Source organism: Noviherbaspirillum sp. (assembly GCF_035254865.1).
Classification (GTDB): Bacteria; Pseudomonadota; Gammaproteobacteria; order Burkholderiales; family Burkholderiaceae_D; genus Noviherbaspirillum.
In genome coordinates this window covers 1-57,030 of record NZ_DATFAF010000062.1, presented here as the reverse complement: position 1 = coordinate 57,030, position 57,030 = coordinate 1, and the positions used below count along the sequence as shown (strand labels likewise).

57 protein-coding genes (1 of these 57 only partly in view) are annotated in these 57,030 nt (G+C 58.7%); 23 read left to right on the top strand and 34 right to left on the bottom strand.

Features of this window, described 5'->3' with window-relative positions:
* The 3 genes from VJ651_RS15115 to VJ651_RS15105 all read left to right on the top strand — a co-directional run.
* Positions 1-301, top strand: partial view of a xylanase gene (locus VJ651_RS15115; protein WP_324108245.1) — the 3' portion only. 659 nt of this gene lie to the left of the window's left edge; 301 of the gene's 960 nt are visible here — the last part of the coding sequence; the start codon falls outside the window, past its left edge; it ends in the stop codon at positions 299-301.
* Between the two features lie 96 nt (positions 302-397).
* A complete protein-coding gene (locus VJ651_RS15110) occupies positions 398-874 on the top strand; it encodes a peroxiredoxin (RefSeq protein WP_324108244.1) in 477 nt (158 codons plus the stop codon).
* A 203-nt stretch (positions 875-1,077) separates the two neighbouring features.
* Complete coding sequence (locus tag VJ651_RS15105; RefSeq protein ID WP_324108243.1) at positions 1,078-2,733, top strand: PhoH family protein; 1,656 nt, start codon at positions 1,078-1,080, stop codon at positions 2,731-2,733.
* A 72-nt stretch (positions 2,734-2,805) separates the two neighbouring features.
* Here the strand turns inward: VJ651_RS15105 and VJ651_RS15100 are convergent, their stop codons facing one another.
* The 3 genes from VJ651_RS15100 to VJ651_RS15090 form a co-directional block, all read right to left on the bottom strand.
* Positions 2,806-3,813 carry an anion permease gene (locus tag VJ651_RS15100; protein WP_324108242.1) on the bottom strand — a complete coding sequence of 336 codons (1,008 nt, stop codon included), beginning with the start codon at positions 3,811-3,813 and terminating at the stop codon, positions 2,806-2,808.
* A gap of 55 nt (positions 3,814-3,868) precedes the next feature.
* A complete protein-coding gene (locus VJ651_RS15095) occupies positions 3,869-4,495 on the bottom strand; it encodes a DUF47 domain-containing protein (RefSeq protein ID WP_136415436.1) in 627 nt (208 codons plus the stop codon).
* A 70-nt stretch (positions 4,496-4,565) separates the two neighbouring features.
* Entirely contained in the window at positions 4,566-5,951 is a 1,386-nt protein-coding gene (locus VJ651_RS15090; RefSeq protein ID WP_136415434.1) for a replicative DNA helicase, read from the bottom strand.
* A 175-nt stretch (positions 5,952-6,126) separates the two neighbouring features.
* Here VJ651_RS15090 and VJ651_RS15085 point away from each other — a divergent pair, with 175 nt between their 5' ends.
* The 4 genes from VJ651_RS15085 to VJ651_RS15070 are packed head-to-tail and all read left to right on the top strand — an operon-like array spanning position 6,127 to position 10,933.
* Positions 6,127-6,570, top strand: a complete 444-nt coding sequence (locus tag VJ651_RS15085) for a MarR family transcriptional regulator (protein WP_324108241.1) — start codon at positions 6,127-6,129, stop codon at positions 6,568-6,570.
* A 43-nt stretch (positions 6,571-6,613) separates the two neighbouring features.
* Complete coding sequence (locus VJ651_RS15080; RefSeq protein WP_324108240.1) at positions 6,614-8,113, top strand: efflux transporter outer membrane subunit; 1,500 nt, start codon at positions 6,614-6,616, stop codon at positions 8,111-8,113.
* Between the two features lie 27 nt (positions 8,114-8,140).
* Positions 8,141-9,343, top strand: a complete 1,203-nt coding sequence (locus VJ651_RS15075; protein WP_324108239.1) for an HlyD family efflux transporter periplasmic adaptor subunit — start codon at positions 8,141-8,143, stop codon at positions 9,341-9,343.
* A 9-nt stretch (positions 9,344-9,352) separates the two neighbouring features.
* The gene (locus VJ651_RS15070) at positions 9,353-10,933 is read left to right on the top strand and encodes a DHA2 family efflux MFS transporter permease subunit (protein ID WP_324108238.1); all 1,581 of its coding nucleotides are present in this window, start codon (positions 9,353-9,355) and stop codon (positions 10,931-10,933) included.
* An 81-nt stretch (positions 10,934-11,014) separates the two neighbouring features.
* Here VJ651_RS15070 and rplI read toward each other — a convergent pair whose 3' ends face one another.
* From rplI to rpsF, 4 genes are read right to left on the bottom strand one after another with little or no spacing between them, the layout of a single operon-like run.
* Positions 11,015-11,467: a 50S ribosomal protein L9 gene (gene rplI / locus VJ651_RS15065; protein ID WP_136415424.1), complete on the bottom strand. Its 453-nt coding sequence runs from the start codon at positions 11,465-11,467 to the stop codon at positions 11,015-11,017.
* Positions 11,468-11,494: 27 nt separating this feature from the next.
* Entirely contained in the window at positions 11,495-11,779 is a 285-nt protein-coding gene (rpsR, locus tag VJ651_RS15060) for a 30S ribosomal protein S18 (RefSeq protein WP_007882558.1), read from the bottom strand.
* A gap of 15 nt (positions 11,780-11,794) precedes the next feature.
* On the bottom strand, positions 11,795-12,097 hold the full coding sequence (gene priB, locus VJ651_RS15055; RefSeq protein WP_324108237.1) for a primosomal replication protein N: 303 nt from the start codon (positions 12,095-12,097) through the stop codon (positions 11,795-11,797).
* Positions 12,098-12,115: 18 nt separating this feature from the next.
* Positions 12,116-12,484 (bottom strand): 30S ribosomal protein S6, encoded by a 369-nt coding sequence (gene rpsF, locus VJ651_RS15050; protein WP_136415420.1) that lies wholly within the window; start codon positions 12,482-12,484, stop codon positions 12,116-12,118.
* Between the two features lie 235 nt (positions 12,485-12,719).
* On the opposite strand from rpsF, the gene lexA reads away from it, so the two are divergent.
* Positions 12,720-13,382, top strand: a complete 663-nt coding sequence (gene lexA / locus VJ651_RS15045; RefSeq protein WP_324108236.1) for a transcriptional repressor LexA — start codon at positions 12,720-12,722, stop codon at positions 13,380-13,382.
* A 91-nt stretch (positions 13,383-13,473) separates the two neighbouring features.
* Here the strand turns inward: lexA and VJ651_RS15040 are convergent, their stop codons facing one another.
* On the bottom strand, positions 13,474-14,229 hold the full coding sequence (locus VJ651_RS15040) for an RNA methyltransferase (RefSeq protein ID WP_324108235.1): 756 nt from the start codon (positions 14,227-14,229) through the stop codon (positions 13,474-13,476).
* Between the two features lie 152 nt (positions 14,230-14,381).
* On the opposite strand from VJ651_RS15040, the gene VJ651_RS15035 reads away from it, so the two are divergent.
* From VJ651_RS15035 to VJ651_RS15015, 5 genes are all read left to right on the top strand, one after another.
* A complete protein-coding gene (locus tag VJ651_RS15035) occupies positions 14,382-15,176 on the top strand; it encodes an inositol monophosphatase family protein (protein WP_324108234.1) in 795 nt (264 codons plus the stop codon).
* Positions 15,177-15,330: 154 nt separating this feature from the next.
* Complete coding sequence (locus VJ651_RS15030; protein ID WP_324108233.1) at positions 15,331-16,677, top strand: DEAD/DEAH box helicase; 1,347 nt, start codon at positions 15,331-15,333, stop codon at positions 16,675-16,677.
* 369 nt (positions 16,678-17,046) lie between these two features.
* Positions 17,047-18,774: a ClcB-like voltage-gated chloride channel protein gene (locus VJ651_RS15025; protein WP_324108232.1), complete on the top strand. Its 1,728-nt coding sequence runs from the start codon at positions 17,047-17,049 to the stop codon at positions 18,772-18,774.
* 140 nt (positions 18,775-18,914) lie between these two features.
* Positions 18,915-21,563, top strand: a complete 2,649-nt coding sequence (gene mutS, locus VJ651_RS15020; RefSeq protein ID WP_324108231.1) for a DNA mismatch repair protein MutS — start codon at positions 18,915-18,917, stop codon at positions 21,561-21,563.
* 224 nt (positions 21,564-21,787) lie between these two features.
* Positions 21,788-22,489 (top strand): hypothetical protein, encoded by a 702-nt coding sequence (locus VJ651_RS15015; protein WP_324108230.1) that lies wholly within the window; start codon positions 21,788-21,790, stop codon positions 22,487-22,489.
* Between the two features lie 166 nt (positions 22,490-22,655).
* On the opposite strand, the gene VJ651_RS15010 is transcribed toward VJ651_RS15015, so the two are convergent.
* On the bottom strand, positions 22,656-23,204 hold the full coding sequence (locus VJ651_RS15010) for an FKBP-type peptidyl-prolyl cis-trans isomerase (protein ID WP_136415408.1): 549 nt from the start codon (positions 23,202-23,204) through the stop codon (positions 22,656-22,658).
* 94 nt (positions 23,205-23,298) lie between these two features.
* Between VJ651_RS15010 and VJ651_RS15005 the strand changes: the two genes are divergently transcribed.
* Positions 23,299-24,432: a cupin domain-containing protein gene (locus VJ651_RS15005; protein ID WP_324108229.1), complete on the top strand. Its 1,134-nt coding sequence runs from the start codon at positions 23,299-23,301 to the stop codon at positions 24,430-24,432.
* 216 nt (positions 24,433-24,648) lie between these two features.
* Positions 24,649-24,918, top strand: coding sequence for a hypothetical protein (locus VJ651_RS15000; RefSeq protein ID WP_324108228.1), 270 nt, complete (start codon positions 24,649-24,651; stop codon positions 24,916-24,918).
* A gap of 79 nt (positions 24,919-24,997) precedes the next feature.
* On the opposite strand, the gene VJ651_RS14995 is transcribed toward VJ651_RS15000, so the two are convergent.
* From VJ651_RS14995 to VJ651_RS14950, 10 genes are all read right to left on the bottom strand, one after another.
* On the bottom strand, positions 24,998-25,771 hold the full coding sequence (locus VJ651_RS14995; protein ID WP_324108227.1) for an MBL fold metallo-hydrolase: 774 nt from the start codon (positions 25,769-25,771) through the stop codon (positions 24,998-25,000).
* Between the two features lie 10 nt (positions 25,772-25,781).
* The gene (gene bamC / locus VJ651_RS14990) at positions 25,782-26,927 is read right to left on the bottom strand and encodes an outer membrane protein assembly factor BamC (RefSeq protein ID WP_324108226.1); all 1,146 of its coding nucleotides are present in this window, start codon (positions 26,925-26,927) and stop codon (positions 25,782-25,784) included.
* Between the two features lie 52 nt (positions 26,928-26,979).
* A complete protein-coding gene (gene dapA / locus VJ651_RS14985; RefSeq protein WP_324108225.1) occupies positions 26,980-27,858 on the bottom strand; it encodes a 4-hydroxy-tetrahydrodipicolinate synthase in 879 nt (292 codons plus the stop codon).
* A 70-nt stretch (positions 27,859-27,928) separates the two neighbouring features.
* Positions 27,929-28,513 (bottom strand): class I SAM-dependent methyltransferase, encoded by a 585-nt coding sequence (locus VJ651_RS14980; protein ID WP_324108224.1) that lies wholly within the window; start codon positions 28,511-28,513, stop codon positions 27,929-27,931.
* Between the two features lie 19 nt (positions 28,514-28,532).
* The gene (locus VJ651_RS14975; RefSeq protein WP_324108223.1) at positions 28,533-29,735 is read right to left on the bottom strand and encodes a tryptophan--tRNA ligase; all 1,203 of its coding nucleotides are present in this window, start codon (positions 29,733-29,735) and stop codon (positions 28,533-28,535) included.
* A gap of 6 nt (positions 29,736-29,741) precedes the next feature.
* Entirely contained in the window at positions 29,742-30,401 is a 660-nt protein-coding gene (locus VJ651_RS14970) for a site-2 protease family protein (protein ID WP_324108222.1), read from the bottom strand.
* 145 nt (positions 30,402-30,546) lie between these two features.
* Positions 30,547-31,170, bottom strand: a complete 624-nt coding sequence (locus VJ651_RS14965; protein ID WP_324108221.1) for an L-threonylcarbamoyladenylate synthase — start codon at positions 31,168-31,170, stop codon at positions 30,547-30,549.
* A gap of 52 nt (positions 31,171-31,222) precedes the next feature.
* Positions 31,223-32,104, bottom strand: a complete 882-nt coding sequence (gene htpX, locus VJ651_RS14960; protein ID WP_324108220.1) for a protease HtpX — start codon at positions 32,102-32,104, stop codon at positions 31,223-31,225.
* Between the two features lie 107 nt (positions 32,105-32,211).
* A complete protein-coding gene (locus VJ651_RS14955; protein ID WP_324108287.1) occupies positions 32,212-33,048 on the bottom strand; it encodes a 3',5'-nucleoside bisphosphate phosphatase in 837 nt (278 codons plus the stop codon).
* A 103-nt stretch (positions 33,049-33,151) separates the two neighbouring features.
* A complete protein-coding gene (locus tag VJ651_RS14950) occupies positions 33,152-34,027 on the bottom strand; it encodes an alpha/beta hydrolase (protein WP_324108219.1) in 876 nt (291 codons plus the stop codon).
* Positions 34,028-34,135: 108 nt separating this feature from the next.
* Here VJ651_RS14950 and VJ651_RS14945 point away from each other — a divergent pair, with 108 nt between their 5' ends.
* Complete coding sequence (locus VJ651_RS14945; RefSeq protein WP_324108218.1) at positions 34,136-35,818, top strand: acyl-CoA synthetase; 1,683 nt, start codon at positions 34,136-34,138, stop codon at positions 35,816-35,818.
* Positions 35,819-35,824: 6 nt separating this feature from the next.
* Here the strand turns inward: VJ651_RS14945 and VJ651_RS14940 are convergent, their stop codons facing one another.
* From VJ651_RS14940 to VJ651_RS14930, 3 genes are all read right to left on the bottom strand, one after another.
* Positions 35,825-36,850: a patatin-like phospholipase family protein gene (locus VJ651_RS14940; RefSeq protein WP_324108217.1), complete on the bottom strand. Its 1,026-nt coding sequence runs from the start codon at positions 36,848-36,850 to the stop codon at positions 35,825-35,827.
* 163 nt (positions 36,851-37,013) lie between these two features.
* The gene (locus VJ651_RS14935) at positions 37,014-37,400 is read right to left on the bottom strand and encodes a hypothetical protein (protein ID WP_324108216.1); all 387 of its coding nucleotides are present in this window, start codon (positions 37,398-37,400) and stop codon (positions 37,014-37,016) included.
* Positions 37,401-37,505: 105 nt separating this feature from the next.
* A complete protein-coding gene (locus VJ651_RS14930) occupies positions 37,506-38,333 on the bottom strand; it encodes a ferritin-like domain-containing protein (RefSeq protein ID WP_324108215.1) in 828 nt (275 codons plus the stop codon).
* Between the two features lie 56 nt (positions 38,334-38,389).
* Here VJ651_RS14930 and VJ651_RS14925 point away from each other — a divergent pair, with 56 nt between their 5' ends.
* Positions 38,390-38,917: a gamma carbonic anhydrase family protein gene (locus VJ651_RS14925; RefSeq protein ID WP_324108214.1), complete on the top strand. Its 528-nt coding sequence runs from the start codon at positions 38,390-38,392 to the stop codon at positions 38,915-38,917.
* 117 nt (positions 38,918-39,034) lie between these two features.
* Complete coding sequence (gene hslO, locus VJ651_RS14920; protein WP_324108213.1) at positions 39,035-39,961, top strand: Hsp33 family molecular chaperone HslO; 927 nt, start codon at positions 39,035-39,037, stop codon at positions 39,959-39,961.
* Positions 39,962-39,999: 38 nt separating this feature from the next.
* Here the strand turns inward: hslO and ftsB are convergent, their stop codons facing one another.
* From ftsB to pcaQ, 12 genes are all read right to left on the bottom strand, one after another.
* Positions 40,000-40,320: a cell division protein FtsB gene (gene ftsB / locus VJ651_RS14915; RefSeq protein WP_324108212.1), complete on the bottom strand. Its 321-nt coding sequence runs from the start codon at positions 40,318-40,320 to the stop codon at positions 40,000-40,002.
* Positions 40,321-40,373: 53 nt separating this feature from the next.
* Positions 40,374-41,657, bottom strand: coding sequence for a phosphopyruvate hydratase (eno, locus tag VJ651_RS14910; RefSeq protein WP_136415373.1), 1,284 nt, complete (start codon positions 41,655-41,657; stop codon positions 40,374-40,376).
* A gap of 118 nt (positions 41,658-41,775) precedes the next feature.
* Positions 41,776-42,630, bottom strand: a complete 855-nt coding sequence (gene kdsA / locus VJ651_RS14905; protein WP_324108211.1) for a 3-deoxy-8-phosphooctulonate synthase — start codon at positions 42,628-42,630, stop codon at positions 41,776-41,778.
* Positions 42,627-44,285, bottom strand: a complete 1,659-nt coding sequence (locus tag VJ651_RS14900; protein WP_324108210.1) for a CTP synthase — start codon at positions 44,283-44,285, stop codon at positions 42,627-42,629. The genes kdsA and VJ651_RS14900 overlap by 4 nt, the downstream gene beginning before the upstream one ends.
* Before the next feature lie 122 nt (positions 44,286-44,407).
* Positions 44,408-45,349, bottom strand: coding sequence for a lipid A deacylase LpxR family protein (locus VJ651_RS14895; RefSeq protein WP_324108209.1), 942 nt, complete (start codon positions 45,347-45,349; stop codon positions 44,408-44,410).
* Between the two features lie 7 nt (positions 45,350-45,356).
* Positions 45,357-46,154, bottom strand: coding sequence for an alpha/beta hydrolase (locus VJ651_RS14890; RefSeq protein ID WP_324108208.1), 798 nt, complete (start codon positions 46,152-46,154; stop codon positions 45,357-45,359).
* 110 nt (positions 46,155-46,264) lie between these two features.
* Positions 46,265-48,685 carry a DNA internalization-related competence protein ComEC/Rec2 gene (locus tag VJ651_RS14885; protein ID WP_324108207.1) on the bottom strand — a complete coding sequence of 807 codons (2,421 nt, stop codon included), beginning with the start codon at positions 48,683-48,685 and terminating at the stop codon, positions 46,265-46,267.
* Positions 48,686-48,688: 3 nt separating this feature from the next.
* The gene (locus VJ651_RS14880) at positions 48,689-49,486 is read right to left on the bottom strand and encodes a TatD family hydrolase (protein ID WP_324108206.1); all 798 of its coding nucleotides are present in this window, start codon (positions 49,484-49,486) and stop codon (positions 48,689-48,691) included.
* Complete coding sequence (gene lolD, locus VJ651_RS14875; protein WP_324108205.1) at positions 49,476-50,162, bottom strand: lipoprotein-releasing ABC transporter ATP-binding protein LolD; 687 nt, start codon at positions 50,160-50,162, stop codon at positions 49,476-49,478. The genes VJ651_RS14880 and lolD overlap by 11 nt, the downstream gene beginning before the upstream one ends.
* Positions 50,163-50,164: 2 nt before the next feature.
* The gene (locus tag VJ651_RS14870; RefSeq protein ID WP_324108204.1) at positions 50,165-50,773 is read right to left on the bottom strand and encodes a glutathione S-transferase; all 609 of its coding nucleotides are present in this window, start codon (positions 50,771-50,773) and stop codon (positions 50,165-50,167) included.
* Positions 50,774-50,785: 12 nt separating this feature from the next.
* Complete coding sequence (locus VJ651_RS14865; RefSeq protein ID WP_324108203.1) at positions 50,786-52,051, bottom strand: lipoprotein-releasing ABC transporter permease subunit; 1,266 nt, start codon at positions 52,049-52,051, stop codon at positions 50,786-50,788.
* 174 nt (positions 52,052-52,225) lie between these two features.
* Positions 52,226-53,167, bottom strand: coding sequence for a pca operon transcription factor PcaQ (pcaQ, locus tag VJ651_RS14860; protein ID WP_324108286.1), 942 nt, complete (start codon positions 53,165-53,167; stop codon positions 52,226-52,228).
* A gap of 103 nt (positions 53,168-53,270) precedes the next feature.
* Between pcaQ and pcaH the strand changes: the two genes are divergently transcribed.
* The 5 genes from pcaH to VJ651_RS14835 form a co-directional block, all read left to right on the top strand.
* Positions 53,271-54,011 carry a protocatechuate 3,4-dioxygenase subunit beta gene (gene pcaH, locus VJ651_RS14855; RefSeq protein WP_324108202.1) on the top strand — a complete coding sequence of 247 codons (741 nt, stop codon included), beginning with the start codon at positions 53,271-53,273 and terminating at the stop codon, positions 54,009-54,011.
* Positions 54,011-54,640: a protocatechuate 3,4-dioxygenase subunit alpha gene (gene pcaG, locus VJ651_RS14850; RefSeq protein ID WP_324108201.1), complete on the top strand. Its 630-nt coding sequence runs from the start codon at positions 54,011-54,013 to the stop codon at positions 54,638-54,640. Before pcaH ends, pcaG begins: the two co-directional genes overlap by 1 nt.
* Before the next feature lie 50 nt (positions 54,641-54,690).
* The gene (locus VJ651_RS14845; RefSeq protein WP_324108200.1) at positions 54,691-55,287 is read left to right on the top strand and encodes a hemerythrin domain-containing protein; all 597 of its coding nucleotides are present in this window, start codon (positions 54,691-54,693) and stop codon (positions 55,285-55,287) included.
* Between the two features lie 40 nt (positions 55,288-55,327).
* Positions 55,328-56,509: a 4-hydroxybenzoate 3-monooxygenase gene (gene pobA / locus VJ651_RS14840; protein ID WP_324108199.1), complete on the top strand. Its 1,182-nt coding sequence runs from the start codon at positions 55,328-55,330 to the stop codon at positions 56,507-56,509.
* A 200-nt stretch (positions 56,510-56,709) separates the two neighbouring features.
* The coding region (locus tag VJ651_RS14835; RefSeq protein ID WP_324108198.1) for an ABC transporter substrate-binding protein at positions 56,710-57,030 on the top strand (321 nt) is incomplete at its 3' end.

Below are 57,030 nucleotides of genomic sequence, written 5' to 3'. Positions count from 1 at the left end.
GATCAAGGGCCAGGTCGTCGAGGAGTCAAACGCGGCCGCGGCACTTCTCAGCCTTACCGAAGCGCAGCGCGATCACGTGTTCACTTTGCATGCAGAACTTGAAGGACAAAAACTTGCCCCCATCTTTGAGCAATTGCTGACAGGATGGCGAGCCCAGGGCTACGATCTGGTATCGATGGGGGATTATCACCAGAAAGTGAAAACCGCCGCTTTGCCCGTCTATCCCGTCAGTTGGGGAGAGATGCCTGGGCGCTCCGGTGAACTGATCCTGCAGCCGGCGCAAACTTTCCAAATTCAATAAACTTTAGCTAACATTGAGACTGCGGTTGCGATAGCCGGCCGTGCAGCGACCGTTCATCGCCATCCGGCTCAACCAACCCTGGACCAGGAGACCAACGTGGCCGAAAGCCCATCTGCATTGAACTTGATTGTTCCCGAATTTTCCGCGGCGATGACAGGCGACCAGACCTTCAAGCTATCCGATTACAGGGGAAAGACGGTCGTGTTGTATTTCTACCCGAAGGACAACACGCCAGGCTGTACGACGGAGTCCATGCAATTCAGGGACCTGCATCCGGAATTCATCAAGGCCAATACCGAGATTTTCGGCATCAGCCGCGACAGCATTCGCTCGCATGAAGGTTTCAAGTCGAAACTGGAGATGCCATTCGACCTGATTTCCGATCCCGACGAAACACTTTGCAACATGTTTAACGTGATGAAAATGAAATCCATGTACGGCAAGCAAGTGCGTGGCGTTGAACGCAGCACATTTGTGATTGACGGAACCGGGAAATTGGTGAAAGAATGGCGTGGAGTGAAAGTGCCTGGGCACGTTGACGAAGTTCTGGAGTACGTAAAGACCCTCGCATAGAGTTCGCTGAATCCAAAAGCTGAACACATTGAATTTAATAGAATTTTCTTACCGAAAGCCGTTTGCGGAAGAGGTGTCGAACCTCCCCCTCAAACGGCTTTTGTGTTTTCCGATTGCCTTTTCCCCACGTCGTCCAACCCACCTCCTGTTCGTTTGGCCCACTGAGCGTAGTCAATTCAACACATTTTTAGATTGAGGTCCTGATGCCACTGCCCAAATTACCGACCAAACCAGCAACATTGCTCTCCCCGCAAGACTATCCGAAGGCAGAGAAAGGGAAATCGGTAAAACCTGTCATGATGCTGGTTGAATCCGCACCGCATACCACCGAATCCGCACCAGAAGCGCGCGCCAAAACCTCCGAAAAAGCTCCCGCAGCAAAACGCACAGCGAAACCCAAGGCCGTCGAAAGTCTGATCAAGTCAAGCGCCAGCCGCATCGGCGACAGGCTCGGCGTCACCAAGATGTTCGTGCTGGATACCAACGTGCTGATGCACGATCCGACCTCCTTGTTCCGTTTCGAGGAACACGACGTCTACCTGCCGATGATGACGCTGGAGGAACTCGACAACCACAAGAAAGGCATGTCCGAAGTCGCGCGCAACGCACGCCAGGTGTCGCGCTCGCTCGACGCGCTGGTGGCCGGCGTGGAAGAGCATGCGATCGAGGAAGGCATTCCGCTTTCCAAACTGGGCAACAAGGATGCCAAAGGCCGCCTGTTCTTCCAGACCAAACTGCAAAACGTGACCCTGCCTGAAGGCCTCCCCATCGGCAAGGCAGACAACCAGATCCTCGGTGTCGTGCGTGCACTCGAAGCACAGTTTCCGGATCGCCCCATCGTGCTGGTCTCGAAGGACATCAACATGCGCATCAAGGCGCGTGCGATGGGACTTCCTGCGGAAGAGTATTTCAACGACCATGTACTGGAAGACACCGATCTGCTGTATTCCGGCATCATGCAGTTGCCGGACGACTTCTGGCACAAGCACGCCAAGGGCATGGAGTCCTGGCAGGAAAACAAGCACGGTACCGGATATACCTTCTACCGCCTGACCGGTCCTCTTGTGCCATCCTTCCTCGTCAACCAATTCGTGTTCCTGGAACCGAACAATGGCGAAGCCCCGTTTTACGGTCAGGTCAGGCAGATCAACGGCAAGACCGCCGTGCTGCAAACCCTGCGCGACTACACGCATGGCAAGAACAGCGTGTGGGGCATCACCGCGCGCAACCGTGAACAGAATTTCGCGCTCAACCTGCTGATGAATCCGGAGTGCGATTTCGTCACCCTGCTCGGTCAAGCCGGTACCGGCAAAACGCTCCTGGCCCTTGCTGCGGGTCTTGCGCAAGTACTGGAAACCAAGCTCTACAATGAAATCATCGTTACCCGCGTGACGGTTCCGGTCGGTGAAGACATCGGCTTCCTGCCAGGCACCGAGGAAGAGAAGATGTCGCCATGGATGGGGGCATTCGACGACAATCTCGAAGTGCTGAACAAATCCGATTCGGATGCCGGCGAATGGGGACGGGCCGCGACACAGGATCTGATCCGTTCGCGCATCAAGATCAAGTCGCTCAACTTCATGCGCGGCCGCACCTTCGTCAACAAGTTCCTGATCATCGATGAAGCCCAGAACCTGACGCCGAAGCAAGTCAAGACCTTGGTCACGCGCGCCGGTCCCGGTACCAAGATCGTCTGCCTCGGCAACATCGCGCAGATCGATACGCCTTACCTGACTGAAGGTTCAAGCGGATTGACCTATGTGGTGGATCGCTTCAAGGGATGGGCACATAGCGGACATGTCACGCTGGCGCGCGGCGAACGCTCGCGCCTGGCCGATCACGCAAGCGACGTGTTGTAACACTACCCTCGCCTCCAACAAAAAAGCCTGCATGGATACCATGCAGGCTTTTTTGCATTCATGTGTAGCTGATTACAGGACTTGCGTTCCGATCCACCAGGCAATTGCGGCAACGAAGGCCGAAGCCGGGATGGTCAGTATCCATGCCCAGACAATATTGCCAGCAACACCCCAGCGCACCGCCGACATCTTTCGTGATGAGCCGACACCGACGATAGCGCCGGTAATCGTGTGTGTCGTCGAGACTGGAACACCAAGCCACGTCGCCAGAAACAGCGTGATCGCGCCGCCGGTTTCGGCACAGAAGCCGCCGACCGGTTTCAGTTTCGTGATCTTCTGTCCCATGGTCTTGACAATGCGCCAGCCACCGAACAGCGTGCCGAGACCAATCGCGGTATAGCAGCTGATGACGACCCACCAAGGCAAGTGCTCCTTCGCCCCAGGGTAACCGGAGGCGATCAACAGCATCCAGATGATACCCATGGTTTTTTGCGCGTCATTGCCGCCATGGCCAAGGCTGTACATCGATGCCGAAAACAACTGCATGCGCCGAAACCACTTGTCCACGCGTCGCGGTGTCGCACCGACAAAGATCCAGGACACCACCACCATCATGATCGACCCGAAAATGAAGCCTAGCAGCGGGGACAGAACGATGAACGCGATAGTCTTGATCAGGCCGCCGGAAATCAGAGCTCCGGTACCCGACTTCGCAACTGCCGCGCCAACCAGACCTCCGATCAATGCATGGGATGACGAGGATGGAATCCCGTAATACCAGGTCAGCAGGTTCCAGAAGATGGCGCCGACCAGGGCACCGAATACCACGTAATGGTCAACCACGATCGGCTCGATCGTGCCTTTGCCGACCGTGCTCGCCACCTTGAGCTGAAAGAAGAACACGGCGACCACGTTGAACACGGCCGCCATCGCTACCGCGGCCTGCGGCTTGAGCACGCCAGTTGAAACCACTGTCGCGATCGCATTGGCCGCGTCGTGAAAGCCGTTCATGAAGTCGAACAGCAAGGCAAGTCCTATCAACAGGACAAGGACATAGATACTGATCTGGAGGGTGTGCATAGAATTCTTGTTTTATTCGTTTCGGATTGCTGCAGCGACGCCAGTGCCAGCAGCATCAGGCATTTTCGAGGATGATGCCTTCGATGATATTGGCAACATCTTCGCAACGATCCGTCACGGTTTCCAGAATCTCGTAAATTGCCTTCAGCTTGATCAGTGTGCGGACATCCGGCTCATCGCGGAACAACTTGGACATCGCCGCGCGCATCACGTGATCCGCATCCGATTCGAGGCGATCGATTTCCTCGCAGATGGAGAGAATCTGATGCGCGTTGTCCATGCTGTGCAACAGGCCGACTGCCGTCTTCATCTTCTCGGTGCATGCCAGGCACAGCTCCGCCAGACGCTTGGCTTCCGGCGTGATCGCCTTGATGTCGTACAGGGAAATTGTTTGCCCACCGTCTTCCAGCAGATCAAGGATATCGTCCATGCTGGTAATCAGCTTGTGGATATCGTCACGGTCGAGCGGCGTGATGAATGTCTTGTGCAGCAATTCCAGCGTCGCGTGAGTCACCTTGTCAGCGAGCTTTTCGACCGTTTCGATAGCATGCACGCGATGTTCCAGGTCATCGAAATTGGTCATCAAGGCGACCATTTCCTTGGCGCCTTTCACGCAGAAATCGGCATGCTGATTGAAAAGATCAAAAAATTTTCCCTCGGTGGGCATCAGTCGTCCAAACATAATTGCTCTCTCTTAAGGTTAAAGCATTCAATCGTTCCGATTTTCATCGGCGGGCGGCAGCATACCGCGCTTACTCGTTATCGAAAATCGCGTTTCCACCGGTGTAATTGTCGAACTTCGTGTACTCGCCGAGGAACGTCAGGCGTACGGTGCCGATCGGGCCGTTACGCTGTTTACCGATAATGATTTCCGCCGTGCCTTTGTCCGGCGAATCCGGGTTGTACACCTGGTCGCGGTAAATGAACAGGATCACGTCGGCGTCCTGCTCGATGGCACCGGATTCGCGCAGATCGGACATCACCGGGCGCTTGTTTGGACGCTGCTCCAGTGAACGGTTCAACTGAGATAATGCGATTACCGGGCAATTCAGTTCTTTCGCCAGGCCTTTCAGGCTTCGCGAGATTTCGGAAATTTCGGTCGCTCGGTTTTCTCCCGATCCATTGCCGGACATGAGCTGCAAATAGTCGATGATGATCAGGCCAAGACGGCCGCATTGGCGCGACAGCCGCCGTGCGCGCGCACGCAACTCGATCGGACTCAGCGCCGGCGTCTCGTCGATATAGAGCTGTGCCTCGTTCATTTTCTGGATTGCATGCGTGAGGCGCGGCCAGTCTTCGTCATTCAGCTTGCCGACGCGCAGCCGGCTCTGATCAAGACGGCCTACCGAACCCAGCATACGCATCGCGAGCTGGGTGCCGCCCATTTCCATCGAGAAAACGGCAACAGGCAAGCCGCTGTCGATGGCGACGTTTTCACCGATATTCAGGGAAAACGCTGTCTTGCCCATGGACGGTCGCCCGGCAACGATGATGAGGTCGCCCGGCTGCAGACCGGAGGTCATGCGGTCCAGGTCGAGGAAGCCGGTCGGCACGCCGGTAATGTCGTTCTGATTGTCGCGGTTGTAGAGCTCGTCGATACGTTCGACGACTTGCGTCAGCAAAGGCTGGATTGCCAGCCAGCCTTGGGCGCCGCGCGCGCCCTCTTCCGCAATCGCAAAGATCTTCGATTCTGCCTCATCCAGCAACTGCTTGACTTCCTTGCCTTGCGGATTGAGTGCCTGGGTCGAGATTTCATCCGACACCGTGATCAATTTGCGCAGCACGCCACGATCACGAACGATCTCGGCATAGCGGCGAATATTTGCCGCCGACGGCGTGTTCTGCGCCAGTGCGTTCAAATAAGCCAGACCGCCGACTTCTTCCGCCTTGGCGCTGGTGCTCAACGACTCATACACAGTGATGACGTCGGCAGGACGGGTAGCGTTAATCAGCTTGACGATGTGCTGAAAAATAACGCGATGGTCATAGCGATAAAAATCGTCTTCACTGACGAAGTCCGCAATGCGGTCCCAAGCGGAATTATCCAGCAGCAGACCACCCAATACGGACTGCTCTGCTTCAATGGAATGGGGTGGAACGCGAAGGGAATCCAGTTGAGGATCGGAGCGGGTATTCATGGCGCGCATTATACCTGCTCACCTTACGCTGCAGCACAGCACACCCGGGAATATTCGGTATTGCCCTGAAACAAACTATTTTCATATTTCCAATTAGCTGACATGGCACTATCTGCCTTGACATTGACTGCCTAGGCAGTTATATTTCGCCATCCTGTCTCATTGGTTTTTCCTCATGTCTCACCCATACACCCTGAAGAATTTCACGCCGAGTGAAAGCATCGGTTACCTGCTCAAGCGGGCCGGCAGCCAGTTAAGCCTGACAGTGGATCGTGCTCTCGCGGAGTTCGACATGACACACGCCCAGCTCAGCATTTTCCTGAGACTGGCCCACGGCTTGTCCAATACCGCCGCCGATCTGGCGCGTGAGTTGATGACCGACACCGGCGCGATGACGCGCATGCTGGATCGGCTGGAAGAAAAAGGATTCGTGCGACGGACACGCAGCAGCGAAGATCGCCGCGTGATTGAAGTTGCGTTGACCGTGAAGGGCGTGCAGCTCGCGGACCAGATGACGCAGGTGGTTGTCGATGCGATGAATCACCATTTGCGCGGCTTCTCCGCGGCGGAAATCGCCCAGTTCAAGGATTTCCTGCGCCGAATGGTGGCCAATTCCTGAGCAAGCTTGAACCACTGCATCACCAAATCAAAGAAGAAGACAAATGACCAGATTTCTCCGTGAGCTTCGTCCGAACATCGTACGCCGACATACCCGGCTCAGCATCCTTGCTGCAATCTCGCTGTTGACAGCGTGTGCCGGATTCCAGCCAGTGGCGCCGCAAGTCAAGCCACTCGACCGCCTTGCATTGGGCGACCGGGCAACCGTTGCGCAAAGCGTCGACGCCTGGCCGCAGGACGACTGGTGGACTGCCTTTGCCGATGTGCAGCTGAATCGATTGATGCAGCACGCACTGGACAGCAGTCCGACGCTCGCCGTGGCACAGGCGCGTATCGCACGTGCGCAGGCCACTGCCAACCTCGCCCGGTCCAGCGGCGCACCGCAACTCAACGCTGGCGTCGACCTCGGCTACGGCCGCCAATCCGAGAACTACCTGATCCCGCGCCCGCCGCTTGGCAAAGGCGGAGAGTACATCAGCCAGGGACAGGCATCCTTGAACTTCGGCTACGATCTCGACCTGTGGGGCAAGAACGACGCATTGATCCGCTCGGCGCAAGCACAACTCAAGTCGGCCAATTTCGACCGTGATGCGGCGCGCCTTGCGCTGACAAGTTCCGTTGCACGCGCCTACGCGCAACTGGCGGCACAATACGAACTGCAGGATATCCTGCTCGCGACGCAGGAACAGCGTCGCGCAATCCACAGGCTGGTCAACCAGCGCGTTGCGAACGGCCTCGACACGCAGGTCGAAGTCAAACAGGCAGAAACCAACGAAGCCGCTTTGCGCATCGAGCTTGAGCAGCTTGCCACGTCGATCAAGGTCACCCGGCTGCAAATTGTCGCGCTGGCCGGTGACATGCCCGCCGCGGCAGATGCCATCAAGCGCCCGACGTTGAAAGCGGGACCAGTCACGGTTCCCGCCACCCTGCCGCTCGATTTGCTCGGGCGTCGTCCTGAACTCGCTGCGCAAAGAGCGCACATCATCGCAGCGGTCGGCGAAGCGGAAGCGGCGAAGGCGCAGTTCTACCCCAACGTCAATCTCAATGCACTGATCGGTTTTCAATCCATAGGACTCGGCGAGCTTCTGACGAGCGGCAGCCTGATCAACAGTGTCGGCCCGGCCATCCGCTTGCCGATTTTCGACGGCGGACGCCTGCGTGCGAACTATGCGGCAAAGGCGAGCGAAATCGATGCTGCTGTTGCGCAGTACAACCAGTCGGTAATCACCGCAGCCCAGGATGTCGCGGAACACTTGACACGTGTGGCGGATTTGAGCCGCGAGGAAGCGGCGGCGCAGGACGCCTTGGCAGCCGCCGAAGAGGCGCATCGCCTGGCCATGCTGAGATACAAAGGCGGCTTGTCTCCCTATCTGACCGTGCTGACGGTGGAAACCCAATTGCTGACCCAACGCCGGGCGATCGCCAACATTCGTGCACGACGCGACGACCTGCAGATCGGCCTGATCCGTGCACTGGGCGGCGGTTTTTCCGACGATGCGCATGCGCCGCAGCTATCGAGTGCGCAGCAGTCGCAAAAGCAATAACAACGAGATACGAAATCAGGAGAAATCATGAGCGCAGTACCCAATTCATCAAGCAACGCCCAAGCTTCCCCGCCAACCTCGCCCACCCAGCCCTCGGGCTCGCCGAAGCGCAAGAGAATTCTTCTTACAATCGCCGCCGTCTTCGCCATTGCGGCGATCGCGTACGGCAGCTACTGGACGCTGGTTTCGCGCTATTACGAGGACACCGATAACGCTTACGTGCAGGGCAATGTCGTACAAGTCACTCCGCAAATCGCCGGCACCGTCACCAAGATCCATGCTGACGACACCAATATCGTCAAGGCCGGGCAGCCCCTCATCAGCCTCGACACTGCGGATGCGGACGTCGCACTGGCCCAGGCCGAAGCGCAGCTCGCGCAGACGGTGCGTGAGGTGCGTACCTTGTTTGCGGCACAGGCACAATCGAAGGCCAATCTGTTGGTGCGCGAAGCGGAGCTGGCAAGAGCCAAAGACGATCTCAACCGCCGCAAGGCACTGGCTGGCTCGGGAGCCGTCTCGGGAGAAGAGATCCGCCACGCCGAAAGCGCAGTCAATGCCGCTCAGGCGGCGCTTGATGCCGCCAAGGAGCAGCTCGCCTCGGGCCGCGCACTGACGGAGGGAACCAGTGTTGCCAGTCATCCGAACGTGCAACGCGCCGCCGCGCGCGTGCATGAGGCCATGCTGGCACAGTCGCGCTCCACACTGTACGCACCCGTCTCGGGCGAGATTGCCAAGCGCAGCGTGCAAGTTGGTCAGCGTATCACGCCCGGCGCGCCATTGATGGCAATCGTGCCGCTCGACCGGCTCTGGGTCGACGCCAATTTCAAGGAATCGCAACTGCGCGAGATGCACGTCGGCCAACCGGTGACGCTGACATCTGACCTGTATGGCAGCAAGGTCAAATATGACGGCAAGCTCGTTGGCCTCGCCGCCGGTACCGGCTCCGCCTTCGCCTTGCTGCCGGCGCAGAATGCAACCGGCAACTGGATCAAGGTGGTGCAGCGCGTTCCGGTACGCATTTCGATTGATCCAAAGCAGTTGGCTGAACATCCGTTGCGTATCGGACTTTCCATGCGTGCCGAGGTCGATTTGCACGATCAGCAAGGAGCGCCAGTCGGCAGCGCTACGGGGACGGCAAATGCGATGACCGCTTATGTCGCCGCCGCAGATGCGGTCGAAGCCAAGGCGAAAGCGCGCATCGACACGATCGTCGCCGCCAATCTGAAATAAGGAACGTGGATGTCGTCGCCAACAAACTCCGGTCATTCCCCGGGCGGGCCGCCAGCGCCGCCTCCAGCAATCGCGCCGCTGACAGGTCCTGCGCTCGCGCTACTGACCATTGCGGCGGCGCTGTCCACCTTCATGGAGATTCTTGACATTACGATTGCCAATGTCTCGATTCCAACCATCGCCGGCGCGCTCGGCGTGGCACCCAGCCAGGGCACATGGATCATCAGTTCCTATTCGGTTGCCGCCGCCATCGCCGTGCCGCTGACCGGCTGGCTCGCCAGGCGCATTGGTGAAGTGAAGCTGTTCTCCATATCGGTGCTGGCATTTACGCTGATGTCGGCATTGGCGGCATTTTCGGTCAACCTGCAGATGCTGGTGATATTCCGCCTGCTGCAAGGCCTGGTGTCCGGTCCGATGGTGCCCTTGTCGCAAACGCTATTGGTCCGGAACTTCCCGCCTGAAAAACGGGGCGCGGCGATGGGCCTTTGGGCAATGACGATCATTCTGGCCCCGATTGCCGGTCCTCTTTTGGGTGGTTATATCAGCGACAATTTTCATTGGTCGTGGATCTTCCTTATCAACATCCCGATCGGACTGTTTGGCGGCATCACGATATGGACGCTGATGCGCAAGCGCGAATCGCCCATCGTCAAAGTGCCGCTCGATACTGTCGGATTGCTGCTGCTGGTGGTCGGCGTCGGCAGCCTGCAGCTGATGCTGGAAATCGGGAAAGACTATGACTGGTTTGCATCGTCGTTCATCACGTCGCTTGGCTTGATCGCGGTTGTGGCTCTCACGTTTTTCATTGCCTGGGCGCTGACTGCCGAGCACCCCATCGTCGAACTGCAACTGTTCGGCGACAAGAACTTCCGCTACGGTGTGATCCTGCTGTCCGTCGGCTTCATGACTTACTTCGGCTCCGTCGTGATCTTTCCCCTCTGGCTGCAAATGGTGATGGGATACACGTCCGCACAGGCCGGGCTGGCGATGGCCCCCATCGGCATTTTCATGCTGATCCTTTCTCCCATCATCGCCCGCAACATTGCACGGCTCAACTTGCGCGCGCTTGCAACGTTCGCCTTTACCGTGATGGGCGCGGTGTCGCTCTGGAATACGCAGATGTCGCTCGATGTCGGCTTCTGGGACATCGTCAATCCGCGTTTGGTGCAGGGGATCGGCATGTCGTGCTTCTTCCTGCCGGTACAGGCGCTGATGCTGTCCAATATCACGCCGGATCATATGGCTGGCGCAACCGGCCTGTCGAACTTTCTGCGCACGCTTGGAGCGGCAATGGGAACCGCGATCAGCGTGACCATGTGGGAACATCTCTCCATCGATCACCACGCTCGCCTGGTCGAGAACGTCTCGCGTTATTCCTCCGCCAGCTCGGAGTACCTCGGCACCTTGCGCGCCGGCGGTTTGTCCACAGATCAGGCGTATGCGGTTGTCGAGCGCATGATCAATGCGCAGAGTTACATGCTCGCGACCAATGAGTTCTTCCTGTATAGCGCGGTCGCGTTTTTCCTGCTGACCGGACTGGTATGGCTTACCAGACCGAAGAAGAATGTGGTTGCAAGCCTTGGGCACTAAGACGGCACCAAGACACCATTGGCGAGCCCAATAAAAAAGCCGGGAATGCATCCCGGCTTTTTTATGCTTGAACTGCAGCTCTTAAGCTTGCTCGCCCAGAACGGAAACGGTGATTTCCACGACAACGTCCGTATGCAACGCAACGGAAATGGGATGATCGCCAACCGTCTTCAGCGGGCCTTGGGGCATGCGGATCTGCGCCTTCTCAACCGGGAAGCCTTGCTTGGACACGGCTTCAGCGATATCGGCATTGGTCACGGAACCAAACAGACGGCCGTCAACGCCAGCCTTCTGTGCGATCTGAACGGTCATGCCGTTCAGCTTCTCGCCTTGAGCTTGCGCAGCCGCCAGCTTTTCGCCTGCTGCCTTTTCCAGTTCGGCGCGCTTTGCTTCGAATTCGGCAACCGCATTGGCGGTAGCACGGCGTGCCTTGCGTTGTGGGATCAGGAAGTTACGTGCATAACCGTCCTTGACTTTCACGACTTCCCCGAGGTTGCCCAGGTTAACGACTTTTTCCAACAGAATGACTTGCATGTTTTTCTCCTATTCTTCAGTCGTCAATCAGGCGTTGTGCAGATCGGTGTACGGCAGCAACGCGAGGTAACGTGCGCGCTTGATCGCTGTGTCGACCTGACGCTGATAGTGTGCCTTGGTGCCGGTCAGACGTGCCGGCATGATCTTGCCGTTTTCCTGAACGAAGTCCTTCAGCGTGTCGACGTCCTTGTAATCCACTTGCTCAACGCCGGCGGCCGTGAAGCGGCAGAATTTCTTGCGCTTGAACAGCGGGTTTTGCTGCTGGCGCTTTTGCTTGAGTTTGCTTTTGTCAAATTTTTTACCGAATGCCATGTTTGGCTCCTGTATCTAGTGATCTGGTGTAGTTGCCTCGAAATCCGTAACGTGGAACACGAGGCTTTTGCTATTGCGGTTCTTGCGTGCCAGGAATCCGGTGAACCGAAAGACTGCTCCCAGCTCTGCCTGGTTGAATCTTCCTGAAATTTCGCCTGCAGCGATGGCGGTAATTTCAAACTCAACCTGGCGCGGGACACCTGCTTCAATTTGCTCCGAACCGTGCGCCAGTCTGGCGGACACAATCGGAATGCCTGCCGGGGTATAACGCATGACGTCGCGCTCGGCAATGCTGGCTACTAACTGAAGCTGGTTCACACTCCTCGACGACTGCAATTACGCAGCAGATGCCTCTGCGCGCTGGCTCTTGGCAGCATCTTCCTTCTGCACTGCCTTCATCATCGGCGACGGCGCGGTCTCGGCCTTCTTCATCTTGACGGTGAGGTGGCGCAGGACGGCATCATTGAATTTGAAGCCGGTTTCGAGTTCAGCCAGGGTTTCGTTGTCGCACTCGATGTTGATGCAGACATAGTGCGCTTTCGCCAGCTTCTGGATCATGTAAGCCATTTGACGGCGGCCCCAGTCTTCGACACGGTGAACCTTGCCGTTGCGGGCGGTAACGATGCCCTTGTAGCGCTCGATCATTGCGGGCACTTGCTCGCTCTGATCCGGATGCACGATAAATACGATTTCATAATGACGCATGTAATCTCCTTGTGGTCGATAGTTACGCCCACCCCGGCGTCAAGACGAGTGTGGGAAGAGGAAAGCCCGAAATGATAACCCGAATGCAAAAAAAATTCAATGCATTCAAGCTCTTAAGTCTCATCCCGGGTCTTTTTGCGAATTTATGCACCAATTGCGCTTGCATTTCAATAAGGACTGTATAAAAATACAGGCTGTCTTTATGCACAGCGCTCACAGACGCCCGCGACCTGCCATGATCAAATTGACTGCACGCCAGGAACAGATCCTGAACCTGATCAGGGAAGCCATTGAAAATACTGGTTTCCCCCCCACTCGTGCCGAGATCGCCGCAGAGCTCGGATTTCGTTCCGCCAATGCTGCGGAAGAACACTTGCAGGCACTGGCACGCAAGGGAGCAATTGAAATATCGCCAGGCACCTCACGCGGCATCAGGTTGCGCGAAGCGGTTGCGAATGCTGGATTGGGAAAGTCAGGATCCCGACAGATGGCACTCCCCCATCCGTCATTGATGCAGCTAAGCCTGCCTTTGGTCGGTCGCGTCGCGGCCGGCTCACCTATCCTCGCCCAGGAGCATATCGAAGCAACCTACAGCGTCGATCCATCTCTGTTTTTGGCCAAACCGGATTACCTGCTGAAGGTACGCGGCCTCTCCATGCGCGATGTCGGCATTCTCGACGGCGATCTGCTTGCAGTGAAAAAGTCAGACAGCGCAAAGAACGGACAGATCGTCGTCGCCCGGCTGGGTGATGACGTGACCGTCAAGCGCTACAAGAAGTCCGGGTCGGTCATTGAACTCCTGCCTGAAAATCCGGACTTTGAGCCAATTCGGGTCGATTCGACACAAGATTTTGCCCTGGAGGGGCTCGCAGTGGGGTTATTGCGGGCTTGGGGCTGATTGCCAGCCAGCCGTGCTGCCGTAAGGTACTGCCGCTATCAGACGCTAGCCAGTTTACGGCAACTGCAAAACGCTTTTCGCCGGCAGCTTGTCATTTCAGCTTTTTCATAATCTGCCGCGCGATCCCGCGCAAGATATTGACCTCCTCGGTTTCCAGTTGCGTTCTGGAAAACAAGCGTTTGAGGCGCGGCATCAGCTTTTTCGGATTGGCCGGATCGAGAAAATCGATCGCCGCCAATGCCTCTTCCAGGTGTGCGTACATGCCATCGATTTGCACAAGACTGGCCGATTCGCCCTGAAATCCAATTGGAGTTGCAGGAATGACATCGCCCGTGCTCGCAAGGCGCGCCTCATAGGCCAGCAGCTGCACGGCCTGCGCCAGATTCAATGACGAATAATCCGGGTTCGCGGGTATATTAATCAGGACGCTGCACTGTTCGATGATGTCATTAGGCAAACCATAACGCTCACTGCCAAACACCAGCGCTGCGTTCAACCCCTCGCTTGCAACCAGTTGGGCGGCCAGGCTGCGTGGCGTGATTACCGGCGGAGAGTATTCCCTCAGGCGGGCGCTCAAGGCCGCGGCGAAGTTGCATCCAGCCAGCGCTTCGTCGATCGAACCGACGATTTTTGCCGCAACCAGGACATCCTGCGCGCCGCTCGCGAAGGCGATGGCCTCCTCATGCACAAGCGCATCCGGAAAGCGGGGATTGACCAGCACAAGTTGTGAAAATCCCATCGTCTTCATGGCACGCGCCACGGCGCCGATATTGCCAGGATGGCTCGTATCAACCAGTACGAAACGCAGGCGTTTGAAAAGAGAAGTACTGATTTGAGGCTGGTTCATTTAAAATAGCGGCATTGCGCGGTAAACGTTTGTTCAGGATTGTTCGGAATTGCTCCGGATTCTCAGCCGGGTTGCCGCATCGCTCATTAATCTTATTCAATGCGGTTCCGAACGCGGTATGCGACGGTACCGCAATTTTAACGGAACCTCCTATGCATCCCATGCTGAACACGGCGGTCAAGGCTGCGCGCCGCGCCGCTTCGATCATCAACCGCGCTTCCTTTGACATCGACCGCGTCAAAGTCACCCAAAAGAGCCACAACGATTTCGTCACCGAAGTCGATCAGGCGGCTGAGCAGGCCATCATCGAAGTCCTGAAAACCGCTTATCCCGATCATGCGATCCTGGCGGAGGAATCCGGAGCCTCTTCCAACCTGCACGACGAAAACGATAACGTCTGGATCATTGATCCAATCGACGGCACCACCAATTTCATTCACGGCTTTCCCCAGTACTGCGTATCGATCGCGCTGCAGCAGCGCGGCCAGATCACCCAGGCTGTCGTGTATGATCCGACTCGCAACGACCTGTTTACTGCGACCAAGGGCGCCGGCGCCTATCTGAATGAAAAGCGTATCCGAGTCAGTCGCCGCGACAAGATAGCCGATGCGCTGATCGGCACCGGATTTCCGTTCCGCGGCACCGAGGGTCTGGACGAATACATGAAGATGTTCAAGATCATGACAGAAAGATGTGCCGGCCTGCGCCGCCCGGGCGCTGCGGCTCTGGATCTTGCCTATGTCGCTGCCGGCCGTCTCGACGGCTTTTTTGAGAAAGGCTTGCAAACCTGGGATATGGCCGCAGGTTCACTGCTGATTACCGAATCCGGTGGCATTGTCGGCAATTTCTCGGGTGAATCCGACTACCTGTACAAGGGGAACGTCATCGCAGGTACGCCGAAAATCTTCGCACAAATGGTCAACCTGCTATCGCCGTTTTCAAAATAATTCCATCTGATTGATGTTACCGAGGCGGGCCTCGCAATGATGCGGCCCGCACGGTGGTGAGACTAGTCCTCCATCCTTCCAGATCTTCCGCCCTCCCATTTGCCCGCGACTGGCGCCCTCAAACGCGGCAGGCAGATACTTTCATAAAGTTGTCATGTCATTTACTGAACTCGGCTTGTCCGATGAAATTCTCCGCGCCGTTACCGAACAAGGTTACAGCACTCCTACCCCGATTCAATCTCAGGCGATTCCCGCCGTGCTGCGCGGGGGCGATCTGCTGGCCGGCGCACAGACCGGGACCGGAAAGACCGCTGGCTTCACACTGCCTATCCTGCAACGTCTCGCCAGTAACAAACGCCACACCGGCAACGGCCGCAAGCCGATCCGAGCGTTGATCCTGACTCCGACACGCGAGCTTGCTGCGCAGGTCGAGGAAAGCGTTCGCGTCTACGGAAAATACCTGAAGCTGAGCTCAACCGTCATCTTTGGCGGAGTGGGCATTCATCCGCAGATCAAGCTGCTGAGCCAGGGAGTCGACATCCTGGTGGCGACTCCGGGCCGATTGCTGGACCACATGCAGCAAGGCACCGTAGACCTTACGCATATCGAGATACTAGTCCTCGACGAAGCCGATCGCATGCTGGATATGGGATTCATCCGCGACATTCGCCGCGTGCTTGCAGCCCTTCCGCCGCAGAGGCAAAACCTGCTGTTCTCCGCCACCTTCTCCGACGAGATCAAGGCGCTTGCCGACGGGCTGCTGAATGCGCCGGCCATGATTGAAGTCGCACGCCGCAATTCAACCGTCGAGGTCATTGCACAGAAAGTGCATCCCGTTGACCGCAATCGCAAGCACCCGCTGCTTAGCCATCTGATCAAAGCCCATCAGTGGTCGCAAGTGCTGGTATTTACCCGCACCAAGCATGGCGCGAACAAGCTGGTGGAACAACTGGGCAAGGACGGAATTACCGCGCTCGCAATCCACGGCAACAAGAGCCAGACGGCGAGAACCCGCGCGCTGGCGGAATTCAAGAATGGAAGCCTGCAAGTGCTCGTTGCGACGGATATCGCGGCGCGCGGCATCGATATCGACCAATTGCCTCACGTCGTGAACTATGACCTGCCCAACGTCCCGGAAGACTATGTCCACCGGATCGGCCGCACCGGCCGCGCGGGTGCGGCGGGCGAAGCAGTATCGCTGGTCTGCGTCGATGAACACGATATGCTGAAGGGCATAGAAAAGCTCATCAAGCGCAGCATTCCGCAAGAGGTGATCACCGGCTTCGAACCCGACCCCAACGCACGCCCGCAGCCGATTCAGCTGCGCAGCGGAAATACCGGTGGCCGCACTCAATCCAAACAGAGCAAGCCTGCCAATGGCAATGCACGGCCGGCATCCTCGCCAAAGAGCGGAGCACCGCAGAAACCCGCAAGTAAACCGCGTTCCGGCGTACCCTCGGGACGGCAGCGCTTCAGCGGTCGCGGCAAGGAACTCACCTGATCGCATCGGATCGACCGGTCCAGGCCGGTCGATCCGCCCGCATGCTTTAATCCAATCGTCATTCGACCGGCGTCAACTGTCCGGACATGTCCTTTACCTATCTGACAAGCCCGTCTATCGGGCAGGCGTACGCCCCGACGCCCGGCATTGCCCTCCCGGTTTCTGAACAACCCCACGTGTGATATAACATGTCGGCGCAAGCGCCAATTTGGCAAGCCGTCACTCATCGCTCGTTAATTTGACGCAGTTTTTTTTACGCGACCATTCGCGGACTAGTCATCAATCTCGTCTAGCCTGACCGAAACGCTTTTGGACAAATGCCGTGTGATGAGAGGCAGTAATGCGCTCCTCACCGAAGATACTGCGATCGTGTTAGCCCTTCTTCTAAAAATAAAGCTCCGCCTTCAACGCCTGTTCGATGCCTCGGAAGCGCCGTCGATGCTGCCTTGGGCGGCGGCTGTCGGCTTCGTCGGCGCACTGGCGACGATCGTCTTTCGTGACGCCTTGCGCGGGCTCCAATGGCTGTTTCTCGGACGAAGCGGCTCATTCGTCGAAATCGCGGAATCCATGCCCTGGCAGGCGCGCATCGTGCTGCCAATGCTGGGCGGTCTCGTTGCCGGCGGCTTCCTCGTGCTGGCGAAACGACGCAAATCCGACGGCGGGTCGGACTACATGGAATCGATCGCTCTGGGTGAAGGGCATGTGTCGTTTTCGCAGACCATCCTGCGCAGTCTGTCATCCCTTTGCACCATTGCCTCCGGCGGCTCGATCGGGCGCGAAGGTTCGATGGTGCAGCTTGCCGCTCTGAGTGCTTCGCTGGTCGGCCGCGTCACCCATCTTGATCCTTCACGATTGCGCTTGCTGGTCGCCTGCGGGGCCGCTGCCGGTATTACGGCGGCCTACAACGCGCCAATTGCCAGCGCCTTTTTCATTACTGAAATCGTGTTAGGCGTCATCGCCATGGACAGCCTCGGGCCGGTGATGGTCGCGTCGGTCGTCGCCAACATCACCATGCGACGCTTTCCAGGCTATCAGCCGACCTACGAGATGCCGGTTTTTCCGCCCATCGCGAACATGGAAGTGATCCTGTTCGTCGGCCTCGGTCTTCTGGCCGGCTTCTTCGCGCCGCAATTTCTGCGCCTGCTCGATCTCATCAAGCGCACGTTTCAAAAAACGAAGCTGCCACTCCCGCTCCGGCTTGGCATCGGCGGACTGATCGTCGGCATTCTTTCTGTCTGGGTGCCCCAGGTGTGGGGCAACGGCTACAGCGTCGTGAACTCCTTGTTGCATGAACCCTGGGCTTGGCAAGCTGTGTTGCTGGTGCTGGTTTTCAAGGTCATTGCCACCGCGGCAACTGTCGGTTCGGGAGCGGTTGGCGGCATTTTCACACCGACCCTGTTCGTCGGTGCCGCATTCGGATTCCTGTTCGGTCAGGGCATGCATGAATTGTGGCCGCACGCCGTCTCCGCCCCGTTCACCTATGCGATGGTCGGCATGGGAGCCTTTCTCGCCGCGGCAACCAGCGCGCCACTGATGGCGATTCTCATGATTTTCGAGATGACCTTGAGCTACCAGGTCATGCTCCCGCTCATGCTGTCCTGCGTGGTCTCGTATTTCATTGCGCGCAGCATGGAAGGCACCAGCATGTACGAAATCACGACCAAGCGCGAGAAAGCCGAGAAAGCACGACTGCGCCTGCGCGAGACGCGAATGCTGGATTTCATCAAGCCGGCTGAAACCGTGCTGCCGCTTGACGCACCGCTCCACGAGCTGACCCGCCTGTTTCTTCAATACCCGGTGAAATACATTTATATCGTCGATGCATCGAATCGCTATCAAGGCGTGGTCGCCCTTCAGGATCTGGCGCCGGTATTGCCCGATGCCGCCGCAGCGAGTTCACGACAAGCGCAGGATTTTCTGCGCCGCGATTTCCTGGCAGTCATCACGCCCGACATGTCCTTGAGCGACGCTTTGCAGCGATTTCTGACACACCAGGGCGAACGCCTGCCGGTGGTGCAAGACCTGAACGATCCCGTGCTGCTTGGCGTCGTCTTCAAGACAAGCTTGCTCGACACGTATTTCCGCTTGAACAGGTGAACGCGTCGGCCGAATCCCGCGCTAGCGGACCTCGCCGCAGAGTAAAATGGCTGGTTTTATTGCTCGCAGGCCACGCCGAACTTCGGCCCGCATCGAAACAATAGTGTTCTAACCATTGAGCAGATTCAGCATTGCGTTTCATGAACGACCTGGAAAAACACACACCCATGATGCAGCAGTATCTGCGCATCAAAGCCGATCATCCGGACACACTCGTGTTTTACCGGATGGGCGATTTCTACGAGCTGTTTTTCGATGACGCCGAAAGGGCCGCGCGCATGCTGGGGATTACCCTGACCCAGCGCGGCGCCTCCAACGGATCGCCGATCAAGATGGCCGGCGTACCCTTCCACTCGGTCGAACAATACCTGGCGAAACTGATCAAGCTTGGCGAATCGGTCGCAATCTGCGAACAAATCGGCGATCCTGCTACCAGCAAGGGACCGGTAGAAAGAAAGGTTGTGCGCGTTGTCACGCCCGGCACTCTGACCGATTCCGATCTGCTTCCCGAAAAATCGGACCGGCCACTGCTGGCGCTATGCACCGTGACGCAACGCAAGACCGTGACAGCAGGATTGGCATGGCTGTCCATGGCCAGTGGCGCGCTGCGAATGATGGAATTTTCCGGTGATGCAAAATCCTTCGAGGTTCGCCTGCGACAGGAACTGGAGCGCGTCGCGCCGGCGGAGATCCTGCTGGCCGACGAGATCGGACTCATCACAATGCAGGGCATCGCGGGCAAATTCACTTCCGTACCCTCCTGGCATTTCGACTCGACCTCGGGCAAAAAGGCCTTGCTGGAACAGCTTGCCGTGGCAACGCTTTCGGGATTCGGCGCGGACGGCTTGACTGCCGCCGTCGGCGCGGCGGGCGCACTGCTCCGGTACGCACAGTCCACCCAGGGCAAGGGTCTGCAGCATGTGCGGACGCTGACGGTCGAATCGGAAAACGAATTCATCGGCCTGGACGCCCCGACGCGCCGCAACCTCGAACTCACCGAGACGATACGCGGGCAGGATGGTTCCGCAGCCTCCCCGACGCTGTTCTCTCAGCTTGATCACTGCCGGACCGCGATGGGTTCGCGCCTGTTGCGTCATTGGTTGCACCACGCCAGACGTGATCAGACAATCGCCAAGTCGCGCCATGCAGCACTCAATGCATTGATGCGCGCCGACGCATCGTCGGGTCTGTCAGCTACCTTGGCGGCTGTTCCCGACATTGAACGGATCACCACACGCATCGCGCTGCTCTCCGCGCGCCCGCGCGACCTGGCTGGCTTGCGCAGCGGATTGCAGCAATTGCCGTCGCTGCGTGCGTATGTTGCCATGTGCAACAAGGACGCGGATGCGCCCTTGCTGAGATCGATTCAGGATGCGCTGGCGACACCGTCGGAATGCCTAGACCTGATCGAACGCGGCATCTCCCTGGAGCCGGCGGCGATGGTGCGGGATGGTGGCGTCATTGCACGCGGATTCGACGCTGAACTTGACGAACTGCGCGCACTCTCGGAAAACGCCGGCCAGTTCCTCGTCGACCTCGAAACGCGCGAGCGGGCACGCACCGGCATCTCCAACCTGCGGGTGGAATTCAACAAGGTGCATGGTTTCTATATCGAAGTCACGCACGGGCAGACGGACAAGGTCCCGGACGATTACCGCCGCCGGCAAACCCTGAAGAATGCCGAACGCTATATCACGCCCGAGCTGAAGGCTTTCGAAGACAAGGCTTTGTCGGCGCAGGAGCGCGCACTGGCGCGCGAAAAATACCTTTACGAAAAACTGCTGAATGACCTTGCGCCGCATATCGGTACCTTGCAAGGCATCGCACACGCATTGGCAGAGCTGGATACGCTGGTAGCACTTGCCGATCATGCGATGCGTAACAACTGGTGCGCACCGCAGCTTGTCAACGAACCGACCATTCAGATCGAACAGGGTCGCCATCCTGTCGTGGAAAACCAGATTGAACGCTTCATCGCCAACGATTGCGAATTGCACAGCGAGCGCAAGCTTCTCCTGATTACCGGCCCGAACATGGGCGGCAAATCGACCTACATGCGTCAGGTGGCGCTGATTACGCTGCTCGCCTATGTCGGCAGTTTTGTTCCGGCCAGCCGCGCAACAATTGGACCGATCGATCGCATCTTCACCCGCATCGGCGCGGCCGATGACCTGGCCGGCGGCCGTTCGACCTTCATGGTGGAGATGACCGAGTCGGCAGCGATTCTGAATGGCGCCACGGAGCACTCGCTCGTGCTGATGGACGAAGTGGGCCGCGGCACGTCGACCTTTGACGGATTGGCATTGGCCTGGGCGATCGCGCGGCATTTGCTCGAAACGACACGCAGCTTCACGCTGTTCGCGACGCATTACTTCGAGCTCACTCAGCTGCCCGAAACCCATGCTGCGGCCGCGAATGTTCACCTTTCCGCCGTTGAGCACAAGGACAGCATCGTTTTCCTGCACGCAGTCCAGCCAGGCCCCGCCTCACAGAGTTACGGCCTGCAGGTCGCTCAGCTGGCAGGCGTGCCGCAGCCGGTCATCAGGGCAGCGCGCAAACATCTGGCCGCGCTGGAAGCCCACTCGGTGCAGGCAACGCCTCAATTCGACTTGTTTGCGAACAGCATTGCGGAAATCCAAGAGTCACCCGATATACCAGAACCGGAGAACTCGATCGAGGTCACAGCAGTGATGGAAGTGCTGGCCGAAACCGATCCGGACGCGCTTTCTCCGCGTGAAGCGCTGGATGTGCTGTATCGGTTGAAGAATCTGGCTGCCAAACAACAATGAGAAGAATCGTGCTGCAGTCCGTGTTGGTATGCGCCGCCTTGGCGCAGGCTTGCGCATTCGCCGCCGATCCGGAGGAATTCAGTTTCGCGGTAATTTCACATCCGCACAAACCATCCTCGGATGACGCCGCATTGCGCAATGCGATTGAATCAACCGACGCCGAAAACCTCGCCTTTGTCGTTGCCAATGGCATCAAGGCAGTCGATGAGGCGTGCACCGACACAGTGTACGGTCAGAAAAAATCCCTTTTGCAAACGGCAAAAAACGGGTTGATCGTATCACTCGCCGCAAGCGATTGGGCCGAGTGCAAAAATGAAAACGGCAGATCGGTGGCGAACGGGAAATTGAATCGCCTGCGCGATTTGTTCTTCAGCGACGAGTTCTCGTTAGGCGAAAGCCGGATTCCGGTCATTCGCCAATCGACAACCGCCAAGTTTCGCAACTTCCCGGAAAATGCGCGCTGGGAAATCGGCGGCATCATGTTTGCCACCCTTAACTTGCCTGCCAACAACAACCACTTTGTCTTCGATGCAGGGCGTAATGGCGAATTCGAAGATCGGCTGGTGGCCAATCGCGACTGGCTGCAACGCATCTTCATGCATGCCGCACGCGACGAGCTCAATGGAATCGTACTGTTCTGCGATGGCAACCTGCTCGCCAAACCGGGCGTGTCGGGGCGCAAGCGTGACGGATTTGCAGAGATGAGGCGCCAGATCGGCAGCCTCGCGGCGCAGTTTACGGGGAAAGTCCTTGTCATTCACGGCGCACCTGCTGCCCCCACCTCTTCGAGGCGCATCAACTGGCAAGGCAAGCTCGGCGAACTGGCGGTCGGGCCGGGCTGGGTCAAACTCTCCGTCAACCAATCCGCCCCTACATTGTTCTCTGTGGCCGTCGAGCCCGCACAGGCAAGGAACAATCATCACTGAGACCGGCGAAAAGACTATGTACCGCAGCCTAGAAGCGACGAATGATGGCGGGACAAGGCGCCCGACATCCGGCGCCTGCCGCAGCCGAAACCCCTAACGTCTGCATGTAGTATTCACTCAGGCTTTGTAATACCTGCACTACGCGCAAGACGAGAGGTCTTCGTTCTTATTGCAGCGGATAACTGCGGAACTGATCGCCCTCATCGCCTTCGTCATCCTCAACGTCGCCGTGGTGATGACCGTGTTCGCCGTGCACATGCTGATGTGCGATTTCCTCGTCGGAAGCCGTGCGCACCTCTGCGACATTCAGGGTAAAGCGCAGCGCCATGCCGGCCAGAGGGTGATTTCCATCCAGGACAACCTTGTCGTCCGCGATATCCGTCACCGTGAAAATAAGCGGCTCGTCGCCATCCTCTCCGCCATCCGGCGTGCCCTCGAACTGCATACCGACTTCAATCGGCTCCGGCAGTCGATTGCGCGGCTCGATCTTGATCAGGCTCGGGTCGTATTCACCGAACGCATCATCAGGTTCGACCTGGATGGTGGTTTCATAACCGGCATCCTTCCCTTCCAGAGCCTCTTCGATCTTCGGCAGGGTATTCTCGTAACCACCGTGCAGATAGACCATCGGCTCTCTGCTTTCCTCAATCAGATTGCCCTGCGCATCCGACAATTTGTAGTGCACTGTCACTACCGTATTCTTGGCAATCTTCATGGCCAAACCTTTCAAAAAGATGTTCACGCGATTATACCCGGCAGCACAAGCCCTTGGCTTCTCAGCAATAGGCATGCCTATATAATCCGGATCTATGAAAAACACCTCGCTTCTCGGCGGCCTCTCGCCGCAACAGTTCCTGCGCGACTACTGGCACAAGAAACCTCTGTTGATTCGCCAGGCTTTCCCCGGCTTCAAACCGATCATGACGCGGGAGGAACTCTGTGAACTCGCCGCACAGGACGATGTGGAGTCGCGCCTGATTTCCCACTTCGACGCACACTGGGAAATGCACAAGGGGCCGTTCGACAGGATTCCTTCGTTCAGGAAAAAATCCTGGACTCTGCTGGTTCAAGGGGTCAATTTGCATCACGACGCGGCAGATGCACTCATGCAGCAATTCCGTTTCATTCCGGATGCGCGGCTCGATGACCTGATGATCAGCTACGCCACCGATACTGGCGGCGTGGGTCCGCATTTCGACTCCTATGATGTGTTCCTGTTGCAGGCACATGGGCAACGACGCTGGTGCATCGGCGCGCAAAAGGATCTGTCTCTTGTGGAAGGTATGCCGCTGAAAATCCTGAAGAATTTTCAGGCCGAGCAGGAGTTCGTGCTGGAACCGGGCGACATGCTTTATTTGCCGCCCCACTATGCGCATGACGGGATTGCCGTCGGCGAATGCATGACCTATTCGGTCGGCTTTCGTGCCCCCGCTTATCAAGAGCTTGGCGAGGCCTTCCTGCAATTCATGGCCGATTCGATTGAACTGCCCGGCCGCTACGCCGACCCCGATTTGGCACCAAGCAAACACCCTGCGGAAATCAGCAGCGCCATGCTGCACCATGTCACAGATGAAATCGCCAAGATCCGTTTCCACGAAAGCGACATCGCCATCTTTCTCGGAGAGTATCTGTCGGAACCGAAACCAAATGTCTTTTTCGAGCCGCCGGCGCGGCCCCTCTCCTTGCACCGCTTCGCACAAGCCGCTTCCAAGCGAGGCGTTTTCCTGTCCCGAAAGACAAGAATGTTGTATCGAGGCAAGTACGTATTTATCAACGGGGAATCATTCACCGTTCGTCGTGAAGACAAGATAGCGCTCGCATCTCTCGCGAACGCGCGCAAGCTCAGCAATACCGAAGTGGCCGCCGTGTCGCAAGACGTGCGGGAGGCCCTTCACACCTGGTACGAGGACGGATGGATCGAGCTCGGACAAAATAATAATTAAACATGTTGCCCGCTTACAAAGCGCTTACTAAAAAGAAAAAGCGATATGTCTTGTTGTAAAAAAACCCGTTATAATTGTGAGTTAGGAAGTTTTCAATGTGTGGCGATGCAGCATTTAATGCGTAAAGCCTGCGAAAACCCCTATAGAGCGATAATTACCGGTAATTATTCATCGCATGATTTGATTTTTGATAATAATCTTTGAAGGAAATAATCCATGAAAAAGACTCTGCTGATCGCTTCCCTGTTGGCTGTTGCTCTGGCTGCTTGCGGTAAAAAAGAAGAAGCTGCTGCTCCGGCACCGGCTCCTGCTGCTGAAGCTCCTGCTGCTCCGGCTGCTGCTGCTCCGGCCGCTTCCGCTGAAGCCGCTCCGGCTGCTGCTGCCCCGGCTGCTTCCGCTGACGCTGCTGCTCCGGCTGCTGCTGCTCCGGCTGCTTCCGCTGAAGCCGCTCCGGCTGCTGCTGCCAGCGCATCTGCTTCCAAGTAATCTTCGATTGCTTGTACAAAAGCCGACCCTCGGGTCGGCTTTTTTTCGTTTCGACGGGCCGGTCGGCGAGCGAAAGCGATCACATATTTAAATCGATCCAATCAAATCCCTCTTCCTGACAAGCGATCCTTACTTGCGCTGCATCGACTACGCTGCATAAGGCCGCGCGCGCCAGCTCCGGTGTATTGTTTTGCTGACTTAAATGGGCGCCGACAACCGTCTTCAAGCGGGTTCTGTCGATGGCAGCAAGAATTTCAGCGCTGGTATCGTTCGACAAATGCCCGAACGCACCGCCGATTCGCTGCCTGAGCGATGGCGGATAAGCCGAATTCGCCAGCATCTGGCGATCATGATTACATTCCAGCATCAGAGCATCACATTTGCCGAGCGCGTCGACCAGATGCGGCGTGGACTGCCCGGCATCAGTCAACACACCGAGCTTGTAACGGCCGTCGCCGGCAACATACTGTATTGGTTCCCGTGCATCATGCGGAACAGTGTAGGGGATCAGCTCAAGGTCGCCGATGGACAAGCGCTCGCTGTCGCGGCAAAAATGCAGGTCAACGCCCTCACACGCCCTTTGCACCGCCTGAAAGGTGCCGAAGCTGAGCCACACGGGCAATCGGTGGCGACGAGCGAATTTGAATACGCCGCCGACATGATCCTGGTGTTCATGCGTGACGACAATACCGGCGAGATCGGCCGGCAGCATATCCAACTTCTGCAAACGGCGCTCGGTTTCCTTGATGGCAAACCCGCAATCCAGCATGACTGTCGTGCGGGTTAGGCCCGATGTGGCGGAAATCAGCAGCGCATTTCCCTCGCTGCCGCTTCCTAGACTTGCAAATTTCAATCGTCTTCAGTTATTTGAGTTGCTCGTTCAGCAAAGAGAGAATCTTGTCAGCGGTTTGCGACGTATCTTCACGGCCTTCGCTATCGAGGACAGCGACCTGGCTGACCGCGCCTGTTCCCTTGACCGAAACACGATAGCGCAGAGCGGACTTCGCCTTGTCGTCGCTACCGAATGTGAACAGTCGCGAGAAGAATCCCTTTTCGGATGCCTTCGCCTTGTCTTTCTCAGGGTCGACATAGCGCACGTAGTAGACGCCCTGGGCGCGGTCACGGTCTTCCACCGTGAATCCGACGCGGTCCAGTGCCAGGCCGACTCGGCGCCATGCGCGGTCGAAGCCTTCATCCACTTCAACGTATTCGCCCTTGCTGCCCTTGACCAGCTTGGCGCGCAGCGGTTGTACACCGGCATTGACGACAGTTTCCTTGGCCCTCACGCTTTCCACGCCGAGGCGCGCCATCAGCTTCGACAGGAATTCAGCTTCAAGTTCCGGGTCGGAAGGACGCGGCGTCCACATGGTGCTGTCTTTTTGCTGACCGACCAGGACTTCCTGCATGCCGCGGTGGCTGATATAAATTTCGGTTCCGCCGTTGGCCGTGCGTTCAAGCCGCGTACGGAACTTGTCACGCTCGCCGGTCGAGTACATCGAGTCGAGCGCCTTGCCCAGCGCGTTACGAATGAAGTCTTGCGGAATCTTGGCGCGATTCTCGGCCCAGTCGGTTTCCATGACGCCGGTCTGCGGCGATTCCATGGTCAGGAGGAAACCGGAATCCTGCCAGAAATCCTTGATCTGCGGCCACAGCACTTCAGGACTCTGCTTGACCACGAGCCAACGCTGATTGCCGGCGCGCTCGATGTGCACGTCGGCGTTCGCGTTGGGAGCAACGACCGCGGTCGAAGTCGGCTTGACGCCTTGCTGCAGGTTGTAGCCGGACGCGGTCGCAGTGCCCCGGACTTCCGGAATCGCATAACGGTTCTCGCGCTGCAACTGGGTCAAATCGGGAGGCACTTCCAGGGAAGGCGCTTTCCCTGCACTCTTGTAATCCACGCGATCCGGTTCCAGCACCGAGTCTATCGAGCCGCAGCCGGCGAGACCGGCCAGCGCCAGTGCATAAATAAGTCCACGTTGAGCCAAGTGTGCGTTCTTGCGAATAGTCATGTCGATGCTGAATGAGATGGGTTCTGTTTATCTACCGGACCAGGAGCGGCGCTTATTGTAATACACCGGACTCGCGCAACGCGGCGCGTACGGTCTCGTGGAGATCCGTACCGAGCGACACCAGCGGCAATCGAATCCCCGACGGGATCAGACCCATTTCGGCCATGGCCCACTTCACGGGCACCGGATTCGGTTCGACGAAGAGCTTGTTATGCAAAGGCAGCAGTTTGTTGTTGATGGCAACCGCTTCGGCGACCTTGCCGCTCATTGCGGCGACACACAGTGCATGCATGCCGCGCGGCGCAACATTGGCGGTCACGGAGATGTTCCCCTTTGCGCCACAGAACATCAGTGCCATCGCGGTCGGATCGTCGCCCGAGAAAACCGAGAAGGATTTCGGCGCGAGGCGGATCAGATCGCTGCCGCGCGCGATGTTGCCGGTTGCGTCCTTGACGCCAATGATGCCACGCACCTGCGCCAGTCGCAGGATGGTTTCGTTCGACATGTCGGCGACAGTGCGGCCGGGGACATTGTAAAGAATCGCCGGCAGATCGACTGATTCAGCGATCTTCTTGAAGTGCTGATACATGCCTTCCTGCGTCGGGCGATTGTAGTAAGGCACGACCAGGAGCGAGGCATCAGCGCCGACGTTCTTCGCATACTGCGTAAGTTCGATCGCTTCCGTGGTCGAATTCCCGCCGGTGCCGGCAATGATGGGAATGCGCTTCGCGGTATGCTCGACGGCGACCTTGATCAACTCGCAGTGCTCTTCCACGGAGACCGTAGGCGACTCACCGGTCGTTCCGACGATGACGATGCCGTCGGTGCCTTCGGCGATGTGCCAGTCGATCAGTTTGCGCAAACCAGGCAAGTCGAGACTGCCGTCTGCGTGCATGGGGGTGACGATTGCGACAATGCTGCCCTGAATCATGATGTTATTCGGTAAAGGGTAAAACGATGATTGTAGCGGATAGCCTGCTCCCGTGGGGCAATCATGCCTTTCAATTCAGGCGCAAACGCTCCGAGGCGACGGCCGATTCCGCCCGTATGGCGCATATCCGCTGAACCATCGCCGGCCTCGGATTTTCGAGGTAACCGTCTTCAAAGGCCAGGACGCGCAAGGCGCAGCGCTGCTCCGCAGCGACAAACTCGAGCAGTTCTCCCTGCTGTAACAGGAACATGGAATTGGAAGGCTTGCCAAAATGCTCATTCCCTTGCGCGAAGGTTTCGTAGATGAGCATTCCACCCGGCGCCAGACTGCGGAAAATATGCGGAAAGAGCGGGCGGTGGAGGTAGTTGGTGACTACAATGCCGGCGAAACGCTCCTCGGCGAACGGCCACGCAAAACCCGCGTCTTCAAGGTCGAGCTGCTGTGTCGTAATGTGCGGCCCTGCGGCGTGCTTGAGAGCGACGGGATCCCGATCAATCGCCAGCACCGCATGCCCCAAGCCAGCCAGCAGGCGCGCATGCCGCCCGCCCCCGCATGCCAGATCGAGCACCTCGCCCTCCGGGATCAGCGGCGCAAAGCGCATCACCCAGGCCGAAGGCTGATCCGGCGAGGCGTGCGGCGGCGATGTTTTTTGCAATTGGCGCCCGCTTCCGAAATTAGCTGTAGTTGAGGCCCATCGCCTCGCGCACGTCGCGCATGGTTTCCTGCGCCAGCTTGCGCGCCTTGTCGCAGCCATCGGCGACGATGGCGCGCACCAGAGACGGATCGTCGAGGTACTTCTGCGCACGCTCGCGCATGGGTTCCTGTTCCTTGAGGATTGCATCGACCACAGGCTGCTTGCATTCGAGGCAACCGATGCCGGCCGATTTGCAGCCCTTCACGACCCAGTCTTTCGTCTCGTCGTCGGAGTAGACCTGATGCAACTGCCAGACCGGGCACTTTTCCGGATCGCCCGGATCGGTGCGACGTACGCGTGCGGGATCAGTGGGCATGGTGCGGATTTTCTTGGTGACCGATTCCTTGTCTTCGCGCAGCGTGATGGCATTGCCATAGCTCTTCGACATTTTCTGGCCATCCAGGCCGGGCAGACGCGATGCTTCCGTCAGACGCGCCTGCGGTTCGACCAGGATCAGCTTGCGACTGCCTTCCAGGTAGCCGAACAGGCGCTCGCGATCGATCATCGACAGGTTCTGCGCTTCGTCGAGCATGGCCTTGGCTTGCGCCAGGGCGTCCGCGTTACCCTGCTGCTGGAACTCGGTGCGCAACTCCGTATAAATGCGTGCGCGCTTGCTGCCGAGCTTCTTGACTGCTTCCTGCGCCTTTTCCTCGAAGCCCTTTTCCTTGCCGTACAGGTGATTAAAGCGGCGTGCCAGTTCGCGCATCATTTCGATGTGCGGGATCTGGTCCTCGCCGACGGGAACCAGACTCGCGCGATAAATCAGCACGTCAGCCGCCTGCAGCAGCGGATAGCCGAGAAAGCCGTAGGTGGCGAGATCGCGGTCGGCGAGTTTCTCCTGCTGGTCCTTGTAGGTCGGCACGCGTTCCAGCCAGCCGAGCGGCGTTGCCATCGACAGCAGCAGATGCAGTTCCGCATGTTCCGGCACGCGCGACTGGATGAACAGCGTTGCCTGCGCCGGGTCGATGCCGGCGGCGAGCCAGTCGACCACCATGTCCCACACACTCGTTTCGATAATGCTGGGGTCGTCGTAATGTGTGGTTAACGCGTGCCAGTCGGCGACAAAGAACAGGCAAGGCAATTCGGATTGCATCTTGATCCAGTTCTTGAGGGCGCCGTGATAATGGCCAAGGTGCATTGCACCAGTCGGACGCATGCCGGAAACAACACGATCGGGATACATAGAGGTTCAGCTCAGAAAAATGGTCAGTGGGGAAAGAATCAGTTTTAGCGCTGCGTGGGCAATGGTCATGACGGGCACCATCCAGAAATACAACACCTTCAGCATGACCAGTGCCATCACGATGAAAAAACCGTAGGGCTCGATCTGCGCGAATTTATACGCATAGCGATGCGGCAATATGCTGGTCAGCACGCGACCGCCGTCAAGTGGTGGGATCGGGAACAGGTTAAATGCCAGCATGACCAGATTGCTCAACACGCCCGCCTGGGCCATGCGGCTGAAGAACTCCTCTTCGACACCGGTGACGGCAAGAACGATCGCAAATATCATCCATATCAAGGCCATGACAAAATTGGATGCGGGTCCTGCCAGCGCGACCCACGCCATATCGCGCTTGGGCTTGCGCAAGTTGCCGTAATCGATAGGAACCGGTTTGGCATAGCCGAACAGAAAGGCTCCGGAGGTGGCGACATACAACAAGATCGGAATGACAATCGTGCCGAAGGGGTCAATATGCTTGAGCGGATTCAGGCTCATGCGCCCCTGCAGGTAGGCGGTCGAGTCGCCGAAATAGCGTGCCGCGTAGGCATGAGCAGCTTCGTGCAGCGTAATCGCAAAGAGCACTGGCAGTGCGTACACTGCTATCGTTTGAATTAGGTCATCCATGGGGTGAGATTCTAACAGAGGGCCACCACGGCCAATGATGCGATCGGGAAAAGCCTGAAGTGTGCTTGTTTTGCGATGGCGAACAGGCCGGTCCGGGCCAGTCGGTCCGCCTACTCAAAGCATCAGGGGCGACCGGCAAGGAAAACTACAGCCCGAATGGAGCTGGATCGCCGCTTCCTTGCCGCAGCAGGACCGGCTCGTCCGCCGTAAGATCGATCACGGTGGTGGGCACCAGACTGCAGGCGCCACCATCGATCACCAGCTCAACCTGGCGCGCAAGTTGATCACGCACTTCCTCGGGGTCGGTCAGAGGCTCGTTTTCGCCCGGCAGGATCAGCGTCGTACCCAGTAGCGGCTGGCCGAGATCTTCCAGCAAGGCCTGGACAATCTGATTCTCCGGAACCCGCAGGCCGATGGTCTTGCGTGACGGATGGCTCAGGCGGCGCGGCACCTCCTTGGTGGCCTCCAGGATGAACGTGTAGGGGCCGGGAGTCGCCGTCTTGAGCAGGCGGTATTGGCGGTTATCGACGCGCGCGTACTGCGCAATCTCGCTCAGGTCGCGGCACAACAGCGTCAGGTGATGCTTGTCGTCGATGCCGCGGATACGCCGGATACGTTCGACCGCGGACTTGTCGTCCAGGTGGCAAACAAGGGCATAGCAGGAATCGGTCGGCACGGCGACGATGCCCCCGCTGTGAATGATTTGCGCCGCCTGCTTGATCAGCCGCAGTTGCGGATTGTCGGGATGAATTTGAAAAAATTGGCTCATAAAAGAACGGCGGAAGTCCGCTGACGTCCGCCGTTACGGTTCTTTTTGTTAATCAGCGCGTGCCACGCAATGCGGCGATCCGCTCCTCGATCGGCGGATGGGTCGCGAACAGGGCTCCAAACCCCGATCCGCCGCCGTTGATGCCGAACGATTTGAAGGCCTCCGGCATGTGCTCCGGCGGTTCCAGCCCGCCCAGGCGCGCCAATGCCTTGACCATGGGTTGGGGAGTGCCGAGCAATTTCGCCGAACCGGCATCCGCGCGAAATTCCCTGTAGCGCGAGAACCAGGCGACGATGATCGAAGCCAGGATACCGAATACAATCTCACAGGCAAATACGGTGACGAAATAGCCTATGCCGGGGCCGCGATCGTCGTTATTACGGAACACCGCCTTGTCGATCATGTAACCGACGACACGCGCAAGAAAGACTACAAAGGTATTGACCACGCCCTGGATCAGGGTCAGCGTCACCATGTCGCCATTGGCGACGTGGGCGATCTCATGGCCCAAGACGGCTTCCACCTCATCTCTCGTCATGCCTTCCAGCAAACCGGTCGACACGGCAACCAGCGCGGAATTCTTGAACGCGCCGGTAGCAAAGGCATTCGGCTCACCTTCGTAGACGGCAACTTCTGGCATGGCGATGCCGGCACGTTCCGCCAGTTTTTTGACGGTATCAACCAGCCATAATTCGGTTGATGAAGACGGTGCGTCGATGACGTGCGCGCCGGTTGACCATTTCGCCATCTGTTTGCTCATCAGCAGCGAAATGAAGGCACCGGTGAAACCGACCACCAGCGAATACACCATCAGGTTTCCGAGGTTCAGCCCGTTCGCGGTGAGATAGCGGTTTACGCCCAGCAAGGAAAGTACAACCGACATGACCACCATGACGGCAAGATTGGTGGCAAGAAAAAGTATGATTCGCTTCATTCAAGGGTCTCCTGGTTCAAGCGATGCATAGATAGGGTTGTTTGCTAGAAATTCAAGATGTCGTGATGGTAGCCGCAGAAACGGGCCGTTACCAGCCGCTCCCGGCCTTACAGGCGCCAGTCGTGCCAGACCGGCACGACGGAGGCAGGCAACGGCGGCAGCGCGCCGAGTTCGGTATGTGATTCGCCAGGCCCATGGAAATCCGATCCCCGCGACGCAAGCAAGTTGTAGTTCTTTGCAACTGTGGCAAAGCGTGCATATTCTTCTTCCGTGTGGCTGCCTGTCACCACTTCCACGCCGACGCCGCCATGGCGCTTGAATTCCGACAAAAATACGTCCAGTTCCAGATCGTCGAAGTCGTAACGGCCGGGATGGGCGACCACCGCGATGCCGCCGGCCCCACGAATCCAGTCCACCGCGTTCTTCAGTGTGGCCCAGCGATGCGGCACAAAGCCCGGCTTGCCGTCGATCAGGTAGTTGCCGAAGACTTCGCTGACATCCTTGCAGACGCCCAGCTCGACGATGTAGCGTGCGAAATGCGTGCGGGAGATCAGGTCGGGGTTGCCGACGTATTTGAGCGCGCCTTCAAATGCATGCGGAATTCCGGCTTCGGCAAGCTGGGCCGCCATTTCACGAGCGCGTCGCTCGCGTCCTGAACGCGTGTTCTTCAAACCCGCGGCCAGATCCCGATTTTTTTCATCGAATCTCAGGCCGACGATATGCACGGTGCGCGCAGCCCAGGTGACCGAGATCTCGACACCCGTGACATAGTGCATGCCGAGCGCTTTTGCCGCCTCGCGCGCTTCCGGAATACCATCTATTTCGTCGTGATCGGTCAGCGCCCAGACGTCGACACCGCCGGCCTTGGCGCGAGCGGCAACATCCGATGGCGTAAGCGCACCGTCGGAAACCCTGGAATGACAATGAAGATCGACGTTCAGCATGAAGAAAGAGTACAAAGCCCGCAATGAGACATCGATCATTGTACGCCGACCAGCCCTTCCCTGCCGCGCACCGCCTGCATAAGCGGTGCCGTCTCTTGCGCTGTCAGTCCAGAAACTGCTCGATCAAGGTCGCCAGCGCCTGCGGCTGGTCATGATGCAGCATATGTCCGGCATCATTGATCATCGCCGTAGTGACATTCGGAATGAACTTGATCCGGCGATCAATCTCGATACGCGCCTTTTCCTTTGGTCCCATCCAGCGCCACGCTTCGGTGTCGTCCGCTTCGACCCACAAAACCGGCGCCGTGATCGCCTGCCAGCAGGCCAGCACTTCATCCACGCGATACAGAATCGGGCTGCTGAGCTTATGGGCGGGATCGCCCAGGATTTCCCATTCGCCGCGCGCATTCTGCGCGGACCAATGTCCGGCCAGGAAAGCCGCCCGCTCATTGGTCAGGCGCGGATTGGTTTTTTGGAGTCGTGCGGCAACCTCGGCCTGAGTCGGATACGCGCGCATGCCGGGCGGATCGCGCAACTCGTCCAGCCATTTTGCGTACCGTTTGGGAGCTTGCTCCGGATGCGTGGACGGCAAGCCGAATCCCTCTAGGTTGATCAGCTTCCTGATGCGTTCGGGACGCACGCCGGAATAGATGCACACCACATTGCCGCCCATGCTGTGACCGAGCAAATCGACCGGGGCATCCGGGGAATAGTGGTTGAGAATCGCATCCAGATCGCCGAGATAATCTGCGAACCAGTAGGAATCCACACCCGGATTCTTGGTCAGACCAAAACCGCGCCAATCCGGCGCAATGACGTGCCAGTCACGCTTCAGGCAGTCGACCACAAACTGGAAGGAAGCGGAAACATCCATCCAGCCGTGCACCATGAACAACTTGGGCGCATCTTCATTGCCCCAGTGATGCACATGGTACTGGAGCCCGCGAACAGGGATGAATTCGGAACGAGGAAATTTCATGTCTGGTAAGCCGGGTCAAAGGAGGTTTTCGAATAAATCGGCATAATAGGCAGCTTCAGAAGCGACAGATTTATAGCACGACCGTTCGATAATTATACTGGAGAGGCCATGACTTCTGCTGAACGCACTTCCCAGCCGGATGACTACGATGTTCTTTACAACGAGTTCCGCTGGAGTGTTCCCACTGAACTGAATATCGCTGAAGTTTGTTGCGCGCGCTGGGCGACAGACCCGGCACGTATCGCAATCTATCACGAGGATGAGTCGGGAGAGACCTCTACCCTGACCTACGCGGCGCTGCATGAACAGGCAAACCGGCTGGCCAATGTGCTGCGCGCACTCGGCGTGAAAAAAGGCGATCGCGTGGCCATCGTGCTCCCGCAGCGCCCCGAAACCGCGATTGTCCATATGGCATGCTATCGTCTTGGCGCAATCGCCATGCCGCTGTCCATCCTGTTTGGCCCTGAAGCCTTGGAATACCGCCTGCAAAACAGCGAAGCAGGTGTCGCCATCGTGGACCAGGCCGGCCACCAGAACCTGCAGGAAATCCGCGCCAGCTGCCCGGCATTGCAGCACGTCGTCGCGATTGATTGCGAGGCAGTGGATGCGTTTGACTGGCACAATGAACTCGCACGCGCCGGCACCGATTTCGACCCGGTGCGCACGCTTGCCACCGACCCTGCCGTCCTCATTTATACCAGCGGCACCACAGGCGCACCGAAAGGCGCCTTGATCCCGCAATCGGCCATCATCGGCAACCTGACCGGTTTTGTCGCCTCGCAAAACTGGTTCCCGCAGGATGGCGACGTGTTCTGGTCGCCAGCCGACTGGGCCTGGACCGGCGGATTGTGGGACGTCCTGCTGCCGACACTGTATTTCGGCAAGTCGATCGTCGGCTATCGGGGACGCTTCTCGCCGGATACCGCGTTTTATCTCCTTGAGAAATACGGCGTGACGAATACCTTCCTGTTTCCGACCGCGCTGAAAATGATGATGAAAGCCTGCCCGGCGCCGCGCGAGAAGTATGCACTCAGGCTGCGCGCGATCATGAGCGCGGGCGAGGCGGTTGGCGATACGGTATTCAACTGGTGCCAGTCGGCGCTTGGCGTCACGCCCAACGAAATGTTCGGCCAGACGGAGATGAACTACATCGTCGGCAACAGTGCGCAACGCTGGCCGGCGAAGCCTGGCAGCATGGGACGCCCCTATCCCGGCCATCGCGTGGCGGTCATCGATGATGAAGGCAAGCCCGTCAAAGTCGGCGAGACCGGCGAAGTCGCCCTCAACCGTACCGACATTCACGGCGATCCCGATCCGATCTTTTTCATCGAATACTGGAAAAACCCGGAAGCCACGCGCGGCAAGTACAGCGGCGACTGGTGCCGCACTGGCGACCTGGCGTCCGTCGACGAGGATGGCTATCTCTGGTATCAGGGTCGTGCCGACGACATGTTCAAGGCTGCCGGCTATCGCATTGGTCCGTCCGAGATTGAAAACTGCCTGGTCAAGCACCCTGCCGTCGCCAATGTCGCCGTCGTGCCCAAGCCGGATCCTGAACGCGGCAACATCGTCAAGGCCTTCGTCGTGCTCACGCCGGATATCGAGCGCAGCAAGGAAGCCGACGAGAAACTGATCGCCGAGCTGCAAACGCATGTGCGCGGCAAGCTCGCGCCTTACGAATATCCGAAGGAAATTGAATTCATCGCCGAATTGCCGATGACAACTACCGGAAAGGTCCAGCGACGTGTCCTGCGACTAAAGGAGCAAGAACGGTCGGCAAGCGGACAGTAAGTTTCCTTAGCCGAACAGGCGTGCCAACCTGAATGAAGAGCGCACGCCGAGTTGCTGGAAATTCTCCTCAAGCCATTCTCCGGCGCGCGCCCGGCCCTCGTCATGCAAGCCATTGATGAAAGCCGGATGCGCGTTGAGCTTGCTGTGGCGACCCAACTGGCTCATCAGCTCCCGGGATTCGATCCTGTGCATGTTGAGCTGACGCAGCCTGCGCTCCAGCCGGCCGAATGAAATCCAGCTGCGCCGGGCCTCGCGCTGCGCGAGCATCAATCCCTGCAGCTCGGTAAAAAAGGTCGAGCTGAAGCCCATTTCCGTGAGTCTGTGCCAGATGTCGTCGGCCGTGATCGGCGTTCGGCTATGCGGTTGCGGGTGCAGCAATACCACCATGATGTCGCGCGACGTGCACTTGTGCACCAGCGGGAACAGCGGCGGGTTCGCGGTCAGACCGCCATCCCAATAAGCCTCGCCATCGATTTCCACTGCCCTGTGCAGCAGGGGCAGGCACGCCGATGCCAGCAACACATCGAGCGTCAGTTGCTTGTTGCGAAACAGTTTCAGGGTACCGGCGCTAACCTGCGTGGTTGCAATGAATAGCCGCGTCCTGCATTCCGCGCGCAGTCGTTCGAAATCGATTTGTCTGGCGAGAATGTCGCGTAGCGGATTGATGTCGAAAGGATTGAGCTGGTACGGCGAAAAAAACCGCAGCAAGGGCATGAGCGCCTTGTAGGCAGCGGGAATATCGGATTGCGCCGCGAGGCTGGCGGGCGCGGCAATGCTTTCCGTGCTGGCGCTGAAAGGCGCGCTTCTGGCGACGCTTCCCCAGAATTCCTTCAACGCCTGCCGCGCGCCGACCCGCCCGCCCGTGGTGAGCCCATGTGCAAGAACGACGGCATTCATCGCACCGGCGCTCGCCCCGCTGATACCCTCGATTTCGATGCGCTCGTCTTCCAGCAGGCGATCAAGTACACCCCAGGTGAATGCGCCGTGCGACCCGCCACCTTGCAGCGCCAATGTTATGCGTTTTTTCTCCATGACATCTCTTTCGAAATCAGGCGCGAAGACGCGCCCGGCACATTCATGCCGGGATGCGAATCCGAGTGTTATTGGGAGGTGTTACCGCAGTGGGCAACGCGGCGCCGTCCCGGCTTGCTTTGGCCGGTGGCGGCAAGTTTCGCTGGAGCGACGGAACAGAAGACTATTCTTTCTTCTGTTTATCCTGTCCGTCCTGTGCCTTCTGCATGTCCTGCGCTTCGCTTTGCAGCTTCTGCCCGAGTTGCTGCATGGCTTGTCCGGCTTTCTCGGTTGCCTTGCTGAGTTCAGTTCCGGCGCGAGCAGTCGCTTGATCGATTTGCTCGCCGGCTTTCTCGGCCGGTCCTTTTTCCTCGGCAACCTCTTTTTTCTGGCATGCGGATAGACTGAGCACCGGCACCCCGATTGCCATCAAGGTCGCCACGGATTTCATTGGATTCTTCATCTGTATCACTCCTTCCCTATGCAGATCACGACCGCTTGGCTGCGTTAGAGCGAGGCGCATCTCGATTCCTCGCTGGAAACGATTCCCTTCATTAATGCCAAGAGACAAATGTCACATGAATAAAGACTGGTTGCAAAGGCTGAAGGTTCCAAAGTCATTGCGCGCTGGAAATTTCGTAACGAGACACGTCCATCATACGCACTCTGGACATCATCAACCCAGCAGACTCAATTCTGCATCGCTGAAACCAGCGGCCTTCCTCGCTTCCAGGTTGAATGGCCCGCGCAAGGCCGGTGCCCGGTATTGCGCCGCAAGTCCGGCATAGCTTGCGATCGGGTCGAACCCGCGCGAAGCGCATAGCCAGCCAAACCAGCGATTGCCAATGGCGACGTGGCCGATTTCATCACGCAGGATGATGTCGAGAATTTCAGCAGCGGCAAGATCGCCGGCCTGCGCCAGCTTCGCCCGGACCGGCGGCGAGGCGTCAAGCCCGCGCGCTTCCATGGTGCGCGGAACCAGTGCGATACGCGCCAGCACATCGCCGCTCGTTTTTTCGGCCATGTCCCACAAGCTGTTGTGCGCCGGGAAATCTCCGTAGGCGTAGCCCAGAACCCGCAAGTGATCCGCCAACAGGGAGAAATGCACCGCCTCTTCTGCGGCCACCTTCAACCAGTCAGCATAATAGTCAGCCGGCATGCCGTTGAATCGCCAGATGGCATCGAGCGCCAGATTGATTGCGTTGAACTCGATATGCGCCAGCGCATGGACCATTGCCGCTCGGCCCTCGATCGTACGCATGGAGCGATGCTTGACCGACAGGGGCGGGACAAGCTCCGGGCGGACAGGACGCCCCGGTACCGGATACTGCGGGATCAGAGTGCGGCTTGCATCAAGACGCACAGCGCCGCCGTGCCATTCTTCCAGCAAGGTTTGGACGCCCTGTGCCTTGCTTGTCGGGTCGGCCGCGCAGAGCCAGTGCAAGGCAGCGCCGCGCAACTCTGTCATTTGGGCAAGGGAATTCGGATCTGAAGATGGGTTCATGCCGGCGGCGGTAAAATGGCGGTTTCGACCACGATCAGATTATTTTACGGAAATCCATGGCCATCTACCAATTAGGCGAACAGGTCCCCGAAGTCGATGCCTCCGCTTATGTAAGCGATTCGGCGAACGTTATCGGCAAGGTACGAATCGAAGCGAATGCGAGCGTCTGGTTCAACGTGACGATCCGCGGCGACAATGAGTTGATCACTGTGGGGGAAAACAGCAACGTCCAGGAAGCTTGCGTCCTGCATACTGATCCGGGTTACCCGCTCACCATCGGCAAGAACGTGACCGTCGGACATCAGGCCATGTTGCATGGCTGCACAATCGGCGAGGGCTCGCTGATCGGCATTCAGGCGGTCATCCTGAACGGCGCGAAGATCGGCAAGAACTGTCTGGTCGGCGCCGGCGCACTGGTCACGGAAGGCAAGGAATTTCCGGACAACTCGCTGATTATCGGTTCGCCGGCAAAGGTGGTGCGTACCTTGAGCGCAGAGGATATCGCCCGCACGCAAGGCAATACGGCGAATTACGTCAAGCGCGGTCAACTGTTCAAGCGTGAGCTGAAACGGATCGACCGCTGATTTTCAGGGGATGGCTCGACCGTTCCCGTCTCATTATTCCCCTCTCCTATGCAAATGAGGGGGTCAGGGCTGAGGGCCGGGCTTTGCTGGCCGCTACTCTGTTTTGCAAAGCTCAACATGATGGATACGTTACAACGCTTTATTTTTGAAAACTCCGCCGTGCGCGGCGAGCTGGTCGAGATTTCCGACACTTGGGCTCAGGTGCAGGCGCGCCGCGACTACCCGGCTGCTGTCAGGACGCTGCTGGGCGAGATGCTGGCCGCTGCCGCACTCCTATCCGCCAATCTGAAATTCAACGGCATGATCGTAATGCAAATGCATGGCGACGGTCCGGTAAAACTGCTGGTGGTCGAGTGCGATTCGGACCTGCGCCTGCGGGCGACGGCAAAGCTGGGGCATGAGGTGGAAATCCCGGACGATGCGGGACTCACGCAACTGGTGAATATCCATGGTCGCGGTCGCTTCGTGATCACGCTCGACCCGATGGATAAAATGCCGGGCCAACAGCCATACCAGGGCATTGTCCCGCTGGACGGCGACTCGGTCGCGGCGGTGATTGAAAACTACATGCTGCGCTCCGAGCAGCTCGATACCAAGCTCTGGCTCGCCGCAGACACCAGGGTGTCGCGCGGCCTGCTCCTGCAAAAACTGCCAAACGAGGGCGGCCTTGGCGTCGCTGCGACGGAAGACGCGGATGCATGGGATCGCACCGTGGCATTGGCATCGACGGTGCGCCAGGAAGAATTGCTGTCGACCGACATCAATACCCTGATGCGCCGCCTGTTCTGGGAAGAGACGATACGCATATTCGAGCCGCGGCATCCGAGCTTCCACTGCAGTTGCACGCGCGAGAAGGTCGCCAACATGCTCAAGATGCTTGGCAAGCCGGAGGTCGATTCAGCGCTGGATGAACTCGGGAAGTTGTCGATCAATTGCGACTTTTGCGGTCAGCATTACGAATTCGACAAGGTGGATTGCGCGCAGCTGTTCGCGATTGAAAACACGAGCGACGCAATTCAGCAGGCGGGAACGATCAGACATTGAGCTGTCAGCGTGGAGCGGGCTGCGGCTCGCCCCGGATGTCACTCCTGTTTCTGCTTGGGTTGGGAGGAAGAAGCGACCGGCTTTCCGCTGGGTTCCAGGATCTGGATGAAGATTTCACCATCCTTGATCATGCCCAGTTCATAGCGGGCACGTTCCTCGACGGCGCCGGTCCCTTCGCGTAAATCGTTCACTTCCGAATTGAGCTTGGCATTGCGCGCCTTTAGATCCTCATTCTTCTTTCGCGCGGCGACCACCTGATTGTCGAGATCCCACACGCGTAGCCAACCGCCTTTGCCCAGCCACAAGGGGTACTGGATCAACAGAAGCAAAACGGCAAGGCTGAGAGTGATCAGGCGCATCCCGGTATTCTCTACGAATTTGGGGGCTTTCGCCCCCAAATTTTTCGTTGACCTTAGCGCAGGTTGTAGAACGCGCTACGGCCGGGGTAGCTGGCGATGTCGCCCAGGTCTTCCTCGATGCGCAGCAACTGGTTGTACTTGGCCATGCGGTCCGAGCGCGACATCGAACCGGTCTTGATCTGCAAGGCGTTGGTGCCCACCGCGATGTCGGCAATCGTCGCATCCTCGGTCTCGCCCGAACGGTGCGAAATCACGGCGGTGTAGCCGGCGCGCTTGGCCATCTCGATCGCTGCGAAGGTTTCCGTCAGCGTGCCGATCTGGTTGATCTTGATGAGGATCGAGTTGGCGATGTTCTTCTGAATGCCTTCGCGCAGGATCTTGGTATTGGTCACGAACAGGTCGTCGCCCACCAGCTGTACCTTCTTGCCCAGCGCATTGGTCAGCGTCGCCCAGCCTTCCCAGTCGTTTTCCGCCATGCCGTCCTCGATCGAGATGATCGGGTACTTGTCGCACCAGGTCGACAGCAGGTTGGTGAAATCGCCCGAGGTCAGCACCAGGCCTTCGCCATCCAGGTGGTACTTGCCATCCTTGTAGAACTCCGAGGCGGCGCAGTCGAGGCCGAGCGCGATCTGCGTGCCCGGCTCGTAGCCGGCCTGCTCGATGGCTTGCAGGATCAGCTTGATGGCAGCTTCATGGTTGTCGACGGACGGCGCAAAGCCGCCTTCGTCGCCCACTGCGGTGGTGAGCTTCTTGTCGTGCAGGATCTTCTTCAGCGTGTGGAACACTTCAGCGCCGTAGCGGATCGCTTCACGGAAGCTCGGTGCGCCCACCGGGATGATCATGAATTCCTGCAGGTCGAGATTGTTGTCGGCATGCGCGCCGCCATTGATGACGTTCATCATCGGTACCGGCATCTGCATGGCGCCGGAACCGCCAAAGTAGCGGTACAGCGGCAGGCCGGATTCCTCGGCAGCAGCCTTGGCGACCGCCATCGACACCGCCAGCGTGGCATTTGCGCCGAGGCGTGCCTTGTTGTCGGTGCCGTCAAGGTCGATCAGGGTGCGGTCGAGGAAGGCTTGCTCGTTGGCATCGAGGCCCATGATGGCTTCGGAAATTTCGGTATTGATGTTTTCGCAGGCCTTGAGCACGCCCTTGCCGAGGTAGCGGCTCTTGTCGCCGTCACGCAGCTCGATCGCTTCGCGCGAGCCGGTGGACGCGCCCGAGGGCACGGCGGCGCGACCCATGACGCCGGATTCCAGCAGCACGTCGCATTCGACGGTCGGATTGCCGCGCGAGTCAATCACTTCACGGCCGATGATATCAACGATGGCACTCATTCAAATCCCCCAAATTAAAAGAAAATTCCGTAGGCGTAACGCGCACCGATCGCGCGCACCGATTCAGCATCATTATCATGGAGGGTGTGTCGCGCACACCCGAATACCGCAAGACCGATCAAGAAAAATCGGTTTCCAGGAAGCCTGCCTTTTTCACCGCGCGATCGAGTTCAATCAGCGTAGACAGCAGTTCCTTCATGCGCCCGAGCGGAACCGCATTGGGGCCGTCGGACTTTGCTTCGGCCGGATTCGGATGGGTTTCCATGAACAGGCCGGAAATACCGACGGCGACGGCCGCACGGGCCAGCACCGGCACGAATTCGCGTTGGCCACCCGATGAGGTACCCTGCCCGCCCGGCAACTGTACCGAATGGGTTGCATCGAACACGACCGGGCACCCAGTCTCGCGCATGATCGCCAGCGAGCGCATGTCTGACACGAGATTGTTGTAACCGAACGAGACGCCGCGTTCGCAGGCCATGAAGTTGTCCTGCTCCAACCCTGCTTCACGCGCGGCCTCACGTGCCTTGTCGATGACATTCTTCATGTCGCCCGGTGCGAGGAACTGGCCCTTCTTGATATTGACCGGTTTGCCCGACTGCGCGCAGGCACGGATGAAATCGGTCTGGCGGCACAGGAATGCGGGCGTTTGCAGCACGTCGACGACTGCCGCGACTGGCTTGATTTCGTAGATTTCGTGCACGTCGGTCAAAACCGGCACGCCGATCTGCTTCTTCACTTGCGCCAGGATTTCCAGGCCCTTATCCATGCCAAGGCCTCGGAATGACGTGCCCGACGAGCGATTGGCCTTGTCGAACGATGACTTGTAGATGAACGGAATGCCCAGTTCCGTCGTCATTTCCTTCAGCCGGCCGGCGGTATCGAGTGCCATTTGCGGCGACTCGATCACGCAGGGACCGGCAATCAGGAAGAACGGCCGGTCGAGCCCGGCTTCAAAACCGCACAACCTCATGCTGCTTTCCTCTCGGACGCCGCCCGCTTGTGCGCAAGCGCAGCCTTGATGAAGGAAATGAACAAGGGATGGCCGTCACGCGGGGTCGATTTGAATTCGGGATGGTATTGCACGCCGACGAACCACGGATGCGCATTCTCGCCCGAGCGCGGCAATTCCATGATCTCGCACAGCCCTTCGGTCGGTGTACGTGCGGAAACAACCAAGCCCGCTTCTTCGACGCGACCGAGGTAGTGGTTGTTCGCTTCGTAGCGGTGGCGATGGCGTTCCGTAACCTTGTCGCCATAGATCTCCGCGGCAAGCGTACCGGGTTTCACCGCGCAGGTCTGCGCGCCAAGACGCATGGTGCCGCCGAGGTCGGAGTTGACATCGCGCTTTTCGATCTTGCCGTCGTGGTTTTGCCATTCCGTGATCAATGCGACCACGGGATGCACTGTTTCGGTATCGAATTCGGTCGAATTGGCGCTTGCCAGCCCGGCCTTGTTGCGCGCATATTCAATCAGCGCGACTTGCATGCCAAGGCAGATGCCGAGGTAGGGAATCTTGTTCTCGCGCGCATAACGCGCGGCAGCGATCTTGCCTTCCACGCCGCGCTTGCCGAAGCCGCCCGGTACCAGGATCGCATCATATTTCGCGAGATTGCCGACGCCGTTTGCTTCGATTTCTTCAGAATCGATGTATTCGATATTGACGCGGCTTTCGGTATGAATGCCGGCGTGACGCAGCGCTTCCGTCAGCGATTTGTAGGACTCGGTCAGGTCGACATATTTGCCGACCATGCCGATGGTGACTTCCGCCTTCGGATGTTCCAGGGCATACACCAGCTTGTTCCAGACCGACAGGTCGGCAGGCTTCGGCGACAGGCCGAGCTTGTCGCAGATGATCTTGTCGAGCCCCTGGTCGTGCAACATCTGGGGAATCTTGTAGATCGTGTCAGCATCCCAGACGGAGATGACGGCCTCTTCCGGCACATTGGAGAACAGCGAAATCTTGGCGCGCTCGTCGTCCGGAATGGGACGATCGGCACGGCACAGCAGCGCATCCGGCGAAATACCGATTTCACGCAATTTCTGGACGCTGTGCTGGGTCGGCTTGGTCTTGAGCTCGCCGGCGGATGCGATGTACGGCACCAGCGTCAGGTGCACGAACGCGGTCTCGTTGCGGCCGGCGCGCAGGCTCAGCTGACGTGCTGCCTCGAGGAAGGGCAGCGACTCGATGTCGCCGACGGTGCCGCCGATTTCAACCAGCGCGACCTCGAAACCTTCCGCGCCGCGATGAATGTAATCCTGGATTTCATTGGTGATGTGCGGAATCACCTGCACCGTTTTGCCGAGATACTCGCCGCGACGCTCCTTGCGGATCACGGACTCGTAAATCTGGCCGGTGGTGAAATTGTTGAGCTTCTTCATCCTGGCGGTGATGAAGCGCTCATAGTGTCCGAGGTCGAGGTCGGTCTCGGCACCGTCGTCGGTGACGAACACTTCGCCGTGCTGGAATGGACTCATCGTGCCGGGATCCACATTGATGTAGGGATCGAGCTTGATGAGAGTGACTTTGATGCCGCGCGATTCGAGGATCGCCGCGAGAGAAGCGGCTGCAATCCCTTTACCGAGGGATGAAACAACGCCGCCAGTGACGAATACAAACTTGGTCATTGCTGAGATGTGCCGGACGGCACGTGCGGGAAATTCAAATTATACCTCAAACCGGTTTTCGATCGCCCCCTTTCCGGATTTTTATGCCTTTGTCACGCCCCGCATTCTGAAACAGCGCGCGCTCACGGCGTGTAGGAAAATTGTAGATGAAGGTAGCTCTGGGCGCCGATCGAATTCGCCAATTCCCGGATTTCGTTACTGCGCCGGACCAGGGACATACGCGCCCCGAATGGCCCGCGATTCCAGACGACACCGGCTTCTGCTTCGCCGACGAAACGTTTCGGGTCCACGGTGTGCGGATTGTTGCTGGAAAAATACCCGCCCTGCAATGTCGCGTTATAAGCAATCGCACGCGCATCGGTACGCAAAAAACCGTAAAACGCCGACTTCGTCGGCAAATTGCTCAATTGCCCGGCACGAACGAGAAGACCGGCGCCAACGTCCGTAAATATGTTTCCGAAGCGTCCACTCAGGCTGGGAGTCACATCCATGTGTAAGGCAGGCGACCAACGTATGGGCGCAACATCCGCATACAGGACGACCCCGGCCTCGTTTCGTACCTGCTTGCTCCATGCCTGGGGTAGCGGCTGATGCAAAATGCGATGGAGTGTCGTCTGCGTCCAGTCACCTCCCGCGCACGGACCGAGGCAACCAAGGTCGATGCCGATCCGGGTATGTCCGCCATCGGCGGCCGCGACTTCCCGATAAAGGCCGCCGTACAACCAAGCGGCATAGGGATGATTGGGCGGACCGATCAGCGAGGGCGGCAACTTGATGTCCGACGCGGTGTACAACTCCTGGCCGATTCTCCAGCCGAATGTCGTCGCCTCGCTCCCTCTTTCCAACGTCTTCGTATACGCGTAGCGCATGCCGCTGGTATAAAACCCGTCCTTCCGATTGAGCAACAAGCTGTCATTGTCGATGTCAATGATATGCGAGCTCCTGCCCTCGACGCGAACGGTTTGATAATCGGCGAGCAGGCCGCTCAGCGTGCCGGCGCCGGCCCAGTGGCTGACAGCGAGCAGAATGCAGCCGGCGAGGTATTGACGGTACAAATCGCGCATGGTGATTTCAGGAACGAATGAGTGATTTGATCATCGCGTGCACGGCATTGGCGGCCACTGCAGGCGATTCCATGGGAAACAGGTGACCGCCGGGCACCTGGGCGAAATGCCGGCCGACCAGGCGCCGAGTCGCGCCAAGTCCGGCCTGGCGGCATTCGACCGAATGCTCGCCCCCGATAAAGCCGACCGGAACCGGAAATCCGTGATGCGCAAGGGAACCCAAGTCGTGCGGTAGCGTGCGATAGACGGCGGTCTCGGTCTCCCGCCTGAAACGCAAGGTGACACCATCCCGGTGCGGCGCGAGTCCATGTTCGATATAGTCGCGCAAGACCTCCGGCGGCCACACGGCAAACATCGGCTTGGATGCGAAGTGCGCATAGGCAGCCTCCGCGTCCGGCCAGACGTTGCGACGCTTTTCCGAAAACCGCGCGGGAGAGAATTTGTTGTCGACACCTATTCGCTTCGCTACCCGCAGCAAGAACGCGCGCCAGCCCGCAACGACCGGCGAGTCCAGCAAAATCACGCAGCGCACCAGATCGGGCCTCGCCCTGGCGGCCATCAGGCAAAGCATGCCGCCCATCGAATGTCCAGCGAGTATGACTGGTTCGGCATAGCGCGCCGCCAGCGTATCGCATAGCTCCTGCGCGAGTGCCGCCCAGCCATTGCTTACCGGGTAAGCGGGATCGTGTGCATGCATGGCAAGTGCCTGCACGTCGTAATGCTTTTTCAGGTGATCGAAAAACACGCGATAGGTCCCCGCGGGAAAACTGTTTGCGTGCGCAAAGTGGACGATTGGTCGGCTCATTGTCTTGTGTTCGTTGCAATCCTTGCTACGTCGAGCAATCAAAAATTGTCCTGCATTGTAATTCGATTGCGGCAAAGCCCACGCGCAGCTCAGCGGAAATAGCAGGTCGCCTAGCGTCCGTACCAATAGCGTGCATGGGCAGTGCGATATTCACTGACATCGAGCGCCGGCCCGAAGCGCAGCGTAATCGCGCCGGAATCGTCGCTGCGTATACGCTTGATCCCCATCTCGCCATAGCGCGCGAAGACTTCGGCTTTCGGATGATGGTAGCGGTTACGATAACCGACCTGGAACAGCGCGATATCCGGTTGCACCGCCCTGAGGAAACGCGCGGTCGAGGAAGTGCCGCTGCCATGATGCGGTGCGAGCAGCACCGACGCGCGCAATTGCTCGCGATCCTTGTCGAGCAGCTCCGCTTCCTGGCCTGCCTCGATATCCCCCGGCAGCAGGATCGCCTGCGTGCCGATGGTGATCTTCAGCGTACAGCTGCGCGCATTCGGCTTCAATTTCGCTATCTCGTAACTGTCGGCGGTCGGATGCAGCATGTCGAAGCGAACATTGTCCCAGCTCCACGACTGCCCGGCCGCGCAGCGTTGATGATCGCGCGCGCGGTTGACGAGTGCGTGCGCGGCCGGGAGCGAGGACGAGACCGATGCGACCTCAAGCTCGTCGAGAATCGACAAGGCACCGCCGGAATGATCGTTGTCGGCATGGGAGACAATCATCATATCCAGGCTGGAAATGCCGCGTGATTTCAGGTAGGGCAAGATGACACGATTTCCACCGTCCGATTCCGGGGAATACGCTGGCCCCGTGTCGTACAGCAAGCGTCGGTGCGAGGTCTCCACCAGCAGTGCCATGCCCTGCCCGACATCGAAAGCGGTGACCCACATTTCGCCTTCGGAAGGATGTGCAGCCTTGTTCAGAAAGATCGGAAACAGGCCCACGATGCCCAGCCAGCGAGCAGGCCAGCCGACAGGCGCGAGCAGCCACAAGGTACCAATCAGTGCTGCGAGGAAGGTCCACCATGGGGGAATCGGCGCGGTCCAGACAGCGGCGGGAAACGCACTCATCCACTGCAGGGCTTGTGCCAGCCAATCGACCAGCAGATGCGCGAAGCCCAGTACCCAGTTCGCCAGCGGCGCCGGCAATACGCTGCCGACGAGCGCGAGCGGTGTCACGAAAAAGCTGACCAAGGGAATTGCAATCGCGTTGGCGAGCGGGCTGATCAGCGAAATCTGGCCGAACAATAACAGCGTCAAAGGCACCAGACCCAGCGTGACGATGTATTGCGTGCGACTCGCACTCGCGAGCGTCGCAACCAGCTTTTCCTTCGTCGTCAGGCCGCTTGCCGGTGCATAGCCGCGTCCGGTCGATGCGTACAGGATGATGGCCACGGCGCCGAAGGATAACCAGAACCCCGGCCACAGGACTGCCCAGGGATCGAGCAGCACAACGATGCCCAGTGCCGCGCACAACACGTGGGAGACGCTGGTGATGCGCCCGAGCCAGAGCGCAGCGGCCACCACGGACAGCATGTAGAGCGTGCGCTGCGCGGGCACGCCGAATCCGGCAAGCAGCACATACAGCAATGCGGTTGCGGCGCCGACCAGCGCAGCGAACTTTTGCGCCGGCAGAATCAGCGGCAACTGCATCTGCGTGAAGAAGGAGCGGCGCCATAATGCGAACGCGCCAGCAGCGAACAGCCCGGCAATCATCGTGATGTGCAGCCCCGAGATCGAGACCAGATGTCCGATACCCGTGCGGTTGAACACCTTCCAGTCAGACTGATTGATCGCGCGTTGATCGCCGATGACCAGTGCCACGATCACACCTGCATATTCCTTGTCCGGCAAGGCGGCGAGTATGCGGTCGCGCAGCCAGGCACGACATCGTTCGACGGCATTGCCGAAGCTCGGGACAAAGACATCCAGCCGCTCGTTCTTCAGAGGGGAACCGCGATCTGGACGCACATAACCGGTCGCGCGCAGGTTCTGCTCCAGTAACCAGACTTCATAGTCAAAACCATCGGGATTGGCGTTGCCGTGCGGTCGGCGCAGACGAACCGTCAGTTGCCAACGTTCGCCGGGCTGCACGTCGCCGACGCCCTGCAGATCTTCACCGTGGAACGCGGAATACCAGGACAAGGCAAGCCGCGGCGGCACAACCGGCGCTGCGCCATCCGTAGCGAGGATGCGTTCGACCGCAAAATTGAATCGGACATCTTGGTCAAAGCGGTAAGGAAGGCTGTCGATCGTTCCGACCACCGTAATGTCACGCCCTTCCCAATCCCTGGGCAATGCGTTCCCGAGATAGTGCTGCGCGAACAATCCCGCCCAGGCGAAGCCGGCAACGGCACCGCAACTCGCGAGCAATGCGATGCGTACGGCTTTTCGCTGCACGCTGCGCGAACGCCATGCGGACAATATGGCAAGCGCGAGCAGCAGCGTCAGTAGAGTCGATGACGGCAATGCAGCCTGATTCTGCAATACGACAGCGCCGGCGACGAAACCGATAACGATGCTGCGCATTCGCTAGGCTACATGGATGAGGCGCGGCAACGCTCTGCGCGCATTGTCGGAGGTGATTTGCGCGAGCGAATCGGCGGCAATGCCGCGCAGCTCCGCGAGGACTTGTCCGATGCGCGGCAATTCCTCCGGGCTGTTACGCATGCGATGAATCCAGGCGGGAGGAATATCGGGCGCATCGGTCTCCAGAACCAGCGCTTCCTGCGGCAGCTCCGTGGCAAGACGCCGGATCTGCAATGCACGCGGAAAAGTCATCGCGCCGCCGAAGCCGAGCTTGAAGCCCAATCCGATGAAAGTCTCGGCCTGCTGGAAACTGCCGTTGAAGGCATGCGCGATGCCGCCAGGAACCGTGATCCGGCGCAAATGCTTGAGGATGGTGTCTTGCGAGCGGCGAATATGCAGCAGCACGGGAAGATCAAAGTCGCGCGCGATTTTCAGCTGCTCGCTATAGAAAAACTCCTGCTTTTCCCGCATCGGCCCGGAACTCAGATCTGGCAGGAAGAAATCGAGGCCGATTTCGCCGACGGCGACGAAGTGTGCATCATCCATCGCTTGCCGGACGGCCTCGCGCACGGCTTCCAGGTCGCTCTCAGTCGCCTGCGGCACGAAGATGGGATGAATGCCGAGCGCGTAGGTGCAATTGGCGTTTTGCCGCGCCAGATCTCGCACGGCCGCGAAGTTGCTACAAGCGACCGCCGGGATCACGATCTGCGCAACATTCTGGCTCGCAGCGCGCGCAGCCACCGCGTCGGACTCACCCGCGAACTCGTTCGCATCGAGATGGCAATGCGTGTCAATCCACATAGGGATGCAAGCCATCCTCGGTCAGGCGCAAGACGCGATCGCAATGTCGCGCGAGTTCGATATCGTGGGTGACGATGACGAATGCGGTGCCGAGCGTGCGCGACAACTCGAGCATCAGGTCGAAGGTCTTGTGTGCGGTCGCGCGGTCGAGATTGCCCGTCGGTTCGTCGGCCAGAACACAGGCAGGCTGGGTCACCAGCGCGCGCGCCAGCGCTACCCGCTGCCGCTCGCCGCCGGACAGTTCGCCCGGTACGTGCGTCACCCGATTGGCGAGCCCGACACGCGCGAGGACTTGTTGCGCCGCCTCATGCGCGTCATCGCGGCTTTGCCTGCGGATCATCAGCGGCATCGCAACGTTGTCGAGCGCGGAAAACTCCGGCAGCAAATGGTGGAACTGATACACAAAACCGAGCGACTTGTTGCGCAACTCTCCACGCGCTTTTTCGTTGAGACTGGCGAAGTCCTGCCCGAGCAGCACTACATTGCCGGCGGATGGCACGTCCAGTCCGCCGAGCAGATGCAGCAGGGTCGACTTGCCGGAGCCGGATGCGCCGACGATGGCAACCCGCTCGCCTCTGGAAACGCTGAAATCGACGCCTTTGAGAACATTGACCGAGTATTTTCCCTGGGTGAAGGTTTTCGCCAGGCCGCGGCAAGACAATACGATCTGGTCCATCGTCATTCCAAGGGAGTCTGGGCGAATGCCGGCAAGGCTTCGCAATAGGCGGACAACCGTTCCAGCTGCGGATAACGGCCTGCCGGGAATTCGGTCGGCAGCACGAACTGCGCAAAGCGCATGACCACCGCGCTGGTCACATCCGCCTGGGTGAGAGGCGCACCGGACAAGGCGGGCGATAGCGGCAGCGCTTCCAGCATGCCGAATGCGGTGTGCATCTGCTCGGTGCAACGGGTCACCCAAGGTGTGTAGCAGAATTCTTTCGGGCGCAGCGTGGTCTCGTAGACGATCTGCACCGCCTTTTCACCGGCGAGCAAGGCGGTTGCGCACTGCTGTTGCACCTTGCGGCGTTCGGGGCCTGCCGACGGCATCAAGCGTTTTTCAGGTGCGACTTCACCATCGAGGTAATCGAGGATGAAGCTGCTTTCCATCAGCTTCTCGCCGCTGTCGAGGATCAGCATCGGCACTTTCAGCAGCGGGTTGATCTTGCGCATCTCGTCCTGATGACGGAAAACGGAAAGCGCCACATGCTCGAACTCGAAACCGTACAAACGCAGGGTGACGGCGACGCGGCGCACATAGAGGGAATCAAACAAGCCGACGAGTTTCATGGGTTCTCCTTTTTATTCGTAACGCAAGGCTTCTGCCGGCCGCACGTTGGCGGCACGCCAGCTCGGATACAAGGTGGCGAAGAAAGCCAGCACCACCGCGACGCCACCGATCGTCCATACATCCGGCCATCGCAAATCCGAAGGCAGCGCGGTAATCAGGTAAATATCCTTGGACAGGAATTGCACGCCCAGAAGGTGTTCGATGAAGGGCACGATCACATCGATGTTGAGCGCCACGGTCACGCCCAGACCTACGCCAATTGCCGTTCCGAACAAGCCGACCAGCGCGCCCTGGATGATGAAGATTTTCATGATCGATCCCGGCGATGCGCCCAGGGTACGCAGGATCGCGATATCGGCCTGCTTGTCGGTCACCGTCATGACCAGCGTCGAGACGAGGTTGAATGCGGCGACCGCGATGATCAGAGTCAGGATGATGAACATCATGCGCTTCTCGGTCTGCACCGCGGCAAACCAGGTGCGATTCTGCTTCGACCAGTCGAGGATCAGCAGGTTGCCGCTCAGGACATGCGACAGCTCCATCGCGACTTCCGGTGCGCGCTGCATGTCCTCCACGCGCAGGCGCAGGCCGGTCGGCGCGTCCAGCTTGAACATGCGCATTGCATCATCGATGTGAATGAAGGCAAGTCCGGAATCGTACTCGTTGTGCCCGGCCTCGAAGATGGCGCCGACCGTGAACTGCTTCAGGCGCGGCAATACGCCGGCCGGCGTGATCTGCCCTTGCGGCGCCACCATCGTCACCTTGTCACCGACATGGACGCGCAAGCCGCGCGCCAGCTCCTTGCCGAGGATGATGTTGAATTCCCCCGGCGCCAGGCTGGTGAAACTGCCTTCGCGGATCTGCGAAGCCACGTCGGACACCTTGGGTTCTTCTTCCGGGAGAATTCCGCGGATCACGACGCCGCGCACCACGTCCTCGCGAATCAGCATGGCCTGGGCCGCGACGTAGGGCGCTGCGCCCTTCACTTCCTTGTTCTGGAAGGCTTCCTTTGCGGTGGCTTTCCAGTCAGGCATGCTGCCTGACGCATCGAACACTTCGATATGCGACAGCACTGACAGCATGCGGTCCCGCACTTCCTTCTGGAAGCCGTTCATCACGGAAAGCACGACGATGAGCGCCGCAACACCGAGCGCGATGCCAGCCATGGAAATCAGCGAAATGAAGGAAATGAAACTGTTTCGGCCGCCGCGGCGGCCGGCGCGCGTATAGCGCATGCCGACCAGCCATTCGAACGGCATGTTTTTCGTAAGGCTCAAAAGAATGCTCCTGGATGAAGTCGCCCAATTTTAGCCGCGAGCGGCAAGATCCGGGCCGGGGTCCGGTTTTATAGCCTGATTGGCAACTTCGTGTGCAGCGCGCAGTGTGCCATAGTCATGCCAAGGGGAACAAGCGTTTCGTCAATTGCATCGCGTGTACAGCCTGATGCTGCATCAGGCGGCTTTCACGGAACGGCGACGCCCGGCCGCCCGCAACTGCTTCATGAAATCGCGTACCGCCGGTCTCAGTGCGCCTTCGCTTCTGTGCAGCAATCCGACCGGCTCCTCCGTTCCTTCGGTGTGCACACTCAATTGAACAAGTTTGCGGCCTTCGAGTTCATCGCGAATTGCGCCGGCCGAAATGAACCAGACGGCATCAGAGCGCAGGGTGATCGCCCGCGCCACGGATACCGATATGGTTTCGATGCAATTGCGCGGCAGGTCCATACCGTGCGATTGCAGGAAGCTTTCGACGTTGTGCCGGGGAATCGTCCCTTTCACGGGCACTATGAAAGGAAAGCGCATCACTTCCGTCAGCGACGGAAATGTCCGTCCTGCCAGCGGATGACCGGACCGCACGACGAGCATCAGCGGGTCGACGTAGAGCAGTTCAAAGACGAGCCCGACCATCATCTGCGGGTCCGCCATGCGTCCCAGCACGCAATCCATTTCACCGGCCTTGAGCATTTGCAGCAATGCGGCGTTGGCCGCCGTCTGGATCGTGATGCGCACATCCGGATGATCGCGCCAGTATTCCTCCAGAACGATCGGCAACAGGTCGGGTGCGACACTCGGGAGCGCGCCGATGACGACCGATTCATTTGTCGGCGCATTGAACGCCGACAGCGCATTGCCGACGGCATCCAGCGCCTCTACCGCGGGCACGGCACGGGAAAGAAAAGTCTCGCCCTCACGGGTGAGCTGCGCGCCGAGACGGTTTCTTTCGAACAAGCGTGCGCCGACGATTTCCTCCAGCTCAACCAGCGTTTTCGAAACCGCCGGCTGGCTCAGACGCAACCTGTCGGCCGCCTTGCGCAGATTGCGCTCCTGTGCAACCGCAAGGAAACAATGCAAGTGCCGCAGGCGTATCCGGCTCTGGAACAAGTCATTATTCATAACCACAGGTTATCACGCACGGTTCGGAAATTCAATTTACATGAATATTTTTACGACTTAAATTAGTCTGCATCCCTTTCCAAAAAATCCACGAGGAGACGAAATGGAAAAAACGAATGAACGGCCCGCCGAGTTCCTGCAGCGCGACCGCAGCGTGCATCCGCCGGCCTATACACCGGATTACAAGACCAGCGTGCTGCGCTCGCCGAAGAACGCATTGATCTCGCTGCAGAACTCTCTGTCCGAAATCACCGGCCCGGTCTTCCGTCGGGATGAACTCGGCCCGCTCGACAACGACCTGGTCCGCAACTATGCGAAGGACGGCCTGCCGATCGGCGAACGCATCATCGTGCACGGTTATGTGCGTGACGAAGCCGGCCGCCCGGTCTGCAACGCGCTGGTGGAAGTGTGGCAAGCGAATGCCGGCGGTCGCTACCGGCACAAGAAGGATCAGTATATCGCGCCCATCGATCCCAACTTCGGCGGCTGCGGGCGCACGCTCACCGACGACAACGGCTATTACTTCTACCGCACGATCAAGCCCGGCCCCTACCCCTGGCGCAATCGCGTCAACGACTGGCGTCCCTCGCATATTCACTACTCGCTGTCCGGTTCCGGCTGGGCGCAGCGGCTGATCACGCAGATGTATTTCGAAGGCGATCCGCTGATCGCCACCTGTCCCATCCTCAGGTCGATCAGCAACGAGGAAGCAAGACGCGGTCTGATCGCGCCGCTCGACCGGCACGCGGCCGTCCAGTTCGACGCGCTGGCCTACCGTTTCGATATTGTCCTGAGAGGTTCGCGCGCCACGCTGTTCGAAAACCATTTGCAGGGAGCCCAGTGATGCTCAATCAACTCGATCACTTGAAAGAGACCGCGTCGCAAACCGCCGGACCGTATGTGCACATCGGCCTCGCGCCGAACCAGGCGGGTTTCGACATCTTCGAGAAGAATTTCACAAATGTGCTGACCGGGCCCGTAACCAAAGGCGAACGCATCCGGATTGAAGGCCGTGTGATCGATGGTTCGGGCACGCCGCTGCGCGATGTGCTGCTGGAGATCTGGCAGGCCAATGCAGCGGGACGCTATCACCATCCGGCGGATCTGCAGCCTAAGGAAGTCGACGAGGACTTCCGTGGCTGGGGGCGGGCCTGCTCGGATTTCGAAACGGGTGTGTACCGCTTCGACACCATCAAGCCGGGCCCCGTCATCGGCCGCAACGGACGCGAAATGGCGCCGCACATCAACTTCTGGATCGTAGCGCGCGGGATCAATATCGGACTGAATACGCGCATGTATTTTTCCGATGAAGCGCAACGAAATGCCAAGGATCCAGTGCTCAATCTGATCGAATGGGAAGTGCGCCGCAAGACCCTCATCGCGCAGCGCGAAGAGCTGCTGAACGATGAAGTCGTGTATCGCTTCGACATCCGCATACAGGGCGAGGACGAGACGGTTTTCTTTGATATCTGAATGTCCGGCCAGCGCGTCGCGCAAGGGCCATCTTCTGGAAGGAAAACATCATGCGACTGCCTCCCACCCAAGCTGCGATCCGCGTGCTCCAGGAAGAGCATGATCTGCTCAGCGCCATGATCCGCGGCATGGAGTATTTCGTTCGCACTGTCGCCGAGGGCGGAAAGGCGCCGGAGTCGAAGGTGTTCCGAGCGATGCTGCTGTACATCACCGAATACCCCGACCGCGTGCATCATCCAAAGGAAGACCACTACCTGTTTGCCCGATTGCGGGAACGCAGCAATGCGGTCGATGATGTGCTGGACACGCTGGAATCGGAACACAAGCTCGGCGACCGCCTGGTGCTGCAATTGCAGAATGCACTGACACGGTTCGAACTGCACGGCGCATTGGCATTCGGCGATTTCAGTAACCAGGTGCAGCGTTATTCCCAGTTTTACCATGGACATATGCGCCTCGAGGAAGACATCGTGCTTCCTGCAGCGGTGCAATACCTCAATTCCTTCGACTGGGAAGAGATCAATGCCGCCTTCCTCGCCAACGACAATCCGCTCGCCGGGACGGACTACAAGAAGGACATGCAGAAGCTGTTTTCGCTCATCGCGAATATCGCACCACCGCCGGTAGGTCTCGGCCCGGAAACCTGAGCCGCCGTGGAAAACGCATGACAAGAATGCTGGAGACAAAATGAAAACACAGGTCGCGATCATTGGCGCCGGTCCGTCCGGATTGTTGCTCGGCCAGTTGCTTCACCTGCAGGGAATCGACACCGTCATTCTCGAAGCGAAGAGCCCGGACTATATACTCGGCCGCATCCGGGCGGGCGTGCTGGAACAAGGCGCGGTGGACCTCCTGCGCGAGGCGGGTGCGGGCGCGCGCATGGATCGTGAAGGCCATGTCCACGAAGGCTTCACGATTGCCTTCGCCGGACGGCGCGAGCGCATCGACCTCAAATCGCTCACCAAGGGCAAGACGGTGATGGTGTACGGTCAGACCGAGGTCACGCGCGACCTGATGCATGCGCGCAAGGAAAGCGGCGCGCTCAGCATTTATGAAGCGCACGACGTGCAGCTGCATGATTTTTATGGCGACAAGCCGCGCGTCAGCTTCGTCAAGGATGGTGAAACCATCGATCTGGAATGCGACTGCATCGCCGGCTGCGATGGCTTCCACGGCATCTCGCGCAAATCGGTGCCGGAAGGCGCCATCCGAAATTTCGAGCGCGTCTATCCCTTCGGCTGGCTCGGCGTGCTGTCGCATACGCCGCCAGTGACGCCAGAGCTGATCTATGCCAACCATGACCGTGGCTTCGTACTGTGCAGCATGCGCTCCGACAACCTCAGTCGCTACTATGTGCAGGTTACGCACGAAGACAAGGTCGAGGACTGGTCCGACGAACGTTTCTGGAACGAGTTGAGAAAGCGCGTGCCGGAAGACGTGGCGGCCAGCCTCGTGACAGGCCCGTCAATCGAGAAGAGCATCGCTCCTCTGCGCAGCTTCGTTGCCGAGCCCATGAAATTCGGGCGCATGTTCCTGGTCGGCGATGCCGCGCACATCGTGCCACCGACCGGCGCAAAAGGACTCAACCTTGCCGCCAGCGACGTGTATGCGCTCTATCACCTGCTGCGCAAGGCTTACCATGACGGACGCAGCGACCTGCTCGAGCGGTATTCGGACATCTGCCTGCGCCGCATCTGGAAGGCCGAGCGCTTTTCCTGGTGGATGACGACCCTGCTCCACAAGCTGTCCGACAATCCTTTCGGGCAACGCATGCAGCTTGCCGATCTCGACTATTTCACCGGCTCGCTGGCGGGACGCACGACTATTGCGGAGAACTACGTCGGGCTGCCTTACGAACGCATAGAATAGGCGCGCGCTTCATCGAGCATGGCGCCTGTTCCCCGTACCCGGCCAGGCTTTTTTTCATGTGAGATCGCAGCATACAAACCGTTCGATTACCGCACGATTATCTGCTGATCGAACTTTTTATACGCTATGATCGGCTGCACGACCTGAAGGTCGATAAGCAAACGGGAACGCGCCCTCCCGGACACCATAGGAGACAAAACATGAAGCTGACAAGAATCGTGGCATCCCTCGCCGCGCTCGGTGCACTGGCGCTGGGCTCGACAGGCGCGCTGGCGGAAGAGACCATCAAGGTCGGCCTGATCGCCCCCTTCTCCGGCCCGTTTGCCGACTACGGCAAGCAGATGGAAGGCGGCATCAAGGCTTACATGAAGCAGCACGGTGACAAGGTCGCCGGCAAGAAAGTGGAAATCATCGTCAAGGACACCACCGGCCCGGTGCCGGAAGTGGCGAAACGTCTCGCACAGGAACTGGTCGTGCGCGACAAGGTGGACTTCCTCGCCGGCTTCGGCCTGACGCCGGAA

Coding starts and splice junctions, on each gene's coding strand:
- pcaG (WP_324108201.1), top strand. CDS start 54,011: ATGCTCAATCAACTCGATCACTTGAAAGAGACCGCGTCGCAAACCGCC.
- VJ651_RS15095 (WP_136415436.1), bottom strand. CDS start 4,495: ATGTTTGGACGACTGATGCCCACCGAGGGAAAATTTTTTGATCTTTTC.
- VJ651_RS15075 (WP_324108239.1), top strand. CDS start 8,141: ATGAGCGCAGTACCCAATTCATCAAGCAACGCCCAAGCTTCCCCGCCA.
- lexA (WP_324108236.1), top strand. CDS start 12,720: ATGATCAAATTGACTGCACGCCAGGAACAGATCCTGAACCTGATCAGG.
- rpsF (WP_136415420.1), bottom strand. CDS start 12,484: ATGCGTCATTATGAAATCGTATTTATCGTGCATCCGGATCAGAGCGAG.
- ftsB (WP_324108212.1), bottom strand. CDS start 40,320: ATGCGCCTGATCACTCTCAGCCTTGCCGTTTTGCTTCTGTTGATCCAG.
- VJ651_RS14955 (WP_324108287.1), bottom strand. CDS start 33,048: ATGCTGAACGTCGATCTTCATTGTCATTCCAGGGTTTCCGACGGTGCG.
- VJ651_RS14970 (WP_324108222.1), bottom strand. CDS start 30,401: ATGGATGACCTAATTCAAACGATAGCAGTGTACGCACTGCCAGTGCTC.
- rplI (WP_136415424.1), bottom strand. CDS start 11,467: ATGCAAGTCATTCTGTTGGAAAAAGTCGTTAACCTGGGCAACCTCGGG.
- VJ651_RS14940 (WP_324108217.1), bottom strand. CDS start 36,850: ATGGAGAAAAAACGCATAACATTGGCGCTGCAAGGTGGCGGGTCGCAC.
- pcaQ (WP_324108286.1), bottom strand. CDS start 53,167: ATGAATAATGACTTGTTCCAGAGCCGGATACGCCTGCGGCACTTGCAT.
- VJ651_RS15090 (WP_136415434.1), bottom strand. CDS start 5,951: ATGAATACCCGCTCCGATCCTCAACTGGATTCCCTTCGCGTTCCACCC.
- pobA (WP_324108199.1), top strand. CDS start 55,328: ATGAAAACACAGGTCGCGATCATTGGCGCCGGTCCGTCCGGATTGTTG.
- VJ651_RS14975 (WP_324108223.1), bottom strand. CDS start 29,735: ATGTATCCCGATCGTGTTGTTTCCGGCATGCGTCCGACTGGTGCAATG.
- dapA (WP_324108225.1), bottom strand. CDS start 27,858: ATGATTCAGGGCAGCATTGTCGCAATCGTCACCCCCATGCACGCAGAC.
- VJ651_RS14870 (WP_324108204.1), bottom strand. CDS start 50,773: ATGAAACTCGTCGGCTTGTTTGATTCCCTCTATGTGCGCCGCGTCGCC.
- mutS (WP_324108231.1), top strand. CDS start 18,915: ATGAACGACCTGGAAAAACACACACCCATGATGCAGCAGTATCTGCGC.
- VJ651_RS14925 (WP_324108214.1), top strand. CDS start 38,390: ATGGCCATCTACCAATTAGGCGAACAGGTCCCCGAAGTCGATGCCTCC.
- kdsA (WP_324108211.1), bottom strand. CDS start 42,630: ATGAGGTTGTGCGGTTTTGAAGCCGGGCTCGACCGGCCGTTCTTCCTG.
- VJ651_RS15005 (WP_324108229.1), top strand. CDS start 23,299: ATGAAAAACACCTCGCTTCTCGGCGGCCTCTCGCCGCAACAGTTCCTG.
- VJ651_RS14845 (WP_324108200.1), top strand. CDS start 54,691: ATGCGACTGCCTCCCACCCAAGCTGCGATCCGCGTGCTCCAGGAAGAG.
- VJ651_RS15010 (WP_136415408.1), bottom strand. CDS start 23,204: ATGAAGATTGCCAAGAATACGGTAGTGACAGTGCACTACAAATTGTCG.
- VJ651_RS15080 (WP_324108240.1), top strand. CDS start 6,614: ATGACCAGATTTCTCCGTGAGCTTCGTCCGAACATCGTACGCCGACAT.
- VJ651_RS14890 (WP_324108208.1), bottom strand. CDS start 46,154: ATGAGCCGACCAATCGTCCACTTTGCGCACGCAAACAGTTTTCCCGCG.
- lolD (WP_324108205.1), bottom strand. CDS start 50,162: ATGGACCAGATCGTATTGTCTTGCCGCGGCCTGGCGAAAACCTTCACC.
- bamC (WP_324108226.1), bottom strand. CDS start 26,927: ATGACTATTCGCAAGAACGCACACTTGGCTCAACGTGGACTTATTTAT.
- VJ651_RS15035 (WP_324108234.1), top strand. CDS start 14,382: ATGCATCCCATGCTGAACACGGCGGTCAAGGCTGCGCGCCGCGCCGCT.
- VJ651_RS14965 (WP_324108221.1), bottom strand. CDS start 31,170: ATGAGCCAATTTTTTCAAATTCATCCCGACAATCCGCAACTGCGGCTG.
- VJ651_RS14880 (WP_324108206.1), bottom strand. CDS start 49,486: ATGTGGATTGACACGCATTGCCATCTCGATGCGAACGAGTTCGCGGGT.
- VJ651_RS15040 (WP_324108235.1), bottom strand. CDS start 14,229: ATGAACCAGCCTCAAATCAGTACTTCTCTTTTCAAACGCCTGCGTTTC.
- VJ651_RS15100 (WP_324108242.1), bottom strand. CDS start 3,813: ATGCACACCCTCCAGATCAGTATCTATGTCCTTGTCCTGTTGATAGGA.
- htpX (WP_324108220.1), bottom strand. CDS start 32,104: ATGAAGCGAATCATACTTTTTCTTGCCACCAATCTTGCCGTCATGGTG.
- VJ651_RS14900 (WP_324108210.1), bottom strand. CDS start 44,285: ATGACCAAGTTTGTATTCGTCACTGGCGGCGTTGTTTCATCCCTCGGT.
- eno (WP_136415373.1), bottom strand. CDS start 41,657: ATGAGTGCCATCGTTGATATCATCGGCCGTGAAGTGATTGACTCGCGC.
- VJ651_RS14930 (WP_324108215.1), bottom strand. CDS start 38,333: ATGAACCCATCTTCAGATCCGAATTCCCTTGCCCAAATGACAGAGTTG.
- VJ651_RS15085 (WP_324108241.1), top strand. CDS start 6,127: ATGTCTCACCCATACACCCTGAAGAATTTCACGCCGAGTGAAAGCATC.
- VJ651_RS14945 (WP_324108218.1), top strand. CDS start 34,136: ATGACTTCTGCTGAACGCACTTCCCAGCCGGATGACTACGATGTTCTT.
- VJ651_RS15105 (WP_324108243.1), top strand. CDS start 1,078: ATGCCACTGCCCAAATTACCGACCAAACCAGCAACATTGCTCTCCCCG.
- VJ651_RS15070 (WP_324108238.1), top strand. CDS start 9,353: ATGTCGTCGCCAACAAACTCCGGTCATTCCCCGGGCGGGCCGCCAGCG.
- rpsR (WP_007882558.1), bottom strand. CDS start 11,779: ATGGCATTCGGTAAAAAATTTGACAAAAGCAAACTCAAGCAAAAGCGC.
- pcaH (WP_324108202.1), top strand. CDS start 53,271: ATGGAAAAAACGAATGAACGGCCCGCCGAGTTCCTGCAGCGCGACCGC.
- hslO (WP_324108213.1), top strand. CDS start 39,035: ATGATGGATACGTTACAACGCTTTATTTTTGAAAACTCCGCCGTGCGC.
- VJ651_RS14895 (WP_324108209.1), bottom strand. CDS start 45,349: ATGCGCGATTTGTACCGTCAATACCTCGCCGGCTGCATTCTGCTCGCT.
- VJ651_RS14885 (WP_324108207.1), bottom strand. CDS start 48,685: ATGCGCAGCATCGTTATCGGTTTCGTCGCCGGCGCTGTCGTATTGCAG.
- VJ651_RS15030 (WP_324108233.1), top strand. CDS start 15,331: ATGTCATTTACTGAACTCGGCTTGTCCGATGAAATTCTCCGCGCCGTT.
- VJ651_RS14950 (WP_324108219.1), bottom strand. CDS start 34,027: ATGAAATTTCCTCGTTCCGAATTCATCCCTGTTCGCGGGCTCCAGTAC.
- VJ651_RS15000 (WP_324108228.1), top strand. CDS start 24,649: ATGAAAAAGACTCTGCTGATCGCTTCCCTGTTGGCTGTTGCTCTGGCT.